A 56073-nucleotide genomic window follows, 5' to 3' on the forward strand; every position below is an offset into this window, starting at 1 on the left:
GCGCGGGCGCCATTGGCGGCTGGCTGGGCATGGCCCTGGCACAGGCGGGCCACCCGGTGAGCCTGGTCGCACGCGGCGCCACGCTGGCAGCGTTGCAGGCCGACGGCCTGCGCCTGCGGCGCCCTGATGGCACGGTGGCCCAGGTGTCGGTGACGGCTGCAGCCGACCCGGCAGCCCTGGGCGTGCAAGACCTGGTGGTGGTGGCCGTGAAGGCACCCGGCCTGCCCGAGGTGGCACGCGCCATGGCCCCGTTGATCGGGCCGGACACCATCGTGCTCACGGCCATGAACGGCGTGCCCTGGTGGTTTCTGGATGGTTTTGGCGGCGCCGCGCAGGGCCATGCGCTCGAATCCGTGGACGCGGGCGGTGTGATCGCCAGCGCCATCCCCACGCGCCATGTGGTGGGCAGCGTGGTGCACACCAGCTGCTCGCTGGAGGCGCCGGGCTTCGTCAAGCAGCACTTTGGCAACCGCCTCATCGTGGGCGAACCGGGCGGCCACCGCAGCGCACGCCTGCAGGCCCTGGCCGACACGCTGCAGCGCGGCGGCATCGAGGTGGAGGTGAGCGACCGCATCCAGAAGGACATCTGGTTCAAGCTCTGGGGCAACCTCACCATGAACCCCATCAGCGCACTCACCGGCGCCACCACCGACCGCATCCTGGACGACGAGCTGGTGCGGGGGTTTGTGTCGCACGTCATGCTCGAAGCCAAGGCCATTGGCGACCAGCTGGGCCTGCCGATCGACCAGCAGCCTGAAGACCGCCATACCGTGACGCGCAAGCTGGGCGCGTTCAAGACCTCGATGCTGCAGGACGTGGAAGCGAACAAGCCCATGGAGATCGACGCCCTGGTGGGTGCCGTGCGCGAGCTGGGCCAGATCACCGCCGTGCCCACCCCGCACACCGACGCGCTGCTGGGCCTGGTGCGCCTGATGGCGCGCACGCGCGGCCTGTACTGAAAACTTCAAGCCAAAAAGGCCGTCTGCGCGCGGCCCTATTGCCTTATAAGCTACACATTTAATAGCAAACTAGCCATGACCACACTCACGCTGTACTACACCCCCGGCACCTGCGCGCAGGCCGTGCGCATCGCGTTGGAAGAAGCGGGCGCCGCCTACGAACTGATCCGCGTGGACTTCGCCGCAGGCCAGCAGCGCACGCCCGAGTACCTCGCCGTCAACCCCAAGGGCCGCGTGCCCGCGCTGGCCACGCCACAGGGCACGCTGACCGAAACCCCCGCCCTGCTGGCCTATGTGGCGCAGAGCTTTCCCGCAGCGCGCCTGGCCCCTGCGGACGCGCATGGTTTTGCGCGCCTGCAGGAGTTCCACAGCTACCTCGCGTCCACCGTACACATCGCCCATGCCCACCGCCCCCGCGCCAGCCGCTGGGCGGATGAGCCCGAGGCCCAGACCGCCATGCAACGCAAGGTGCCGCAGAACATGACGGAGTGCTTCAACCTCATCGAAAGCCACTACCTGCCGCAGGCGGACCAGGGCCCGTGGGTGATGGGCGAGCAGTACACCGTGGCCGACGGCTACCTGTTCACCATCGGCACTTGGCTGCACAGCGATGGCGTGGACATTGCCCAGTTCCCGAAGGTGTTTGCGCACACGCAGCGCATGCTGCAAAGGCCCGCGGTGCAGCGCGCACTGGCCTGACACGCCGCCTGCGGACGCAAAAAAGCCCCGGTGCGTCCAAAGCACCGGGGCTTTTTTGGAGGCCGATGCCAGCCTCCCCAACCACCGTTCACGCTGAGCTTGTCGAAGCGCAGCGCAGGGCTTCGACAAGCTCAGCCCGAACGGGTGGGGGTGGGTACACCAACGGGGCCAGCCCGTCGTGCAAGCGCCGCTCGGCCCTCTCAATTCACCTTCAAATACCGCCAGTCGATGCGGTTGTCGGCGCGGTGGATGATCTCCACCTTCTTCGTCCCCGCCCACGGAATCACCTGGTTGTAGAGCGGAATGTGTGACACCAGCTCGTGTTCCTTGATCAGCGCCTGCTCGATCAGCTGGTTGCGTGTGGTGGTGTCGGTTTCCTTCTTCACGCGCTCGACCAGGGCGTCGATCTGCGGGTCGGAGAAGCGGCCCAGGTTGAAGTTGCCATCGCCCCCCGCGCCCGTTGTGCGCACCAGCGACTGCAGGCTGTAGAACGCATCGAACGTGGGCACACCCCAGCCCAGCAGGTAGATGCTGGCTTCGTTGCGCTGGATCATCGGGAAGTAGGTGGCAAACGGCAGCGAACGCAGCTTGGCCTTCACGCCCACCTTGGCCCAGTGCGCGGTGATGGCCTGGCACAGTTGCTCGTCGTTGATGTAGCGGCCCGCGCTGCACGCAAAGTCCACTTCAAACCCGTTGGGGTAGCCCGCGTCGGCCAGCAGCTTTTGCGCGGCCTTGGGGTCGTAGGGGTAGCGCACGTCGGCCTTCTTGGTCCAGCCGTTGACCTGGTTGGCGATCAGCGTGCCCGTGGGCTGGGCCAGGCCGCGCAGCACCACGCGCTGGATGGACTGGATGTCGATGGCCTGGTACAGCGCCTTGCGCACGCGCAGGTCCTTGAGCGGGTTCTTGCCCTTCACGTCCGAGCCGGGCAGCTCGTCGCGGAACTGGTCCAGGCCCAGGAAGATGGTGCGGTACTCCGGCCCTTCCAGCACCTGCAGGGTGGGCGTCTGCTTGATGCGCGCCAGGTCTTGCAGGCTGGGGTCGATCACAAAGTCCACCTCACCCGACAGCAGCGCCGCCGTGCGCGTGGCATCGGCCTTGATGGGGGTGTAGACGATCTCGGTCAGGTTGGTGGGGTACTTGCCTTTGCCCCACCAGTGCGGGTTGGGCTCCAGCACCACGCGCTGGTCGGGTGTCCACTGCTTGAGCTGGTAGGGGCCGGTGCCCAGCGCATTGCGGTGGGCAAAGGTTTCGTCCTTGGTCTTGATGTCCTTGGGCTCGACCGACTTGTTCTTCTCGGCCCAGGCCTTGCTCAGAATGCGCAGCTCGGTGAGCTGGTTCACCAGCACCGGGTTGGGCAGGTCGGAGTGGATATCGATGGTGTAGGCATCGATCTTCTCGACCCGGTCGATGCCCTGCGTGTAGACGGCGAAGTTGGAAGTCTTGGCCTTGGCCCGCTCCAGCGAGAACTTGGCGTCGTCGGCCGTGAACTCGCTGCCGTCGCTGAACTTCACGCCCTTGCGCAGGGTCAGGCGCAGCTGCGTGGGCTTGATGAGTTTCCACTCGGTGGCGAGCGACGGCTCGGGCTTGAAGGTCTTGCTGTTGTATTCCACCAGCGTGTCGTACACCGCGCCGTGCATGGTGTTGTTCACGCCCACGTTCTGGGTGTGGATGTCCCAGGTGGAAATATCTACCGAGCGGGACCAGCGGAAGGTGGCGGACTGGGCGGCCAGGGGCAGCGCCGCAGCGATGGCGGCGGCAAGCAGGAGGTGTTTGAAGCGCATGGAGGGGAAGTGGACGCGATGGCCAAAGTGCTGAATAGCCTGACTATCCCCCAAGCTGCACCACAAGGGAACGAATTTATCGTTCTTAGCTTAGAGCCATCACCCCCGCCAGCACCAGCATGGTGGTAGCCGTCACCCCATCCAGCACCCGCCATGCTGCCGGGGTGGCAAACAGCGGCGCCAGCCAGCGGGCACCCAGGCCAATCAACAAGAACCACAACGCGCTGGCCAGCGAGCCCCCTGCGGCAAACAGCGCACGCCCCCAGGCCGGGTATGGCGTGGCCATGGTGCCCAGCAGAACCACGGTGTCCAGGTACACATGCGGGTTGAGCCAGGTGAGCGCCACCACCGTGGCCAGCGTGGTGCGCAGGCTGGTGCCGGGGCCGCTGGTGGCGACCAGCAGCTGGCCTGGGCGCAGCGCCCGCGCAGCCGTCTGCGCCGCATACATCAACAGGAACAGCGCACCCGCCCAGCGCATGAATTGCGCCCACTCGGGCCGCGCCAGCAGCACGCCGCCCATGCCCCACACGCCCACCTGCAGCAGCACCGCGTCCGACAGCGCACACACCAGCACCACGGGCATCACATGCTCGCGCCGCAGGCCCTGGCGCAGCACAAATGCGTTTTGCGCGCCAATGGCCATGATGAGCATGGCGGTGGAAGTGAAACCGTGAACGAAGGCAGTAGAGACCATGGGTGCGGATTGTGGGGACCGCCACCAGTTGACGCCAGCTATACTTTTTAACGATCCGTCAAAATCTCTAACTACCCATGCAACTGGACTCTTCCCAGCTCAACGCCTTTGCCACGGTGATCGACGAGGGCAGCTTCGAGCGCGCCGCGGCCGTGCTGCATGTCACGCGCTCGGCGGTGTCCCAGCGCATCAAGCTATTGGAAGAACGTGTGGGCCAGGTGCTGGTGCGCCGCGCCACCCCCTGCACGCCCACCGAGGCCGGGCAGGCGCTGTACCGCCATGCGCGCGAGGTGGCGCTGAGCGAGGCCGACGCGCTGGCCACCATTGGCGGCGGGCAGCACAGCACCACGCGGCTGGCAATTGGGGTGAATGCCGACTCGCTGGCCACCTGGTTTCCCCACGCCATGGCGCAGGCGGCCGAGGGGCAGGCCATCACCTTCGACATCCATGTGGAAGACCAGGACCACTCGGCCAACCTGCTGCGCGAAGGCCGCGTGATGGCCGCCGTGACGGCCGACCCGCAGCCCGTGCAGGGCTGCCAGGTGCTGCCGCTGGGCACGCTGCGCTACCGCGCGCTCGCAAGCCCTGCGTTCATGGAGCGCCACTTTGCCCAAGGGGTGAACGCCACCACGCTGGCGCAGGCGCCCATGCTGGTGTTCAACCGCAAGGATGCGCTGCAGGCGCGTTTTGTGGGCCGCATCACGCGCCGCAAGCTCGCACCGCCCGTGCACTGGCTGCCCGAGGCGCATGCCTTCGTCAAAGCCACCCGCGCCAGCCTGGGCTGGGGCATGACGCCCGACCCGCTGGTGGAGGACGACCTGACAACCGGTGCCCTGGTCGAGCTGATTGCGAACAAGCCGGTGGATGTGCCGCTGTACTGGCAGTGCTGGCGCCTGAATGTGCAGGCGTTGCAGCACGTCACCCAGGCGGTGCAGAAAGCGGCGGCGCTGACACTGCTGCGCTGAGAGAAAGGCGGCGAGGGCCGACTACGCGGCGTTCGCTAGGTCTTCGTGGTGGTCCGCAGCGCCGCGCTTCCAGTAGGCGGAGATGCGCATGCGCTTCGGGTCTACACCCGGCTTGGCCAGCACTGCGCGGCGCACGGCGGCCATGTCGCTGTGTTCGCCCGCAGCCCAGACAAAGCCCGCACCGGGCGGCAGTGCCAAGGCTTCGACGGCGGCAGGCAGCGCGCTCACCCACTGCAGATCCACCTGCGCCGCACTCGCCAGCGTGCGCTGGTCGGCCGGGTTGCCCAGCTGGATGCGCACGGTGGCCACCGCGCTGGCGGGCAGCTCGGCCAGGCGGCGGGCGATGGCGGGCAGCGCGGTTTCGTCGCCCAGCAGCCAGTGCCAGTCAAACCCGGTGGGCACCACCATGCTGCCGCGCGGCCCGGCAATGCCCACCCACTGGCCCACGGCGGCGCGGGCGGCCCAGTCGGTGGCGGGGCCTGCGTCGTGCAGGGCGACTTCGATGTCCAGCTCACCCGCAGCGGCGTCAAAACGCGCGGGGGTGTAGTCGCGCAGCGTGGGGCGTGGGCCGTCGAACACCGGGCGGCCGTCCTGCAGCGTGGGCAAGGTGGGGCGGTCCTGCCCGGGCGCAGGAAGGATGAGCTTGAGGTGGTCGTCAAACCCGGCGCTCACAAACCCCGCCAGCTCCGGGCCGGCCAAGGTCAGCCGCACAAAGCCGGGGCTGACCTGGGTGCGGCGCACCACCTGGAGGTGGCGGCCCTGCAAAGGGTGGCGAATGCGCTCGATGGCGAGGGAGGGGGCCGTGGCGGCCAGGGGCAGAGGTGCGTTCATGGCGTAAAATGTTGATTTAATCAACCAAATCATCCGCCATTCAGTTGACTTTGTCAACCGATAGCCACGCCATGCCCCCACGCGCCCGCCCCGATGTGTTTGAAGCCCTGCACGACCTGATGCACGCCTACCGGGCGCGCATGGTGCGCGCGATGACCTCCGTGCACCCGGACCTGACCTTCAACGAAGTGCGCGCGCTGAACTTCATCGGCCGCCACCCCGGCGCCACGCAGAAAGAGCTGGTGCGCCACAGCGGCGCCGACAAGGCCCAGGTGGCACGCATGCTGGGCCTGTTGCAGGACAAGGGTTGGCTGGAGCGCCAGCCCCACGCCGAGGACCGGCGCAGCCTGTGCCTCACGCTGAGCGCCGAGGGCCAGGCGCTGTACCAGGCGCTGCAGGCCGCGCGGCAAACCCTGTCGGCCCAGGTGCTGGCGGGCTGCGACGACGCCACCCAGGCGCAGCTGCTGGCCCTGCTGGCGCGGGTGCGCAGCAACCTGGATGCGCTGCCGCCCGTGGAGTCCGGCGAAGACTGCGGCCACGGCTCAGGCCGGTCCTCCCGGTAGAGGCGCCCCAGGGGATTTCAGACACTTTTGAAGAGTTTTTCGCCCCTGGCGCGCGTTCAACATGCCCTGTTAGCTATCAAAAAAAGAGCAAATCACCGCCCCTGGATCACGCGCAGCGCCTCGGGCAGCGACTGCACATGGGGCAGGAAGTGGTCGATGGTGGCGCCCAGCAGCACGGCGCAGACCAGGGCGCCCAGCAGGGGTTTCCAGGTCAAGCGCACAGCGGCGCTGAGCCAGCCCTCGCGCTCCACGCCCACGGTGGCCCGCGCGGTGGCCACCGAGAAGGCAATCTCCACCGCCACCGTGAGCAGCACATCCCAGCCAAAGAACAGCATGGCGAGCGATCCCGCGCCCAGGATCAGCGCCGCGCCGATAAGAAAGATGGCCACCACGGGCACGACCACCACGGCGCCTTCGTCGGCGCTGCCAATGGCATCGGCGGCGCCACTGGCCAGGTCGCCCAGCGCGCCCGACTCACTGCCCGTGCTGGAGCCGCCCCGGGGCAGGGCCTGCGCCCAGCTGCCGCCAAAATCTCCCGAGGCGCCACCGCCCCCAAAGTCCCCGCCGCCCGTGCGCGGCAAGGGCACCTGGCCTCCGCCCGAGGGGCCGTTGCCGCTGGGCCATGAAATATCGGGCAACTCCACACTGCCATCGCCCGACGACCCATCCCGCCGCACCAGCCGCGCCGCCCAGGCGCGCAGCACCAGCAGATAGCCGACGTAGCCCACCGACAGCGTGACCAGGTACCGCAGCGCCAGCGAATCCACGCCCAGCACCATCTGCAGGTGCGAGGTGGCCCACATCAGCAGCAGCGTGAAGCTGCCAATCAGCAACCCGTGCCAGCGCAGGCTGTAGCGCTGCTGCAAGCCGCGCGCCACTGCGCCGTGGTGCGGCATGCGCACCGAGCGCCAGGTGGAGCTGCTTTTTTTCTTGGAGCCAGAGGAGTTGCTGCGGGGTGGGGCCATGGAAGGAGCGCGGTGCGCGAAGTGGCGAACAGACGGCGCCATTTCACACCAGTTTGCGGCCACCCCGCGCGCAGCCTATGCCCACTGCGTGAACTTCTGCGCGAACCGCGGGGGCACAGAGAGGGCGGGTGGACGTCAGGCCACGCCGTCCACCGCCACCGGCACGCGCTGGGCCAGGGCGCACATCAGCTCGTAGCCCACGGTGCCTGCGGCCTGCGCCACCTCGTCGATGGGCAGCACGGCCCCATTGCTGGCCTGGCCCCACAGCGTGACCTCGCTGCCGAAACCCGCCGCCACACCGGCCTGCTGCAGGGGCGTGAGGTCCACGGTCACCATGTCCATGCTCACCCGCCCCACCAGGCGCGTGCGCAAGCCGTTCACCAGCACCGGCGTGCCGGTGTCGCAGTGGCGGGGGTAGCCGTCGGCGTAGCCACAGGCGGCGATGCCGATGGTGAGCGGGGCATCGGCCGTGAAGCGCGAGCCATAGCCCACGGTGTCGCCCGCCTGCAGTTGCTGGGTGGCGATGAGGCGGGTGGACAAAGTCATGGTGGGTTGCAACCCCCAGTGGCTGGCGTTGTGCTCGGGGAAGTCGGGGGCGCTGCCGTACACCACGATGCCCGCACGCACCCAGTCGGCGCGCACACCCGCATCCTGCGCGTGGCGCAGCGTGGCGGCGCTGTTGCTCAGGCTGCGCTCGCCGGGCAGGTCCTGCGCGGCGGCGGTGAAGGCCGCCATCTGGTGCGCGATGCCACGGGGGCCATCGGCGTCGCTGAAGTGGGTCATGAACGAAATTTCGTCCACCTGCGGCAGCGCATTGAGCCGGGCCCACGCGGCGCGGTAGCGCTCGGGCGTGAAGCCCAGGCGGTTCATGCCCGAGTTCATCTTGAGGAACACGCGGTGCGGCACCTGCGTCTTGTGCGCGGCCAGCATGTCGATCTGCTCGTCGCAGTGCACCGCATGCCACAGGCCCAGGCGCGAGCACAGCTCCAGGTCGCGCGACTCGAACACGCCTTCGAGCAGCAGGATGGGCCCGCGCCAGCCCAGGTGGCGCACGCGTTCGGCCTCGGCCAGATCCAGCAGCGCAAAGCCGTCGGCGCCGCGCAGGCCCTCGAACACGCGTTCGATGCCGTGGCCATAGGCGTTGGCTTTGACCACCGCCCACACCTTGGCGTCGGGCACCGACTGGCGCACGCGCGCGAGGTTGTTGTGCAAAGCGGCGGTGTGGATGGTGGCGGTGATGGGACGGGGCATGGAAAGAAGCAGTTGGGGCGGGRAAATCTACCGGGGAATACCTGCAGGATTCTGGCACTGCAGCCGTTTATCCGCGTGATATAACCGCCTGTCCCCTGCTACGGTTACTCACAATTAACAGTGCATCAGCCCAACTGATGCACCCACCAGCCATTCGATGAAGCGCGGTTTCTACACCATCATGTCGGCGCAGTTTTTCAGCTCGCTGGCCGACAACGCACTTTTCGTGGCCGCCGTGGAACTCCTGCGCTCTGAGGGCGCCCCCGAGTGGCAGCGCGCCGCCCTGGTGCCCATGTTTGCGCTGTTCTATGTGGTGCTGGCGCCCTTCGTGGGCGCTTTTGCCGATGCGCTGCCCAAAGGCAAGGTGATGTTCGTCAGCAATGCCATCAAGGTGGTGGGCTGCCTGATGATGCTGTTCGGCTCGCACCCGCTGATTGCCTACGCGGTGGTGGGCCTGGGCGCAGCGGCCTACTCGCCCGCCAAGTACGGCATCCTGACCGAGCTGCTGCCCGCGTCGCAGCTGGTCAAGGCCAATGGCTGGATCGAGGGGCTCACCATCGCCTCCATCATCCTGGGTGTGCTGTTCGGCGGGCAGCTGGTGGGCCAGCACATGTCCCACATGCTGCTGGGTATCGATATTCCGTTCATCGACACCGGCGTGGACACACCCGCCGAGTCGGCCATTGCCGCACTGATCGTGGTGTATGCCGTGGCCGCCTGGTTCAACACCCGCATCCCGCACACCGGCGTGGAAATGCGCCCGATGCGTGCCGACCCTGCGCGCAGCGTCGTCTCCAACACCCTGAGCCTGCTGCCCGACTTCTGGGCCTGCAACAGCCGCCTGTGGCGCGACAAGCTCGGCCAGATCTCGCTGTCCACCACCACGCTGTTCTGGGGCGCGGGCGGCAACCTCAAGTTCATCGTGCTGGCCTGGGCGGCCGTGGCGCTGGGCTACAACACCACGCAGGCCTCGGCCCTCACGGGCGTGGTGGCTATCGGCACGGCCGTGGGCGCGGTGGTGGCCTCGATGCGCATGCGCCTGGACATGGCCACCAAAGTGATCCCGCTGGGCATTGCCATGGGGCTGCTGCTGATCCTGATGGTGTTCATCAGCAACATCTGGGTGGCCATCCCCTTCCTCATCATCCTGGGCGGCCTGGGCGGCTACCTGGTCGTGCCCATGAACGCGCTGCTGCAGCACCGGGGCCACAACCTCATGGGCGCGGGCCGCTCGATTGCCGTGCAGAACTTCAACGAGCAGGCCTGCATCCTGGCACTGGGCGCGTTCTACAGCCTGTCGCTCAAGTTCGGGCTGTCGGTGTTCGGCGCGATCACGGCCTTTGGGCTGGTGGTGGCGGGCGTGATGTGGCTGATCCAGCGCTGGCACCAGAACAACTGCGTGCAGCACCGCGACGAGGTGGAGCACCTGCTGCACATTGCGCGGCACGACACACACCATTGAGAAGCCCCCCTGAGCGGCTGCGCCGCTTCCCCCGGAGGGGGACGCACCCGGTGGCCTGGCAGAGCCAGTTCCACGGGTGCGCTGACAGGGCGGTGTGCCAGTTTCTGGCGCTGCGCCATTTACTATCATTTTCATAGCTATCAGCACTTACCTATCGCGCGGTAGCGGCCATTTTTCCTTCCATGCAATCGCCCCTGCCCTTTGCCGCCCTGCTGTTCAACGCCTTTGTCTGGGGGCTGGCGTGGTGGCCGTTCCAGCACATGCACCAGGCGGGGCTGCACCCGCTGTGGGCCACGGCGTTCATGTATGCGGTGGTGCTGCTGGCGCTGCTGGCCTGGCGCCCCACGCTCTGGACCCAGGTGCGCCAGCACCCCGAGCTGTGGCTGCTGGCACTGGCCTCGGGCCTGAACAACGTGGCCTTCAACTGGGCCGTGACCATTGGCGACGTGGTGCGCGTGATCCTGCTGTTCTATCTGATGCCCGCCTGGGCCGTGCTGCTGGCCTGGAAGGTGCTGGGCGAACGCCCCACCCCGGCGGCGCTGCTGCGCCTGGCGCTGGCCTTCAGCGGCGTGCTGCTGGTACTGCTGCCCGAGGGCGCGCCCGCATCGCGCCTGCTGCAGAACCTGTCGCTGGCCGATGGGCTGGCGCTGCTGGGCGGCTTCATGTTTGCGCTCACCAACGTCACGCTGCGCCGCCTGCACGCCGTGCCGGGGCCCGCGCGCATGTTCTCGATGTTTGGCGGCTGCATGCTGATGGCGCTGGCCGTGGCGGGCATCGGTCTGCAGGCGGGGGTGGTCGAGCCCTTCCCCGCCGCCAACGCCACCTGGGTGGTCACCGGGCTGCTGCTGGCGGGTGTGCTCATGCTGGGCAACTGGGCGCTGCAGTTTGGCGCGGCGCGGCTGGCGGCGGGCACCACGGCGCTGGTGATGCTGTCGGAGGTGATGTTTGCCAGCGTGTCGTCGGCCCTGCTGGGCGCCGCCACCCTGAGCACGCGCACCGTGCTGGGTGGGGCGCTGATCCTGCTGGCCTCGCTGCTGGCGGCGCTGCAGTTCCGCCGACCGGGTGCTGCGGGTCATTGAGCGGCGTACGCGCACGCTTTGGCGGCAGGGGCTACGATGGCCCGCCATCCCCACCCGGAGTACCCGCATGCCCACCAGCATCTACGACTTTGAAGCCCTGCAGATGAACGGCCAGGCCGTGCCCCTGTCGCAATACCGGGGCAAGGTATTGCTCATCGTGAACACCGCCAGCGCCTGCGGGTTCACCCCCCAGTTCGGCGGGCTGGAAGAGCTGCACAAGGAATACGCCGACCAGGGCCTCGTCGTGCTGGGCTTCCCCTGCAACCAATTCGGCAGCCAGGACCCGGGCAGCAACGACGAGATCGCCAGCTTCTGCCAGCTCAACTACGGCGTGAGCTTCCCGATGATGGCCAAGACCGACGTGAACGGCGCCAACGCCTCCCCCCTGTACCAATGGCTCACCGCCGAGGCCCCGGGCCTGCTGGGCAGCAAGGCCATCAAGTGGAACTTCACCAAGTTCCTCGTCGGCAAGGACGGCCAGGTGATCCGCCGCTACGCGCCGCAGGATGCGCCGAAGAAGCTGGCGGGGGATATTGAGGCGGCGCTAGCGCAGGGCTGAGGGCGGCACCCAGCGGCACAACACCCGTTCGCGGCCCGTGCCGGGATGGCGGTCCACCACTGCCTCCACCAGGCCGCAGCGCGCATAAAACCGCCGCGCCCGCACATTGGTGGTGGCGACATGCAAGGTCCACCCCTGGGGGCACAACTGCTCGCAAAGCTGCTGCACCAATGCTGCCCCCAGGCCCTGGCCCTGCGCCCCGGGGGCCACAAAGAGCTGGTGCAGATGGCCCTGGGCCTGGTCCAGCACCATGAAAGCCCGCACGGTGTGGCCCTGATCCACCAACACGGTGGTGGAGCAAGGCGGGCCAAACTCGGCATCCACCCGTGCTGCCCAATGGGACAGTGGCGCCACCGTGCTCACCGCCGGGTTGGCACTGGCCCAGGCGTCGCGCCACAGGGGCGCGAGCTGGGGGAAGTCTTGCGGGGCTACGGGGCGCAGCGTGAGTGTGTGCGGCAGGCGGCTCATGCCCGCATTGTGCGGGCCAGACCGAACAGCGGCCGCAGCCACCCCACGCGCTGCACCACGGCCGTGGTCCCCCAGCACAGCCCCACCGTACCCACCACCAGCAGCACGGGCTCCACCACAGGGCCCAAGCGCCAGGGTGCAAGAAGCACCACCAGCCCGACGATCACCGTCTGGTGCAGCACATACCAGGGGTAGACCGATGCGTTCGCCCAGCGCAGCCACGGCCAGGGGCGGTTGAGCCGGTGGTGGGCCCAGCCCAGGATGGCCAGCAGCGCTGCCCAGAGGTAGGCATCCGCCAGCACACGCAGCGGCAGGCGCGCAGCCCGCACACCGTGTTGCTGCGCCAGGCCCAGCAGCCCCAGGTACAGCACCAGCAGGCCCAGCGCCAAACCCAGGTTGCGCCAGCGCTGGCGCACCAGCTCGGCCCACAGGCCTGCATCCAGCCCGATCCAGTAGCCGTAGACAAACACGGTGAAGTACACGGCATGCAGCCAGGCATCCTGGACCAGGTCATGGGTGGGCGGGAAGTGGGGCCACAGCAGCACCGAGTACAGCGCCAGCGGCAGCACCGGCACCACCACCAGCCGCACGCCCCGCAGACGGATGAAGGCCTGGCGCAGCCGCTGGCCAACGGCGGATTCGGCCAGGGGCAGCAGCAGTGCCAGCACCACGGTGTAGACCCAGAGGTAGGCCAGGTACCAGAGGTGGTTCCAGGTGATGCCCACCTCCCAGCCATCGAACGCCCCGGCGGGCCAGCGGCTGCCGGGGTGGTAACGCAGCAAAAACGCGCCAAACCCCGGCGCGATCAGGCCGTTGGCCACGCCCTGCGCATAGGCCTGGTAGGGCACGACCACAGCCATGCCAAAGGCCAGGGGCAGCAGCAGGCGCAGACTGCGCTGGCGGATGAGGCCCACCGGGGTCTGCCCCCGGGCCACCAGCCCCAAGGCCAGGCCGGAGATGAGGAACACCAGGTCCATGCGCCACAGGTTGAGCGCACGCATGGGCGCCTGCAGCCACTCGGCCGCATGGGGGCTTTTGAGGTGCCAGTGCCAGTCGGCCACATAAAACATGGCGACGTGGTACAGGATGACGAGGGCAAAGGCCAGGGCGCGCAGGGTGTCGATGTCGTGGCGGCGGGGGGACATGGGATGAGAGGATCCGGGACAAAAGATGCGCCATGGTGGGCCGGGCACCGCGCGGGCGGCCCGGCGATGGGATGGCCCCACCCCCTCCGGGGACCAGCGGTGGCCCCGTGGGACGAGCGGCGGCGGCCACTAGGGTCCGCCCCACCCCGGCTGCCTACACTAGGGCATGCCCTCTGCCGCCCCCACCTGGCCCGACCGCTACCTGCGCAACCCGGCGCTGCGCCGCCGCGCCGAGGTGGGCTTCTGGACCACGGTGCTGCTGGTGCAGGCGGTGTTCAACGCGGTGGTGACCTCGCTCGACCTGGCCGGTGCCGGGCGGCAGGTGCTGGCCTGGGAGCCCTGGTTGTGGGAGGTCTCCAGCGTGATTGTGGTGGCGGCGCTGATCCCGGCCGTGGTGGCGTTTGAGCGGCGCTTTGGGCTGCACTGGGACACCCTGGCGCGCCACCTGCCCTGGCATGTGCTGGGCAGCGTGGTTTATTGCACCCTGCACCTGGCCGGGATGGTGGCGCTGCGCCACGCAGCCTATGCGGTGCTGGACACGCCCTACCGCCCCGGGACCTGGTGGGCCGCCTGGGGTTATGAATACCTCAAGGACGTGCGCACCTATGTGCTCACCGTGGGCACGCTGGTGGGCTACCGCTTCTTGCTGCTGCGCCTGCAGGGCGAGGCGCGCGTGCTGGATGCGCCTGAACCGGCCCCGGCACCGGCCGCTGCCGCCCTGACCCCAGGCGCTGCGGAGCCCCAGCCCGCGCCGCCGCCCGTGGCACGGGCAACACCAGAGCCGGACGCCGCCCCCGCGCCGCCGCCCACCCCGGCGCGGCCCGAGCGTTTTCTGGTGCGCAAGCTGCGGCGCGAGTTCCTGATCGCCGCCACCGACATCGCCTGGCTGCAGGCCGAGGCCAACTACGTGGGCCTGCATGTGAACGGGCACGACTACCTGCTGCGCTCCACGCTCACCGACTTTCTGGCCCAGCTGGACCCGGCGCGCTTCGTGCGCGTGCACCGCAGCTACGCCGTCAACCTGGACGCCATCGCCATGATTGAGCCGCTGGACAGCGGCGACGCGCGACTGGTGATGAAGGATGGGAGCACCGTGCCGTGCAGCCGGAGGTATCGGGAAGGGCTGGTGCCGCAGACGGGCCGCGCTTCACATTCAGGGCCCGCCTGCTGACATCCCGCGCCTGAGCCATGCCGACGCCCTGTGCGCAGCAACTCCAATCAGCCCCCACCACCCGCAGCATCCATAGCGCGAGCAAGCCGCCGCTCGACGAGCTCAATTTCAGCGCGCACGGCCGAAACCAGTTGCTGGCGCTCTAGTGGTAGCTGCAGCAAAACGGTGTTGTTGTTGTCCGAAGAGGCGCACAACTGCAGGCGCACGGGCACTCCATCCGGCCCGTAGAACACGCGTGCAGTGCGCGTTGACCGTGCAGGATGCCATTGCACTTCGCCAAGAAAGTACGTACAGGCGGCTGCGGGCATGGCCGGCTCCGGGGTCAGGCCCAGATCGGCCACCAGAAGCTGGTGCAGTTCGCTGCGATTCATGGGTGCTTTCCCTGGGAGTCTGCACGCTTAACGCGAGGCCCCGTCGGGCGGCACAGGCGCCCCCTCGGGCGGGCACGACGCTGCCTCCGCCTCGGCCTCCACCTTGCGCAGCAGGTCTGCCAGCGTCTTGCCGGGCTCCTGGCGGAACTGCTCTTCGAGTACCACCAGGTCCACGATGCGGTCGATGCGAAAGCCCCGGAAGTCATTGCGCAGCTCGCACCAGGCCGACAGCGTCCAGACCTTGCCCCAGTAGAAGCAGCCCAGCGGCCGCAGGCGGCGCAGGCTGGGGCGGCCGTGCACATCGGCATAGTCGATCTGCACCACATGGCGGCTGTGCACCGCCTCGCGCAGCGCCTGCAGCGTGGCCTGCGCGCGCGGGTCCAGCCCCACGGACGGCGCATAAAGCGCCTGGGCCTCGGCCGCCACGCGCGCGGCGGGGGGCAGCACCGACAGGATCTTGCCCAGGGCGCCTTCCACCTCGCGCGCCAGCCCGGCATCGAGCCAGGCCTGCGCCAGCCGCGCGGCGGCCACCAGGGCGTTGGCCTCGCCCTGGCTGAACATCAGCGGCGGCAGCTCGAAGCCCGCGCCCAGGCGGTAGCCCACACCGGCCTCGCCCTCAATGGGCACGCCCTGGTGCTGGAGGTCCGCCACGTCGCGGTAGATGGTGCGGGCCGAGACTTCGAGCCGATCGGCCAGGAAGGCGGCCGTGGACAGGCGCCGCCCTCGGATGAGCTGAACAATCTGGAACAGGCGGTCGGCACGGCGCATGGGCGAAGAATATCAGTGTTTTAAGGCTCTACCGCCTGTCCATCAAGCATTTATAGCTATACTATTTATAGCATCACACCCACATGGATGGCCACCTTGTCGGGCCCTTCGTAGGCCTCGAAATCGGTGCCAAAACGGCGCTGCACCTGCGGATTTTCGGCAAAGTAGTGCCAGATGCGGACCCAGGTGTCGATCACCATCTGCGGCATGTCGCCCTCGCCGCTGAACACGAGGTAATCACCCGCCTCGATGTCGATACGGTGCGCGTCGGGCACGGTCTTCTGCACCAGCTCGGGCTCGGCAACGGCCACACCGGCGGTCACGTCGAAGGCGCCATGCTCGTTGGATTCATAGCCGCTGTACACGCCGAAGATGCGGCCATCGTTGCCCCGGCTGGGCAGCTTGCGCTCCCAGCTCTGGCTGAAAAAACGGTTCCACAGGCCGCCCAGGCGGGCAACGGCCGGGTTCATCTCTTCGCTGTTGCGCGTGCGCACAGCAATGCCGGCCACGCTGAACGCGGGGATCCGCAGGGGGGTGGGTGTGGTGGTGGGTGTCATGGCAGGTCCTCTCTCTCGTCTTCAGTGGATGAAATCGGTGCACGGGCCGAAGGGCGTTGTGCGAGAGAGGCATGGTGCGTGCACGCTGCTGACAGCCTGATGTCAGTAGCCTGCGCCCACCCCGGTGGTCCGGCAGGGGCGCAATGGCCGAAGCGGGCGGGCACTGCGCCCCCGCCTCCACCACCGGTCAGTCGGGCTGCGCGGCGATGGCCGCCGTGGCGCGGCGCACCACCGGCAGCACCAGCAGCACCAGCAGCAGCGTGGAGAAGGCCACGACCCCGGCAGGGCCGGTGTTGGTGTGCACGTTGATGGACGCAAGACCGTAAACACGTTCCAGACGCTTACGGCAACCCATGAACCGGGTCCATCCAAAATCTAGGCGGTCTCAGTGCCTGCCCGCAGGTGGTGGCTGATATGCCCGGCCACCGCCTCGGCATGGGTCTGGGCCAGGTCGTGGGCGCCGCCTGGCAGCACCTGCAGCTGCGCACAGGGCAGCAGGCCCTGCAAGCGCTCGCCCACCGCCACGGGGCTGATGGCGTCGGCATCGCCCCACAGCAGCAAAGTGGGCGCGCGCACCGATGCCAGCTGCGGTGCCAGATTCCAGCGCTCGCGGGCCATCCACGCAGGGAAGGCGGGGTTTGAGCGCATGAAATCAGGGCGCCAGTCGTGCGGGCGCAGGTCGTCGATAGGCACACCGCCGGATGTGGCCACGAGCACCAGGTGCGTGAGGTATTCGGGGCGCTGTAAGGCCGCCAGCACCGCCACCACGCCCCCCATGGACTGTGCGATCAGTGCACAAGGCCGGTCCATGTGCGGCGTGACCGCATCGACCAGATCCTGCATGCAGTCCGCCGCGTGTGGTGGCATGTCTGCAGCCGATGCCAGGCCGAACCAGGGCCAGCCCAGCAATGTCCGCTCAGCAGGGAGCGTGATCGCGTCCGAGGCGGCCCGCCAGAAAGCAGGGTTGCCGCCCACGCCGGGCAGAAAGATCAGGCGCGCGGGGGCTGCAGACACGAACGCCCTGCCTGGTTTCAGTCGCCCTGGGCTGGCGCCGCCGCTGCATTCTCAGCACCCGCAGATTCAGCGGCTGCATTTGCTGCCGCCACCTGCTGCACACGCACTGCGGCCAGGCGGCGCGCACGTTCGATCTGCTGGCCCACGGTGCGGGGCACCAGGCCGTACATGTCGGCAAAGGCGTCCAGTGTCTGGCCGCTGGCTTCGAACGCACGCAGCAGGGCTTCGTCCTTGGCGTTGCGGGCGGCCCAATCAGCAAAGGCTTCTTCGAGCAGGGCGTTGGCCGATTCGTCGCGGCTTGCTACCAGCACGGTGTAGTCCTCGCGCGTGAGGCCCGAGGCTTCGAACGCCGCGATCATGCGGTTGCGCAGCTTGGGCAGCAGGTCTTCGGTGGCGCGGGCCTTCTTGCGGCGGTAGACCTCCAGCAGCGCATGGTGCACATGCTCGGGTGCCATGGCCTCGACCGGCTGGCCTTGCAGGTCGTGGCGCTTGTCGCCTGCCGCCACGCTTTGCAGGTAGCGCGTGGAGCGGGTGTGCAGGCCCAGCGCCACCTTGAGCGCCTCGCGCTCGAACAGCTCGGGGTGGGTGGCCAGGATGTCCTGGAAGATGCCGCGCTTGAGCGGACGGAACACCGCGCCAAACAGGTGCGGGTACAGCGCCGCGAGTTGCTCCAGCGCCGGATGCACGCGCTGGGGCGCACGCGGGGCTGCGCCCGGCGCGGCGGCCTCGGCCGCCCCTTCGGGCGCCGGGCGCCCCTCGGGCTTGCGGCGGTTGCGGCCACCCCGGCGGGACCCGCCCTTGCGCTGCGGCTGGGCCGCACCGGCGTCACCGGCAGGCGCAGCGGTGGCCAAGGCAGCGGCAGATTCGGCCACCACAGGCACGGCCACGGGGGCGGCAGGGGCTGCGTGGGGTTGTTCTTGTGCGGACGCGGAGTCGGTCATGGCAATGCGGTTCGGGGGCGAATGGGAAGCGACAAAACCCTCGATCATGCCAGTGTCGGCGCACCGGGGGCCAAACGGCCTTGGCGGGCAGGCTACTTTGCCAGCGGATGGGTGCACCACTGCTGCTCGCAGGGAACCCCATCGCCGTTCCCGTCCATCTTGGTGCCGGGGCAGTTTTGCAGGAAAAACTTGGCTTCCGAACACGACGTCATCTGCGAGCAGTGCTGGCGGCCGTCACAGCGATACAAAGACGCCAACGGTTGTGCAGTGGCGGCGGGCGCGCGCTGTGGCTGCGCCTCCAGGGACTGTGCCGCCGCCTCGGCCCGGGCCGCAGCAGCCCGCTGGGTGCGCCGGTCAAAATGCCAGTAGGCCGCCGCGAGAAGCGCGCAGGCAATGACGAAAACTACGATGCGGGTAGGCAGCCCCGTGGATTCGGAGCCTGCGCCGCCGATGTCACGGCGCGCACGGGCTGGGGCAGCAGAAGATGTGGCCGAGGCGGGCCGGTCACGGCGCACCAGAACCGCCTGCTTCTTGCCATCTTTGTTCAGCGATACCTCAAAACTCAGCGCCTCGTTCAGCTGCGGCCGCAAGCCATCACGCGCAAAGGCCGAGATGTGCACAAAGATGTCCTGGCCCGCAGGGGTGGGCGTGATGAAGCCAAAGCCCCGGTCGTCATTCCACTGGGTAAGCGTCCCCTCGAATCGCATGGCCTCCCCTTTCAAAACATGTTGGGGCGCCATCGTAGCGGCTGGGCAGCACGATCACTGCCCGCGCAGCGCCTCGTCCAGCACCTCCACCCAGTGCCGCACGGGCGTGCCCGTGCCGCTTTGCAGGTGGGTGATGCAGCCGATGTTGGCCGACAGGATCATGTCGGGGGGTTGCTCGCCAAAGGCCTCGGCCAGCACGCCGAGCTTGCGGTCGCGCAGCTGGTACGACAGGTCGGGGTTGAGCACCGAATACGTGCCGGCCGAGCCGCAGCACAGATGGGCGTCGTTGCGCGCGGTGCTCAGCTGAAAGCCGAGCTGGTTCAGGTGCGCCTCCACACCCCCGCGCAGCTTCTGGCCGTGCTGCAGCGTGCAAGGGGGGTGGTAGGCGTACATGGTGTCCGGCTGGTTCACACGGCCCTGCAGCTTGTCGGCCAGCTCGGGCAGCATGGCGGGCAGCAGCTCCGACAGGTCGCGCGTGAGGGCGCTGATGCGCTCGGCCTTGGCGGCGTACTGCGCATCGTCCTTCAGGATGTGCCCGTATTCCTTGACGGTGACGCCGCAGCCCGAGGCGTTCATGACGATGGCCTCGACCCCACCCGCTTCCACCAGCGGCCACCAGGCGTCGATGTTGGCGCGCATCTCGGCCATGCCGCCTGCCTGGTCGTTGAGGTGGAACTTGACGGCGCCGCAGCAACCCGCCTTGGGTGCGATCACGGTCTGGATGCCCACCGCGTCGAGCACGCGCGCCGTGGCGGTGTTGATGTTGGGCATCATGGCCAGTTGCACGCAGCCCGCCAGCAAGAGCACCTTGCGCGCATGTTCGCGTGTGGGCCAGGCGCCAGCGTCCTGTGGTGCGGGCACCTTGGCCTTCAGGGCCTCGGGCAGCAGGCCGCGCACCAGTTGCCCGGCCTTCATGGCAGGGGCAAACAGCGGCGAGGGCAGGCCCTCCTTCAGCGCCCAGCGCAGGGCTTTTTCGCCCACGGGGCGGGGCACTTTTTCATCGACGATCTTGCGGCCAATGTCCACCAGGTGGCCGTATTGCACGCCGCTGGGGCAGGTGCTTTCGCAGTTGCGGCAGGTGAGGCACCGGTCCAGGTGCATCTGGGTCTTGCGCGTGGGTGTCTCGCCTTCGAGCACCTGCTTGATGAGGTAGATGCGGCCGCGCGGGCCGTCCAGCTCGTCGCCCAGCAGCTGGTAGGTGGGGCAGGTGGCGGTGCAAAAGCCGCAGTGCACGCACTTGCGCAGGATGGATTCGGCCTCCAGGCCATCGGCGCGGGCGCGGTATTCAGGAGAGAGCTGGGTTTGCATGGTGCATGCCTGGGCGGGGGAAGCAGAAAAAATGTCAGAACGGATTCATCAGCGTGCGGCCGAAGGGTCCGCAGGGGCGTCGGGTACCAGCGCCTTGCGCCAGGGGTGGCGCAGGCGTGCGCGGTCGGCCCACAGCGGGGGCAGCGACAGGGCCAGCAGCACCAGCGCCAGCGGCACCACAAACACAAAGCCCACGTGCTTGAAGCCCGCCGCCCCCGCAATGCCGCCCACCAGGAACATCCCCAGCAGCCCGGCAAACAGCCGCAGCCGGACCTGGTTGGCGCGCACCTGCGACTCGGGGGCGGTGCCGGTGCGGTTCCAGTAGAGCATCTTGCCCATCTCGATGCCCAAGTCGGTCACCACGCCGGTCATGTGCGTGGTGCGGATCTGGGACGAGGACATCTTGGTCACCGTGGCGTTCTGCAGGCCCATGATGAAGGACAGCAGCAGCACCGTGAGCGGCACCGCAAACGGCGTGGGCCAGTTGAGGGTGATGGCGCCCACCAGGCCAAACAGCAGCATGAGCACGGCCACCAGCAGCAGCGGCAGCGCAAAGGTGCTGCGCAGCCTGCGCTGGCGCGCCCAGTTGACCATGATGGCCGTAGTGCCCGCGCCCGAAAGGAACGCCCACAGCGCACCTATGGCCCCCAGCACCAGCTTCATCTGGCCCAGCACCAGGTTGTCGGCCAGCGACGACAGGAAACCGGTCATGTGCGAGGTGTAGAGGTGCACGACCAGAAAGCCCCCGGCGTTCACGGCCCCCGCGTTGAAGGCCAGCAGCAGGCCCAGCACCCGGTTGCTGGCCACCGTGCGGCGGTGTCCGGTGAGGTGGCGAAGGCGGCGCATGCGGGGGCGGGGGGAGAACCGGGCGGCTGCGCTTACCAGGCCCGTGCCACGCGGCCGGGGTTGAAGATGCCCGCCGGGTCAAAGCTGTGCTTGAGCCGGGTGTGGATCTGCTCCAGCGCAGTGGATTTGAGGTCAAAAAGGCCTTTTGCGCCTGTCCCACCTGCGCTTGCAGCTACAAAAACAGAAGCATTCCCACCCACAGCCTGGGCGGCTTCGCGCAGGGCCTCGCCCGCAGATTCGGGGGCCTGCACCCAGCGCAGCGCGCCGTGCCACTCCACCAGCGGCTCGGCACCGCCCGGCAGGGCCAGCACCGGGGCGGTGGCGGGCACGGACAGGCGCCACAGGGCATGGTCGGGGCGCTGGGCGCGGTCGGCGAACCACGGCAGGGTCTGCTCGCGGCAGGCGGTCCAGTCGGCGGCAACAGTGGCGTTGTCCATGCGGGTGCCGCCCATCGTTTTACAGGCCGCCTCTACGGCCGCCACGGCGCCACGCAAGCGCACATAGAGCGTGCCCACACCGCCGTCTTGCACCCAGCAACTGGCGTTCAGGGGCAGCGGCTGGCCGCCCCAGGCGTGCAACTGGCGCAGGGCGTTGGCCTGGGTGATGTCGTCAAAGCGCAGCGTGGCCTCGCCGGGCGCCACGGGCAGCACCTTGAGGCTCACCTCGGTCAGCAGGCCCAGCGTGCCCCAGGCACCGGCCATGAGGCGCGACACGTCGTACCCCGCCACGTTTTTCATGACCTGGCCGCCAAAGGTCAGCAGCTCGCCCTTGCCGTTGAGCACCGTCACGCCCAGCAGGTAGTCGCGCACCGCGCCCACGCTGGCGCGCGCGGGGCCCGACAGGCCCGCTGCCACCATGCCGCCCACGGTGGCGGCGTCTGAAGGCGTCTTGGCGAAATGGGGGGGCTCAAACGGCAGGCACTGGCCTTTTTCAGCGAGCAGGGCCTCCAGCTCGGCCAGCGGGGTGCCCGCGCGCACGGTGACGACCAGCTCGCTGGGCTCGTAGCTCACGATGCCGCGCAGCCCCCGGGTGTCGAGCACCTCGCCATGCAGGGCCAGGCCGTGGAAGTCCTTGGTGCCCCCGCCACGAATGCGCAACGGGGTCTGGTCGGCCGCAGCAGCACGCACACGCTCGGCAATCGGGGCAAGGGAAAAGTCCATCCGTGCATCGTAGCGGCAGCAGTGTGCGGCACGGCAGGCGGGGCGCGTGAATTTTTTGAACAGCGTTTGTGAAGGACAGCGGCCTGGTGGACGGAGGCAGCAAGGGGCGCGATGCCCCTGCTCCACAACAAACCAAGCGAGCCCCCTGCGGGCGCAAAAATGGCCCGCCGGTGGTCGGCGGGCCAAAGAACCCAGAGGAGTAACTCGCTTGTTTTTCTTGCTACCACGCCACGGTGCCACCAGACACCGCAGCGCGTGGGGCGCAGGGCCGAAGATCAGCGGTTGTACGCCGTTTCGCCGTGCGATGTGATGTCCAGACCTTCGCGTTCGTCTTCTTCCGTGACACGCAGGCCCAGGGTCAGGTCCACAATCTTGTAGGCCACGAAGGACACCACACCCGACCACACGATGGTGAGCAGCACGGCCTTGGCCTGCGTCCACACCTGGGCGGCGATGGAGTAGTCGGCCGCCGTGACCATGGATGCGGTCACCCAGTCAGCCACGTAGCCAGGACCGCCGAGGGATGGCGAGTTGAACACGCCGGTCAACAGGGCCCCCACGATGCCGCCGATGCCGTGCACGCCGAACACGTCGAGCGAGTCGTCTGCACCCAGCAGCTTCTTGAGGCCGTTGACACCCCACAGGCAGGCAAAACCMCCCACCAGGCCGATGACCAGAGCACCGCCGATGCCGACGTTGCCTGCAGCGGGCGTGATGGCCACGAGGCCTGCCACGGCACCGGATGCTGCACCCAGCATCGAAGCCTTGCCACGCATCAGCGCTTCACCAATGCACCAGGCCAGCACGGCAGCGGCGGTGGCCACCAGCGTGTTGATGAAGGCCAGGGCGGCGAAGCCGTTGGCTTCCAGGGCAGAGCCTGCGTTGAAACCGAACCAGCCCACCCACAGCAGCGAGGCGCCCACCATGGTCAGCGTCAGGCTGTGAGGCGCCATGGCTTCCTTGCCGTAGCCGATGCGCTTGCCCACCATGAACGCGCCCACCAGGCCCGCCACAGCGGCGTTGATGTGCACCACGGTGCCGCCAGCGAAGTCCAGAGCACCCCACTGCCAGATCTGGCCAGCCTTGCCGGTCATGGCGTCGGCCACTTCCTTGGAGGCATAAGCGTCAGGGCCCATCCAGAACCACACCATGTGGGCGATCGGCAGGTAGCTGAAGGTGAACCACAGCACCATGAACAGCATGACGGCGCTGAACTTGATGCGCTCGGCGAACGCACCGACGATCAGGGCGCAGGTGATACCAGCGAACGTGGCCTGGAAGGCAGCGAACACCACTTCAGGAATCACGACACCCTTGCTGAACGTGGCCGCGTTGGCAAACGTGCCCGCAGCGTTGTCCCAGATGCCCTTCATGAACAGGCGGTCAAAGCCCCCGATGAAGGCACTGCCCTCGGTGAAGGCCAGGCTGTAGCCGTAGATGAACCACAGCACCACGATCAGCGAGAACGTGACCATGACCTGCATCAGCACGGACAGCATGTTCTTGCTGCGCACCAGGCCGCCGTAGAACAGCGCCAGGCCGGGCAGGACCATCAGGATCACCAGGATGGTGGACGTCATCATCCAGGCCGTGTCGCCCTTGTTGGGGACGGGCGCTGGCGCTTCGGCTGCAGCAGCAGGAGCGGCGGCGGGTGCTGCGGCCGGGGCAGCAGCGGCTGCGGGTGCAGCGGCGTCAGCAGCCGGGGCGGCGGCGGTGGCGGCCGCCGGTTCGGCAGCAGGAGCCTGGGCCAGGGACAGATTGCCCATGGTCAGCAGACCCAGCCCCAGAATGAAGGAAGCAAGCAGTTTTTTCATGGCATTTCTTCTCTTGTGTCTGTTGCGACCGGGCCCTTACAGGGCTTCCTTGCCGGTTTCGCCCGTGCGAATGCGCACCACCTGCTCCAGGTGGGTCACAAAAATCTTGCCGTCACCGATCTTGCCGGTGCGCGCTGCGGTCTCGATGGACTCGATCACGCGGTCCACCAGGTCGTCCGCGATGGCGGCTTCGATCTTGACCTTGGGCAGGAAGTCCACTACGTACTCTGCACCACGGTACAGCTCGGTGTGGCCCTTCTGGCGGCCAAAGCCCTTGACCTCAGTGACCGTGATGCCTTGCACGCCGATGTCCGAAAGCGCTTCGCGCACTTCGTCCAGCTTGAAGGGCTTGATGATGGCTGTCACCATTTTCATTTTGGATTCCTCCGGAATGGGCGCCCACGGCGCCCATTGAGATTTACAGGGTTTTGGTCAGCGTGACGATGACGCGCGACTTGTTGACATGGCCGAAGAAGGCCTTCTTGTTGGCGCCGACCACAGCCGCACCCAGCGACAGGCCACCGCCGAAGTCGTAGGCACCGCCCACGCTGTAGTCCATGTAGTTGGGCACGCCCAGGTCTTTGATGTCGCTGGCAAAACGCGTGAAGCCCACCGATGCCTTCACGGTGACGCTGGGCGCCACTTCCTGCGCAAAGCCGAAGTTCAGGTAGCCGGTGTTGCGGCCTTTCAGGCCCGAGCCGGACTTGGCGCCGGCGAAGCCGAAGTAGTCCTTGGAGATGGTGTGCGAGTACTTGGCGGTGAAGGGGCCCATGGTGGCCGCGCCATACAGCTCGGTGGTGTTGCCGTTGCTGTTGCCGGGGTAGATGTAGGTCAGTGCGCCCACATCGAAGTCGGCGCCAGCGGCCTTGAACTTGTAGCCGCCATACAGGTCGGATTCGAGCGAATTGTTGGCCAGCCAGTCCACGCTGGAGTTCCAGTTGCCCACGTACCAGCCGGAGTCACCGAAGGCGTAGTCAAAGCCGCCTTGCAGGGCGGGCTTGACGGCCTTGGCCTTGGTGGCGTCCTGGTCCTGGCCACGGAACTTGTAGTTGGTGGTCAGGCTGACGTTGCCGGTGAGCTGGGCACTGGCCAGCATGGGAAGGGTTGCAACAAGGGCAACGCCCAGGGTCTTGATGATGGCGCGGGTCATGTTTCCTCCGGTTGGACAAAGTAGGGACAAGCGCTTTAAGCACGGACCGTGCCATTGCCTCCGCAGGCCCTGCGCGTGCGGACCGGGTGCGGTTGCTTTGGGTTACAACAATCCCCAGTACAGTGGTGGGGATCGCGCCGGGCACGTCGCACCCATCTGGTGCAAAAACCCACCGCCCCGCGCCAAAACACCCGAAAACGCACCCATCTGGGGAGAAACCGCTTCATGAGTCTTGCTTTGGTGCAAAGCCGCGCCCTTCTGGGGATGTTGGCGCCTTCAGTCACCGTGGAAGTGCATCTGGCCAACGGCCTGCCCAGCTTCACGCTGGTGGGGCTGGCCGAGGTGGAGGTGAAGGAAGCCCGCGAACGCGTGCGCTCGGCGCTGCAGAACGCGGGGCTGGAGTTCCCTACCAACAAGCGCATTACCGTGAACCTGGCGCCTGCTGATTTGCCCAAGGATTCCGGGCGCTTCGACTTGCCGATTGCACTGGGCATCCTCGCCGCCAGCGGGCAGGTGGACGCCAGCCGCCTGGCGGGCTACGAGTTCGCGGGCGAGCTGTCGCTGTCGGGCGAACTGCGCCCCGTGCGCGGCGCGCTGGCCACCAGCCTGGCACTGCAGACGCAGCAGATCGACACCCAGCTGGTGCTGCCCCCCGGCAGCGCCGAGGAAGCAGCCCTGGTGCCCGCAGCCCAGGTGGTGCGCGCACGCCACCTGCTGGACGTGGTGCGCGCCTTTCTGCCCCCGGGCAGCGTGGCAGGCGGCGATGCCGACGTTGCCAACGACGGCTGGACCCGCCTGGCCGCCACCCCCATGGCCACCTGCACCACCGGCCCCGACATGGCCGATGTCAAAGGCCAGGCCGGGGCCAAGCGCGCGCTGGAGATTGCTGCGGCAGGCGGCCACAGCCTGCTGATGGCCGGGCCACCGGGCTCGGGCAAATCGATGCTGGCGCAGCGTTTTGCGGGCCTGCTGCCCGCAATGACCGTGGAAGAGGCGCTGGAGAGCGCCGCCATCGCCAGCCTGACCGGGCGCTTTCGCCCCGAGGCCTGGGGCCAGCGGCCGACCGGCCAGCCGCACCACACGGCCAGCGCGGTGGCGCTGGTGGGCGGTGGCTCGCCCCCGCGCCCGGGCGAAATCTCCCTGGCGCACCAGGGCGTTCTATTTTTGGATGAGCTTCCTGAGTTCCCCAGGGCCGCGCTGGAGGCTCTGCGCGAACCGCTGGAGACCGGCCACATCACCATCGCCCGCGCCGCGCAGCGTGCAGAGTTTCCGGCGCGTTTTCAGATGATTGCGGCCATGAACCCCTGCCCCTGCGGGTTTCTGGGCTCCACGCAGCGCGCGTGCCGCTGCACGCCCGACCAGGTGAACCGCTACCAGGCCAAGCTCAGCGGCCCGCTGCTGGACCGCATCGACCTGCATGTGGAGGTGCCCGCCCTGCCCGCCGAGCAGCTGGTGCAGGCCCCGGCAGGCGAATCCACCACCGCCATCCGCACGCGCGTGGAGCAGGCCCGCCAGCGCGCACTCGCCCGCCAAGGCAAGTCCAACCAGGCACTGCAGGGCCAGGAGATCGACGCCCACCTGCAGCTGCAGGACGCAGCCGCGAAGTTTCTGAACACTGCGGCCGCCCGCCTGGGCTGGTCGGCACGCAGCACGCACCGCGCGCTCAAGGTGGCCCGCACCATTGCCGACCTGGCAGGCGCTGCCGACACCGAGGTGGGCCATGTGGCCGAGGCTGTGCAGTACCGCCGCGTGCTGCGCCACCCCGCCTGAGGCACGCGTCACGGGTGTGCCGCTGCGGGTTTCCACCCTTTTTTAACTATCATTTTTATAGCTAAATAGGCAATACAGACAGGCGCAGACGGCTGATTTGAATCAAATTTCCTGCTGTCTTGCACCCATCCCCACCCTGCGCCGCCACAATCGCCCCATGCCCAGCCCCCGCACTTCCAAAAAGACCGCCGCCGCCACGCTCGACACCCCGGCCACACCCGCGCCTGAATCGGTGGACACCGGCTTTCTGCGCACCCTGGTGGGCTACAACGCGCGCCGCGCATCGCTGGCCGTGATCGAAGTGTTCATGGAGCGCATGGCGGTGTACCGCTTGAAGGTGGTGGATTTTTCGGTGCTGTCGCTGGTGGCGCACAACCCGGGCGTGACCTCGCGCCAGCTGTGCGTGACGCTGGGCGTGTTGCCGCCCAACCTGGTGGGCCTGATTGCGGCGCTGGAGCGGCGCGGCCTGATCGAACGCCGCCCCCACCCCAGCGACGGCCGCGCCATGGGCCTGCACCTGACGCCCGCCGGTGTGGAGCTGACCGCCCAGGCCGAGCAGACCGCCGCGCAACTGGAGGTGGACGCCACCGCCGGCCTCACGGCCACCGAGCGCAAGACGCTGATCCGCCTGCTGCAAAAGGTCTACGCCCGCGACGGGGCCTGACGAAGAAAAGGGGCGCTGCAGCCAGCGCCCCTTGGTTCTTGGGTTCTTGGTTTTTTGTGCCCGGCTTCGGGCCGGGTCTGCGCCCCGTTTATTGGCCTGCGGCCGCCTGGGCCACGGCCTCAGACTTCGCGGCCATGGCCGCCGCCAGCCCACCCCATTTTTCGTGGAACAGGCCCGCGTCCATGGTCTTCACATTGCGCATGATCGGCTTGAAGCCCATGTGCGCCAGCACATCGCGCTCCAGATCGATGCCAGGTGCGATCTCGGTCAGCTCCAGGCCTTCGGTGGTCAGGTGGAACACGGCGCGCTCGGTCACGAACAGCACGTTCTGCTCGCGCTGCGCGGCGTCCAGCCCGTTGAAGGTGATCTGCTCGACCTTCTCGATGAACTTGCGCGAGCGGCCTTCCTTCACGATGGTGAGCTGGCCGTCGGCCACCTTCACCTCCAGTCCGCCTGCGGTGAACGTGCCGCAGAACACCAGGTTCTTGGTGGACCGTGTGATGTTCACAAAACCGCCGCAGCCCACGGGGCGGCCGTTGAACTTGCTCACGTTCACGTTGCCGTGGTTGTCGGCCTGCGCCAGGCCCAGAAAGCTCGCGTCCAGCCCGCCGCCGTCGTAGAAGTCGAACTGCAGCGACTGCTCGATGATCGCGTCGGCGTTGTAGGCCGTGCCGAAGTCGCCCAGCTGCGCCGGAATCCCGCCGGTGATGCCGCTTTCCACGCTCAGCGTGAACTGGTCGGCCACGCCCTCTTCCGCAGCCACCGACGGCACGCCCGCCGGGATGCCAATGCCCAGGTTGGTGATGGCGCCGGGCTTGAGCTCCAGCGCGGTGCGGCGCGCGATGACCTTGCGCTCGTCCAGCGCCATCGGCGCGAGCGAGTTCACCGGCACGCGCACGTCGCCGCACAGGGCGGCGTTGAACTGCGTGGTGATGGTCTGCATGTGGTTCTCGGGCTGGCTGACCACCACGTAGTCCACCGACACACCGGGCACCTTGACCGACTTGGGGTGCAGGCTGCCCGCCTTGACGATGCGCTCCACCTGCGCGATCACGATACCGCCGCAGGCCTTGGCCGCGTGGGCGATGTTGATCTGCTCCAGCAACACGCCTTCCTTGTCCAGCGTGATGTTGCCGTTCTCGTCGGCCAGCGTGCCACGGATGATGGCCACATCGACCTTGGGTGCGGGGTAGAACAGCCATTCTTCGCCGTTGAACTCCACCAGCTTGACCAGGTCTTCGGTGGACTTGCTGTTGAGCTTGCCGCCTTCGATGCGCGGGTCCACAAAGGTGCCCAGGCCCACCTTGGTCAGCAGCCCGGGGCTGCGGCTGGCGATGTGGCGCGTGAGGTGCGACAGGCTGCCCTGCGGGAAGTTGTAGGCCTCGACCTCGCCGTCGAACACCATCTTCATCATCTCGGCGCCGGTCTGGCCGAAGTGGCCCGCCACGGTGCGCTTGATCATGCCGGGGTGGGCAAAGTGCACCATGCCCGCGTCCTTGCTGTTGCCAATGGCGCCGCAGGCCCAGGTGGTCACGTTCTTCGGACTGCCGTGGTCGAGGAAGTTTTTCTCGATGCCCTTGAGCACTTCCTCCGGCAGGCTGGAGACGGCCAGGCCGCCCAGGAAGATGGTGGCGTTGTCGGGGATCAGGGCCCCGGCCTGGGCTGCGGTGATGATTTTCATGGTGCTGTGCTCTGCAAGAAGATAGGGAGACTGGGTTTACGCGTCGGTGTTTTCAATGAGCAGCGCAATGCCCTGCCCGCCGCCCACGCAGGCGCTGGAGATGCCATAACGCAGCCCACGGCGGCGCAGCTCGCGCGCCAGGGTCACCGTCAGGCGCACGCCGGTGGCGGCCAGCGGGTGGCCCAGCGCAATCGCACCGCCGTTCACGTTGAGCTTGTTCAGATCGAGCCCCAGCTCGCGGCCCACGGCCAGGGTCTGTGCGCCCTGGGCTTCGTTGATTTCGAACAGGCCGATGTCATCCAGCGTGAGGCCGGTGCGTGCCAGCAGCGCGCGGATGGCCGGGGCGGGGCCGATGCCCATGTACTCCGGCGCCACACCCACGGCCGCCACGCCGCGCAGGCGGGCCAGGGGCTTCAGGCCGCGCTGCTGCACATAGGCATCGCTGGCCACCACGGCACCCACGGCGCCATCGACCAGGGCCGAGCTATTGCCCGCGGTCTGCACGCCGCCGGGGTAGACGGTGCGCAGCGCGGCCAGCGCTTCGACCGGCGACGGACGCGGGTGCGTGTCGCGGTCCAGCTGCGCCACCTTGCGCGGCAGCGTGATGCCGCGCGTGGCGTAGCCTTCCAGTTCAAATTTTTCGCTGACCACAGGCACGATCTCCCCCGCCAGGAAGCCGTCTTCCTGCGCCTTGAGCGCGCGGGCGAAGGACTGCGAGGCGTAGGCGTCCACGTCCTCGCGCGTGATGCCGTATTTTTTCGCCAGGTTCTCGGCCGTCTCGATCATGGTCACCGGGCCTGCGGTGTCGATCAGCGCTTCCATCAGGAAGTCCTTGAACTCCACGGGCGCGCCCAGCTTGAAGCCGGTGCGGTGTGTGTAGGCCGCAATCGGGTTGCGCGTCATGGACTCGGTGCCCACCACCAGCGCCACGTCGGTGTAGCCCAACGCGATCTGGTCGGCCGCCTGGCGGAACAGCTCGAAGCCCGTGCCGCAGATGCGCTGCACCAGGATAGAGGGCACATCCAGAGGAACGCCCGCGTACAGACCGATGTGGCGCGGCAGCACAAAGGCGTCGAAGTCCGCCTGCGCCATGGAGCCGGTGATGACCGAGCCCACATCGGCCGCTGGCACGCCGCTGCGCGCCAGCACCGCACGCGCCACCTTGATGCCCATGTCGGTGGGCGACACATGGCCTAGCGGGCCGCAGTAATCGACCATGGGCGTGCGCACGCCGTCCACCAGCCAGGCGTTCAGGGGGGCAGAGAAAGAGTTTTTTTCAGTGGTCATGGTCAGGCCTTGGAGGTGGTTTTGCTGTCGGTCACGCGCAGCACGGTGGCGTAGCCGGTGTCGCCCGCAGCGCAGCCGGTGAACAGGCCCACGCCGCCGCCGCGCAGCACCAGCTCTTCGATCAGTTCGATGATGGCGCGCATGCCGGTGGGTGCCTGGGGGTGGCCCCAGATGATGGAGCTGCCGTAGTTGTTCATGCGCTCCCAGGCAAAGCCGGTGTCGCGCGCCAGGGCGATGTCGTTCACGGCAAAGGGGTTGTGCGTCTTGATGGCCACCACGTCGCTGATGGACAGACCCGCGTTTTTCAGAGCATTGAACGCGGCAGGCGACGGTGCCATGGGCATGTAACCCGCCTCCACGCGTGACATGCCAAAGCCCAGGATCTCGATCTCGATGCCCGGGTCGGTGGCCACGGCGCGTGCCCGCTCGCGCGTGGTGACGATGGCGCCCGCGTTGCCGTCGGCCGGGTGCGTCTGGCCGCCAAAGGTGACGGTGCCGCCTTCCTTCACCGGCTTGAGCTTGGCCAAGCCCTCGGCCGTAGTCGGGAAGATGCCTTCATCGGCGCTGAGCGTGCCCGTCTGCTTGCGGAATTTCGAATCGGTCACCGGCACATCGGCCATGTAGCGCCTTTGAAAGGCGCGGTCCTCGGCCAGCGCCGCCTGGTACTGCGTGTAGCGGTGCAGCTTGAGCGCGTGCTGCTCTTCGGTGGTGATGCCGTAGCGCGCCGCCACGTTCTCGCCAGTCTGCAGCATGGGGTTCTTGGCGTAGGGGTCGTGGCCCATGTTGTCGGGCACCCAGTGTTCGGTGATGCCGTAGCCGCCGGTGCCGCTCGAATCCGGGTAGTACACCACCGGGCCGTTGGACTGGCGGTCGGCCATCACCAGCAGCGCGCTGGTGGCCGTGCCGCAGGCCACCTCTTGTGCGGCCATCTGCAGCGCACGCACACTGGTGGCGCAGGCCTGCTGCACCGTGGGGCCCGCCACGCGGTCGATGCCCATGAGGCCCGTGACCCAGGGCAGGCCGTAGAAGCTGCCCTTTTGCGGGTTGGTGATGCCGAGGATGGCCAGGTCCACCGCCGCCAAGTCGTAGCCCCGCGCCGCAAGCGCCTGCTTGCCCACGGCGGCCGCCAGCGGCAGCGCGTTGAGGTTGGCCAGCGTGCCCTGCCACTTGGCAAACGGGGACGACCAGTAGATACCGTAGGGGATGAAGGCGTTCATGGCAGATCCTTGGCAGCGGTTGAGCGGCGATTTTAGTTATTTATCATAACCAAATGACAACCCCGAAAAGCTAGGGAAACCACCTAGCAAAGACCGGCATCATGGCCTTGTTTTAGTTATTTTTGATAACCATAATTTCTCCAACTCACTCACACCACCATGACCAAGACCTCCGACATCTCCCTTGAAATCCGTGGCGACCGCGAGGAAGTCGCGGTCATCCGCCTCACCCGCCCCGCCAAGCGCAATGCGCTGAACGACGGCCTCATCCTGGCGCTTCGCGACGTGATGGACAACCTGCCCGCCAGCGTAGGCGCCGCCGTGATCGACGGCGAGGGCGAGCACTTCTGCTCGGGCCTGGACCTCTCGGAGCTGAAAGAGCGCGACGCGGGCCAGGGCCTGCACCACTCGCGCATGTGGCATGCGGCGCTCGACCGCGTGCAGTTCGGCCCCGTGCCCGTGGTGGCTGCGCTGCACGGTGCGGTGGTGGGCGGCGGGCTGGAGCTGGCCAGCGCCTGCCACATCCGCGTGGCCGACGAAACCACCTTCTACGCGCTGCCCGAAGGCTCGCGCGGCATCTTTGTGGGCGGCGGCGGCGCGGTGCGCATTCCGCGCCTGATCGGCACGGCGCGCATGACCGACATGATGATGACCGGCCGCGTCTACAACGCGGTGGACGGCGAGAAGGTGGGCTTTGCGCAATACCTCGTGCCCACCGGCACGTCCTTCGACAAGGCCTTCGAACTGGCCCAGCGCATCGCACAGAACGCGCCGCTGACCAACTACGCCCTGATGCACGCGCTACCCCGCATTGCCGAGCAGCCCGCCGACCAGGGCCTGATGGCCGAGGCCATGATGGCCGCCATTGCCCAGAGCGCGCCCGAGGCCAAGGCCCGCGTGCGCGCCTTCCTGGACGGCAAGGCCGCCAAGGTCAAGAAACAAGACTGAGCAGAACGCCTTCCGTTCACGCGCCAGCACCAGCCCCGAGACAAGCTCCATGACGGCAAACCTCCCCTCCCCCCGCTACCGGCCGCTGCGCTTTGGCGTGACCGAGGTCACCACCCGCCAGGGCGACAACGGCGTGGTCTATGTGCGCGCCACACAAGACCTGCAGCCCCACCCCGTGCGCCTGACCGACCGCCTGGCGCATTGGGCGCAGACAACGCCCGACCGCACCTGGATGGCCCAGCGCGTGAAGAACGCCGACGGCAGCCTGGGCGACTGGCGCCACATCAGCTACCGCGAGGCATGGGACAGCGCACGCCGCATTGCGCAGGCCCTGCTGGACCGCCAACTCAGCGCCGACCGCCCTGTGGCCATCCTGAGCGAAAACGACCTGGACCACGCCCTGCTGTCGCTGGGCTGCCTGGTGGCCGGTGTGCCGCAGTGCACGGTGTCGTCGGCCTACTCCACCGTGAGCAAGGACTACGACAAGCTGCGCCACGCCATCGACACGCTCACGCCCGGCCTGGTGTTTGCGAGCAATGCCGAGCGCTATGCCGCCGCCATCAACGCCACCGTGGGCACCGACGTGCATGTGGTGCTGGGCCAGGGCACGCTGCCGGGCCGCAGCACCACCCCCTTCAGCGCGCTGCTGGCCACCGAGGCCACGCCTGCCGTGGACGCCGCACACGCCGCCATCACGGGCGAGAGCATTGCCAAGTTCATGTTCACCTCGGGCTCCACCAAGGCGCCCAAGGCCGTGATCATCACGCACGGCATGTGGGCCGCCAACCTGCAGCAGATGAACCAGTCCATGCCCGTGCTGGTGGAGCAAGACCTGGTGCTGGTGGACTGGCTGCCGTGGAACCACACCTTTGGCGGCAACCACAACTTCGGCATCGTCATCTACAACGGCGGCACGCTGTACCTGGACGAAGGCAAGCCCACGCCCACCGGCATGGTCGAGACCATCCGCAACCTGCGCGAGATCGCGCCCACGGTGTACTTCAACGTGCCCACGGGTTTCGAGGTGATCGCGCACACCATGAAGACCGACGCGCAGCTGCGCAAGAACCTGCTCAGCCGCGTGCAGATGTTCTTCTTTGCCGCCGCCGCGCTGTCGCAGCCCATCTGGGATTCGCTGTTTGAGAGCGCCGAGCGCGAAGTGGGCGAGCGCATCGTGATGAACACCGGCCTGGGCATGACCGAAGGCTGCCCCTTCTGCGTGGCCGTGAACAGCCCCAACGTGCAGGCGGGCGACATCGGCGTGCCCACGCCGGGGCTGGAGCTGAAACTGGTGCCCGTGGATGGCAAGGTCGAGGTGCGTTATCGCGGCCCCAACATCACGCAGGGCTACTGGCGCAACGCCGAGGCCACGCAAGAGGCGTTCGACGAAGAAGGCTTCTACTGCTCGGGCGACGCCGTGAAGTGGATCGACGAGAACGACCTGAACAAGGGCCTGAAGTTTGACGGCCGCATTGCCGAGGACTTCAAGCTCAGCACCGGCACCTTTGTGAGCGTGGGCCCCATGCGCGCCAAGGTCATTGCCGGCTGCGCGCCCTATGTGCAGGACGCCGTCATCACCGGCATCAACCTCAAGGAAGTGGGCGCGCTGCTGATCCCCACGCAGAGCATCCGCGCACTGGCAGGCCTGCCGGACGGCGCCAGCCTGCAGCAGGTGCTGGAGAGCGCGCCCGTGCAGCAGCACTTCCAGACAGTGATCAACCAGCTGGCCGCGCAGGCCACGGGCAGCGCCACGCGCGTGGCCCGCGCCCACCTGATGGCCGAGCCGCCCTCGCTCGACAAGGGCGAGATCACCGACAAGGGCTCCATCAACCAGCGCGCCGTGCTCAAGCACCGCGCCGACCTGGTGAACGCGCTGCACGACGGCAGCCTGCCGTTCACCCTCGTTCCCCACCATTGAACCGAAGCAACAAGGACACCACCATGCAGATTCAAGGACAAGCCGCCCTCGTGACCGGCGGCGCATCGGGCCTCGGTGAAGCCACCGCCCGCGCACTGGCCGCCCAGGGCGCCAAGGTCGCAGTGCTGGACCGCAATGCCGAACTGGCCGAGAAGGTGGCTGCAGACATCAATGGCATCGCCTGCCCCTGCGACATCACCGACCCCGCCAGCGTGCAAGCCGCCATCGACAAGGCCGCTGCCGCCCACGGCCCCGCGCGCATCCTGATGAACGTGGCGGGCATCGGCAGCGCCAAGCGCGTGGTGCAGCGCGACGGCAGCGCGGCACCGCTGGAAGACTTTGTGCGCGTGGTCAACATCAACCTGATCGGCACCTACAACGTGAGCCGCTTGTTTGCCGCTGCCTGCAGCAAGCTCGACGTGCTGGACAACGGCGAGCGCGGCGTGATGATGTTCACCGCCTCCGTCGCTGCCTTTGACGGCCAGGTGGGCCAGCAGGCCTACAGCGCATCGAAGGCGGGCCTGGCCGGCATGACGCTGCCCATGGCGCGCGACCTGGCGCAGCACGCCATCCGCGTGTGCACCGTGGCGCCCGGCCTGTTTGCCACGCCGCTGATGAAGGAACTGCCCGAGGCCGTGCAGCAGTCGCTGGCCGCCAGCATCCCCTTCCCGCCGCGCCTGGGCAAGCCCGAAGAGTTTGCCGAGCTGGCCTGCCACATCGTGACCAACGGGCACCTGAACGGCGAAGTCATTCGCCTGGATGGCGCCCTGCGCATGGCGCCACGCTGATCCATTTTTTCTTTCCCCCGCCCCCAGAGCTTTCAACGACACACAGGAGACAACACCATGACCATCACCCGCCGACAACTCGTCCAGGCCTTTGGCGCCAGCGCCGCGCTGGGCGCCCTGCACCCCTTTGCTGCCCACGCCCAGGTGGACCAGGTGAAGGTGTACTTCGGCTTCCCTGCGGGCAGCTCGGGCGACACCGTGGCCCGCCGCGTGGCAGAAAAATGGGGCGGCTCGGCGTTCAGCAAGAACGCGGGTGTGGTGGAGAACAAGCCCGGCGCGGGCGGCCGCATTGCACTGGAGACGCTGAAGGGCGCACCCGCCGACGGCTCGGTGCTGGCCGTGGCACAGGTGTCGGCCATTGCCAACTACCCGCACATCTACAGCAAGATGAACTACACCGACAAGGACTTCGCGCCCGTGTCGATCGCGGCCATCATGCACCACGGCCTGGCCGTGGGTCCCATGGTGCCCGCCAGCGTGAAGAACGTGAAGGACTTCCTGGCCTGGGCCAAGGCCAACCCCAAGGACGCGAGCTACGGCTCGCCCGGTGCGGGCTCCACGCCCCACTTTTTGGGCGCGCTCCTGGGCATCAACAGCGGCGTGGACCTTCGCCACGTGCCCTACCGTGGCTCCATCCCCGGCGTGACGGACGTGGTGGGCGGCCAGGTGGCAGCCATGGTCACGCCACACGGTGACTTCATCGCCAACTACAAGGCGGGCAAGCTGCGCATCCTGGCCACCTCGGGCCCCAAGCGCTCCATCTACGTGCCCGATGTGCCCACGTTTGCCGAGCAAGGCTTCCCTGAGCTGACCACCGAAGAGTGGTTCGGCTTCTACGCCCCGGCCGCCACGCCCAAGCCGGTGATTGCCGCCGCCAACGCTGCCATCAACGCCGCGCTGAAGGAAAAGTCGGTCATCGACAGCCTGGCCATCGTGGGCCTGATGCCCCACGGCTCCACGCCCGAGGAGCAAGCGCGTTGGCAGAAGGCCGAGTACGACACCTGGGGCCCGCTGATCAAGAAGATTGGCTTTACCGCAGATTCCTGAGCTCCCCCTGAGGCGCTGGCGCGCCTTCCCCCCTGAGGGGGGACGCCACCAGCGCGGCGGGGCGGCCCTTGCGCGGTGGCCCTCGCCTGGGCCGCGCCGGTATCGACGGGCGTGAGCGCAGCGGTCGTTCATCGCCATGCACCCCCACCCGTTCGGGCTGAGCCTGTCGAAGCCAGGGCGCAAGCAGTCGCCCCACTTCTTCAGAGAAATTTAGAAGAAAACAGCCGTTACCGCGCGTCCATCAAGCGTTAATAGCTATCAAATCAAGAGCAATCCATGCAAGCACGCCAGGCCCTCACCGACATCCAGTTCCTGCTGACCGAGGTGCTGCAGGCCCCTGCGCGGTGGCAGGCGCTGGCGCCGTTTGCCGACACCGATGGCGAGCTGGCTGCGCAGGTGCTGGAGGAAGCCGCCAAGTTTGTGGACAGCGCCGTGGCGCCGCTGCAGCGCACGGGCGACGAGGTGGGTTGCCGGTTTGACGCAGGCCAGGTGCACACGCCACCCGGCTTCCGCGACGCCTACCAGGCCTTCTGGCAAGGCGGCTGGCCCGCACTGGCCTGCGCGCCCGAGGACGGCGGCCAGGGCCTGCCTGCGGTGCTCGAATGCGTGCTGTTTGAATGGCTGGCCGGTGCCAACCATGGCTGGACCATGGCGCCCGGCCTGCTGCATGGCGCGTACGAATGCATCAAGCACCACGCCAGCGATGCCCTGAAGGCGCAGTACCTGGAAAAGGTGGCCACCGGCGAATGGCTGGCCACCATGTGCCTGACCGAAGCCCACGCGGGCAGCGACCTGGGCCTGGTGCGCACACGCGCCGTGCCCCAGCCCGACGGCAGCGCGCGGGTGAACGGCAGCAAGATCTTTATCTCCGGCGGCGAACACGACCTGACGGACAACATCGTGCACCTGGTGCTGGCGCGTTTGCCCGATGCACCTGCGGGGCCCAAGGGACTGTCGCTGTTTCTGGTGCCCAAGGTGCTTCAGGACGGAACACGCAATGCCGTGGTCTGCGAGCGCATCGAAGAAAAGATGGGCCTGCACGGCAGCCCCACCTGCGTGATGCGCTTTGACGACGCCACCGGCTGGCTGGTGGGCGAGCCCAACAAGGGCCTCGCCGCCATGTTCGTGATGATGAACGCCGCGCGCCTGCACGTGGGCCTGCAAGGCATCGGCCTGCTGGAGGCCGCGTGGCAAAAGGCCAGCGCCTACGCGGCAGAGCGCCGCCAGATGCGCGCCCCCGGCGCCAAGGACACCAGCCTCATTCAAGACCACCCCGTCATCCGCCGCACGCTGCACACCCAGCGCGCCTGGATCGACGGCGGCCGCGTGCTGGCCTACCACACGGCCTTACAACTCGACATCGCCAAACACAGCACCGACGCGGGCGAGCGCGCCGCCGCGCAGCGCTGGTGTGCGCTGGTCACGCCCGTGCTCAAGGCCGCGCTCACCGACCAAGGCTTCCATGGCGCCAGCGCCTGCCTGCAGGTGTTTGGCGGCCACGGCTACGTGAGCGAATGGGGCATCGAGCAGATCGTGCGCGACGCGCGCGTGGCCATGATCTACGAGGGCACCAACGAGATCCAGGCGATTGACCTGCTGGTGCGCAAGGTACTGGCCGACGGCGGCCAGGGCCTGGCCGCGCTGCTGGCCACGCTGCCCGGCGCAGCGCCCAGCCCTGCTGCCAGCGCACGCCGCCATGCGCTGGTCGAGATCACACAAACCCTGGCGATTGCCGCGCAGACCGACCCCGAACTGCCCTACTGGGTGGCCGACGACTACCTGCGCGCGGTGGCGCTGGTGCTGCTGGACTGGGCCTGGGGCGAGATCAGCGCCGTGGCCCAAGGCGAGCGGGGGAGCGAGCCGCCCCAGGCTCCCGAACGCTGGAGCACCCCGGCCCAGGCGCTGGCCCAGTGGGTGCTGCCCGAGTTCGAAATGCGCGCCGCCATGTTGCGCCAGCGCATTGCCAAGGCGCTGGAAATCAAGCCAAAAATGGCTGCTACCGCCTGATGCATAAGCATTTGTAGCTACTGAATTCGTAGCAAAACACACCCCAACCACCCCATCTCCCACAACGTGTTGAGGCCACGTTGCGGGTTTCCTTGCGCCTCAAAAATAAATGGAGACAACAGCATGAACCGTACGAAAAGAAGAATGCGCTGGCACCCTCTCGCCCTGTCGGCCCTGCCGGTGGCGCTGCTGGTCGGTTGCGGAGGGGGATCGTCCGACAATGCCCCGCCCCAGCTCACGGCCGCCACCCCTGCCACCCTTCAGGCCTGCACCAATCTGGTCAACACCCTGGCCCTGCCCGACACGCGCATCACCTCGTCCGAGCTGGTGCCCGAAGGGCCGCTGACGCTGCAGAACTTCACCACCCAGGCGCCTGCGCACTGTCTCGTCAAAGGCAAGATGAAGGAGCGCACCAGTACCGTGGACGGCGCCAGCTACGCCATCGGTTTTGAGATCCGCATGCCCGTGGCCTGGAACGGGCGCTTTCTGCACCAGGCCAATGGCGGCCTGGATGGCAGCGTCGTGGTCGCACTGGGCTCGGTGAGCGGCGCCGCACCCGTAGCCCCGGGGTTGGTGCAAGGCTTTGCGGTGCTCAGCTCCGATGCGGGCCACGGTGCACCCACGCCGTTCTTTGGCGTGGACCCACAGGCCCGGCTGGACTATGGCTACCAGGCAGTGGGCACGCTCACCCCCATGGCCAAGAACCTCATCAAGAGCGCTTACGGCAAGGCACCCGACCGCTCGTACCTGGCCGGCTGCTCCAACGGCGGACGCCACGCCATGGTGGGCGCTTCGCGCTATGCCGATCAATACGACGGCATCCTGGCGGGCAACCCCGGTTTTCACCTGCCCAAGGCCGCCACCACCCAACTGTGGAAGGCCCAGCAATACGCCAAGGTATCGACCAAGGACGCAGGCACCGGCCTGCCCGACCTGAACACCGCCGTGACACCGGCCGAGTTCAAGCTCATCAGCAGCAAGATCGTGGCAAAGTGCGACGCGCTGGACGGTGTGGCCGACGGCCAGGTCAACGACGTGGCCGCCTGCCAGACCGCTTTCAACCTGCAGACCGACGTGCCCACCTGCACCGGTGCGCGCGACGGCTCGTGCATCACCAGCGAACAAAAGAGCGTGCTGGCCAGCGTCTTTGCGGGCCCCAAGAACAGCAAGGGCGAAGCGCTGTACACCGGCACCTGGTGGGATCCCGGCATTGCGGGCGCCAACTTTGCGTCATGGCACTTCGGCTCGCCCGCAACGCGCGATGCGGGTGCGGTGGCCTTCATCTTCACCTCGCCTCCATCCACCGTGGCAGCGTTTACCGCCATCCCCGGCATGCAGTACGCGCTGAATTTCAGCATGGAGACCGATTACCCCAAGATGTTCGCCACCACAACGCAGTACACCGAGTCGCCCTGGTCGTACATGACCCCGCCGAATGAAGCGGACCTGAGCACGCTGAAAAACCGGGGCGCCAAGATGATCGTCTTCCACGGCGTGGCCGATGGCGTTTTCTCGCCCACGGACACCGCCAACTGGATGGACCGCCTCCAGGCCAACCACAGCGGCAAGGCCGATGCGTTTGCGCGCCTGTTCCTGGTGCCGGGCATGAACCACTGCTCGGGCGGCCAGGCCACCGACCAGTTCGACATGCTGGCCCCGCTGGTGGCCTGGGTGGAACAGGGCAAGGCGCCCGACAGCGTAACGGCGAAGGCACGCGGTGCGGGGGCCAACATGGTCAACGCCGAGCTGCCCGCCAGCTGGTCCGCCAACCGCACCCGGCCGCTGTGTGTGTACCCCAAGGTCGCACGCTACAACGGCACGGGTGACATCGAAAGCGCCAGCAGCTTCAGCTGCAAGTAGCGCCCCCAAGGCCCTGGCCCCTGCGGCCCGGGCCTTTTTCTTGGGGTGTGCCCCTTCGCCCACAGCGCGGGGGCACACCCTCCACCCTTCGGAGCCCCGCATGCCATACCCTCTCACGCGCCCCCTCCCCCTGTCGGCCCTGGCCATGGCCCTGGTCGGCACCGCCACGCTGCTGGCGGGCTGCGCCAGCGCGCCGCGCACCACGCCCCCACCGCAGTTGGGCGCCGCCACCCCAGCCACGCTGAAAAACTGCACCACGCTGGCCCAGAGCCTTGCGCTGCCCGACACGCGCATCACCTCGGCAGAGATGGTGGCCGAAGGCCCGATCACCCTGCAGGGCAACACCACCCAGGCGCCCGCGCACTGCCTCGTCAAAGGCAAGATGAAAGAGCGCACCGGCCCCGTGGACGGCGCCAGCTACGCCATCGGTTTTGAGATCCGCCTGCCCGTCAATTGGAACGGCCGCTTTCTGCACCAGGCCAATGGCGGGCTGGACGGCAGCGTGGTGACCGCGCTCGGCTCCGTCAGCGGCGCCGCGCCCGTGGCGCCCGGCCTGGTGCAAGGCTTTGCCGTGCTCAGCTCCGACGCAGGCCACGGCGCCCCCACACCCTTCTTCGGGCTGGACCCCCAGGCCCGGCGCGACTACGGCTACCAGGCCGTGGGCACCCTCACACCCATGGCCAAGGACCTGATCAAAGGCGCCTACGGCAAGGGCCCCGACCGCTCGTACATCGCAGGCTGCTCCAACGGCGGGCGCCACGCCATGGTGGCCGCATCGCGCTATGCCGACCAGTACGACGGCGTGCTGGCGGGCAACCCCGGCTTCAGCCTGCCCAAGGCCGCAACGGCCCAGCTGTGGAAGGCCCAGCAATACGCCAAGGTTTCCCCCACCGGAGCCAACGGCCAACCCGACCTGACCAAAGCCGTGAGCCCCGCCGAGTTCCAGCTCATCGCCCGCAAGATCGTGGAGCGCTGCGACGCGCTGGACGGCGCCACCGACGGCCAGGTGAACGACGTGCAAGCCTGCCAGGCCGCATTCAACCTGCAGCGCGATGTGCCCACCTGCACCGCGGCCAACAATGCCAACACTGCGCGGGATGGATCGTGCATCTCTGCCGAGCAAAAGAACGTGCTGGCCAGCATCTTCGCCGGGCCCAAGAACAGCAAGGGCGAAGCGCTGTACACCGGCACCTGGTTCGACCCCGGCGTGGCGGGCAGCAACTTTGCGTTCTGGCACTTCAACGCCCCCACCACGCGCGACGCGGGGGCCGTGGCCTTCTTGTTCACCACACCGCCTTCCACCCTGGACGCCTTCAAGGCCACCACCGGCCTGCAGTACGCGCTGAACTTCAGCATGGACGCGGACTACCCCAAGATGTTCGCCACCACGCCGGTCTACACCGAGTCATCGTGGTCGTACATGACTCCGCCCAACGCCGCTGACCTGGGCGCCCTGCGCAACCGGGGCGCCAAGATGATGGTCTACCACGGCGTGGCCGACGGCGTGTTCTCGCCCATCGACACCGCAAACTGGATGGACCGCGTGCAGGCAACCCACGGCGGCAAGGCCGACGACTTTGCCCGCCTGTACCTGGTGCCCGGCATGAACCACTGCTCCGGCGGCCCCGCCACCGACCAGTTCGACATGCTGGCCCCGCTGGTGGCGTGGGTGGAACAAGGCAAGGCGCCTGAGAGCGTGACGGCCAAGGCGCGCGGCGCGGGCGCCAATGTGGTGAATGCAGAGCTGCCTGCCAGTTGGTCTGCCAACCGCACCCGGCCGCTGTGTGTGTATCCGAAGGTGGCGCGGTACAACGGGACGGGGGATGTGGAGAGTGCGGGGAGTTTTAGCTGCAAGTGAGGGGGAATTGAAAGTGAGAAGCCCGGCTCGTGCCGGGCCTTTTTCGCGACGATTTGGGGATAAAGCTTTGATGGGGTAAATGACGCTCATCACTGTTCCGCTCGCGTTGCTTACCAATGAGAAGCTGGCCCAGTCGATTCACTAGATACGGCGACCATCTATACCGCAGCCTATTTGCGCATACGGTTCTGAACGCGACCGCGTGGCTCCATAGCGCAGGTGTTCAGGAACTGCGAATACAACTGGAGAAAAGGCCACGCCGCGCTCTTCAAAGAACCTCTCAAGAAGCGTCACAATCTGTTCAACGAGGATTTGAAGGGAGAACGCTATAGCAACCCTTCCTATAGCCAGTGCCGCCGATTGGGACCCCGAATCCTGGAACCGGCTTTGAACGCTGGCCCCCTCGCGCTGACCCGTTCCGAAGGCCAGGAGTACCAGAATGAGGCGGTAGACCCCGTTGGGGGATGCGGCCTGCGATCCCTGATCCAGGTACGAGCACTCTGCGCAGAGTGCCAAGCCTCACCTGGACTACCCGAATGTCAGGGCGATGGGCGACGACGCCGCTACTGCGGCAGATCGAGCACTTTGTCCCGGCAGTAAACCGATTCGAGCTTGGAGTAGCTCGCTCTGTTCTCCGGGATTTCAGATCTGTCCACTCCTGAAACGACTCGGTTATAGAAGAACCGCTTGTAGCCTACATAGCCGCCGTAGGAATTCTTGGCGTTGATCTCACCACAAAGGGTCGGCGTCGTCCTGTTGCTGATGAAAACATCCCTGTAGAGCACAGAGTCCGGATCTTTGAAGTCGTGGGTGATCGACCGCTTTGCCGCCAGCACGAATGCCCCGTGATTGCCGCCTTGAATTTGGGCCGCGTCTGCCTCCGCCAACGCCATCCTGCGGCGCCGTTCTGCTTCGGCAAGCTTGTATTCCTGCAATGTATATACCCGGTGGTCTGCCCAAATGGCTTCGATCACGGCGTTATCAATGTCCACCGAGCATACGATTTCCTGGCCAAGGTTGTTGAGCGCGACGTTCACAGCACCTTGCATGCTGAGATGCGTTCCGCCGTCATCCCTAGCGTTTGTTGCAGCGGGAAGCTCCCGCTGGCAGATCCCTTGATACAGCGTGAAGGATTCAGCCGCCGCGCGTCGCGATGTCTCGACGGCCTTCATAATCCTCAGCTGCTCCTCCTGAGGCATCGTTCCGTTGTGGGCGCACCCATACAGCGCGCAAAGCGCGAGCACTACGGATCCTATGTACTTCATCCCTCTCTCCTTAATGGTGTGTCGTGAGGCACAACAATTTGATTGTCGCAGGGCTCAGGGCCGAGTAAGCCAATGCATTGGGGGGAAACGCAAGGCCGGGACGCCCAAGCCACACCAATGCAGCCAGATATGTCGCGACCTGTCCGCCAGACCGGTAGGCGAAGGTCGAGAGGGGCGTCAAAGCCGTGGACAAGCCTTGTGTATGGAGCGGAGCCAGTTTTCGTAGAGTAGGAGATCACCGTCTCCGGAGCTGGTCAGTTGCGGGCCTGTGCGGATTTGAATGCTCTGTTGTTGCCTGAAGGGCAGTTAGCAAGGGGTTTGCCGGATTTTTGTACGCGGATGGTTTGAACAGTCCCGCAGCGCCAACCCTGAGCAATACGCAACTTTTCCTCACTTCGCGATGGGGTTGGCTCTATGAACTATCGATCAGCACAATGACTACGATTCGTTGCACTGCAGACATCCAACCGCTGAACCGCGCGACCTCCGGTTTCGAAGCCCGCCGTCGCAGGTCACTAAGTTTGAACGACAGCAATCAGCCACACGGCTTCCGCCAATCTGCATGACACAACCAATGCTATAGCGAATGGACTCAGGCTCTGATGCGAGGCGTGATCGCGGGCTGCAAGTAGCGCTAATCGGTGCAAGCCTTTGACTAATCTGCCGGGACCCAAACAAAGCCCCGATAGGCACCGCACCAAAGCGCGCCGCAACGATCAAAACGTCAACCCCACAAAGTTCTCTGCCAACGACCATAGCGCCTTCTCTGACGCGAACAGATACGCTCGGTCCGCGTCCTGCAGCGTCCGGTCGTAGACCAGTGGCTCTGGGAAAGTGGCGGCATGGTGGTCATCCACCACGAGAAGGGCTAGGCCTTTCACACGCGGGCCAGAGCCTTCTCGGAGTATTTGTGGAGGCCGGTGCTGTCGCCGTTTTGGTGGTGAGCGACCATGGCGTGGCACAGGCAGATAGAAATCTGGTGCCCCGCAGACCATCGCAGGGCATCAACCGACTACTCCGGCGCGCCCGGCGTGCGTTCTGTTGGCATTTGCGATCTGCTCGCTTCGTTCTTCGCCTTCTTCCCTTGGTCGTAATGCCACTTGATGGCGAAGAACATGCCGGTGCCGAATACGGCCACCTTGAACACAATGAAGACTATCGGGACCCAATCCATCTTGGAGACTTTCCTGGCTGTTGATTAGCACTCAATACCGAGCAGTGCACTGCCTCAAAACGCTGCGTCCGCAGCTTCATCGTGCTCAAGCCATCGTCGAACCGCACATCGACACCACTGGGCAAATGATCTGAAAACTTGGTGCGATGCTATCGGGCCTGCTGTGCGGGCGTAAGCATCAGTTCTGCTTAAATTTTGCGTAGCAGATGGAGATCGCCGTGCTGGGCGGCTGCATGGAAAGCGACTTCGTCATGGGGGCCGTACGTGGCCGCAGTGCGCAGGCCATAGAGCGCGCCGGGAGTGCGCGGAAGGACCACAGGTTGCACTCAACGCCGATGCGGGCACACCAAAAAGGCCTGGATGAGGGAACCCCATGCAAGCCTTTGATTGGGTGACAGTGCTAATGCCGGATGCTCAGAACGGCAACCCCACATAGTTCTCCGCCAGCGACCCCAACGCCTTCTCCGACGAGAACAGATACGCCAGGTCCGTGTCCTGCAGCTTCTGGTCGTACGCGATGGAATCCGGAAAGGTGTGCAGCATGGTCGTCATCCACCACGAGAAGCGCTGGGCCTTCCAAACGCGGGCCAGGGCCTTTTCGGAGTATTTGTCCAGGCCGGTGCTGTCGCCGTTTTGGTAGTGCGCGACCATGGCGTGGTGCAGGTAGTAGATGTCGGACGCGGCGCTGTTCAGGCCCCGCGCGCCGGTGGGCGGCACGATGTGGGCGGCGTCGCCTGCCAGGAACAGGTTGCCGTAGCGCATGGGCTCGGCCACAAAGGAGCGCAGGGGGGCGATGGACTTTTCGATGGATGCGCCCGTAATCAGCTTGTCGGCCACCTCGGCGGGCAGGCGGCGCTTGAGCTCGGCCCAGAAGGCTTCGTCGGACCAGTCTTCCACGTTGTCGGTCAGCGGCACCTGGATGTAGTAGCGGCTCAGCACCTGCGAGCGCAGCGAGCACAGCGCAAAGCCGCGTTCGTGCTTGGCGTAGATCAGCTCGGGCGAGACGGGCTTGGTGCGCGAGAGCACGCCCAGCCAGCCGAAGGGGTAGACCTTTTCATACTCTTTGAGCACGTCGCGTGGAATGGACTTGCGGCTCACGCCGTGAAAGCCGTCGGCGCCGATGACAAAGTCGCAGTCGATGCGCACCACCTCGTCGCCATTGCGGTAGGTCACATACGGGTTGGCGCTTTTCAGGTTGTGCGGCTGCACGTCTTCGGCGTTGTGGATGACGACGCCCTTCATGCGGTCGCGCGCTTCGTACAGGTCGCGCGTCAGCTCGGTCTGGCCGTACACCACCACAGAGCTGCCGCCGCTGTACTTGTGCAAATCGACCCGGTCCATCTGGCCGTCGTGGGCAATGATGAAGCCGTCGTGGATCTCGCCTTCCTTGTCCATGCGCTCGCCGCATTGGGCCTCGCGCATCAGCGCAGCAAAGCCATGCTCCAGCACGCCTGCCCGTATGCGGCCCAGCACGTATTCGCGGCTTTGGCGCTCCAGCACGATGGTGGCTATGCCCTTGAGGTGCAAGAGCTGCGAGAGCATGAGGCCCGAGGGGCCTCCGCCGATGATGCAAACCTGGGTTTTCATGGTGTCTCCTGGTGTGGTTGGTGCGTTCATGACATTGATCAAACGGACCACCCAAAGATACGTGGCACAGTCGCCGCGTTGAATGGACGGATGGAGCCAGAACATGCACTTTTCGAACATCGATGGCATCCGCTCGTACAGCCTGTTTGGCGAGTCGCAGCACCTGCCCGATGTGCTGCACTGCGAGACGATTGCCGAGCGCTCGGTGCTGCACGACTGGGAGCTGGCGCCGCACCGGCACACGCGGCTGCACCAGGTGCTGCTGATCACCTCGGGTGGGGGCATGGCGCACCTGGACGGCGAGCGGGTGCCGCTGTTTGCCGGTGCGCTCATCAACGTGCCGCAAGGGCATGTGCACGCATTCCGCTTTACGCAGCACACGCAGGGCTGGGTGGCCACGCTGGCCGATGAACTGATGGACGAGATTTTTGTGCGCGTGGGCGATGTGCGGCGCGACCTGGCGCGGCCCGCCGTGGCGCCCGCGCCGCCACAGCTGCACCAGGCCATGGGCCAGGTCTGGCAGGAGTTCTCGGGCCGCGCCAAGGCGCGTGCGCTGGTGCTGCGGGGCTTGAGCGCCACGCTGCTGGGCTGGGTGGCCCGCGCGATGGAAGAGCACAGCCCGGGCGACGCGGCAGCGCCAGAGTCCAGCCTGGTACAGCGGCTGGAGGCGCTGATCGAGGCGCATTTTCTGGAGCACTGGCAGGTGGCGGACTATGCGCGGGCGCTGGCCGTGTCGCCCACGCACCTGAGCCGCGTGGCGCGGGCCGCCACCGGCGTGTCGGCCCAGCGGCTGATAGAGGCGCGGCTGATGCGCGAGGCGCGGCGCAACCTGGCCTACACCCACCTGGGCGTGGCCACCATTGCCTACACGCTGGGCTATGCCGACCCGGCGTACTTCACCCGCGCCTTCACGCGCGACGCGGGGCTGTCACCACGTGCGTTTCGGGCGCAGGTGGCGGCATCGGCGCCCGCCCCAGCGATGTGATGGCGGGTGACAGGCTGCTGACACGCCGCTGTCAGCAGCCCCCGCTCACCATCGGGGCTTCTTTCTTTCCATCACCCATTGAACGACAAGGAGCCTTTCATGAAAAATGCCATCGCCTGGTTCGAAATCCCCACCACCCAGCTGGACCGCGCCCAGGCCTTTTACGAGGCCGTGCTGGGCCAGCCCATGCGCCGCGAGAACATGGGCCCGAGCGAAGGCGCTGTGTTTGCCTACGACCCCGAAGCCGATGGCGCAGGCGGCGCGCTGATGATGGGGCCAACTGCCCCGCAGGTGTCGGGCAGCGGCACGCTGGTGTACCTGGACGCATCGCCCTCGCTCGACGCCGCGCTGGACCGCGCGGTGGCCCACGGCGGCCGCGTGGCCCTGCCCCGCCAGGCGCTGCCGCCGGGCATGGGGTTCTTTGCGCACATCCACGATCTGGATGGCAACCGCGTGGGTCTGCACGCGCCGGATTGAAGCCAGGACGCACCGACGGTCTACAAAAGGAGCACAGCATGGAAGCGCAAGAAATCCACCGGGGCAGGCTGTTTGACCATGTGCAGCTGGTCGTGCGCGACCTGGCGGCCAGCCAGGCCTTCTACGCAGCGGTGCTGCAGGCCCTGCAGGTGCCCATGGGCGGGGCGGACGAGGGCTACTTCTGGGCCGACGAGCTGTTTGTGTCGTTGGCCGACAGCCCTGCCGCGCAAGGGCACCTGACGGGGCGCACGCACTTGGCGTTTCAGGCCCGGGACCGGGCGATGGTGGATGCGTTCTACCGCGCTGCGCTGGCCCATGGTGGCACCGACAACGGTGCGCCGGGCGAGCGCCCTTACCACCCCGGCTACTACGCTGCGTTTGTGCTGGACCCGGATGGCAACAACATCGAGGCCGTGTTCCATGGCGACGCCCAGCGCAGTGCGGCGTCGGTGAAGATCACGTTCTGAGGGGTGAGTCAGCCCGCCTCCGGCCGGGCCAGGCCGCGCAGCGGGATGGGCGTGGAGAACACGATGGACGTGCGTGTTTCGCCATAGCCGTTGATGTCGCCCAGAAAGCGCTCCAGATCGGGCAGGTCGCGCGCCACGACCTGCATCACGTACGAGTCGTTGCCGCTCACGTGGTGGCATTCAAGCACCTGGGGCGACTGGCGCAGCTTGTCGATCAGCGCCTTCTTGCCGGGCTGCGGCACGTTGATGCCGACCACCGCCCGCACGCCATAGCCGACCTTGGCGGGGTCGATGTCGGCATGCACGCCGCGCACCACGCCCGCCTCTTGCAGGCGGCGCAGGCGCTCCAGCGTGGCGGGCACCGACAGGCCCACGGCCTCGGCCAGTTCCTTGAGCGAGGCGCGGCCATCGGCCTGCAGTGCGCTGATCAGGCGCCAGGCTTTGTCATCGACTTCCATACAAGCCTTTATCGATTGGCACAGAAAAAAACGAAACCCAATGCGGGATTCGCCGAATTTTCTGCATTCTCCACCGCCCGCTGCCGCCCTAGCATCGGTGCATGGACTTCACTTCAATCACCGTGTTTCTGCAAGCCGCCGTCATCGGCGTGCTCATTGCGGCCCCTGTGGGCCCCATTGGCCTGTTGACCATGCAACGCACCCTGGAGCGGGGCCTGGCGGCCGGGCTGGCCACGGGCCTGGGCGCCGCTGCAGCCGATGCGGTGTATGGCGCCGTGGGCGCCTTCAGCGTGCGCTGGCTCATCGATGGGCTGACCCAGGCCAAGACGCCGCTGGCGCTGGGCGGTGGCGCACTGCTGCTGGTGATGGCCTGGCGCACCTGGCGCGCGCCGGTGGCCCACACCGCCGCACCCGCCCGCGACGCGCAGGGCCTGCTGGGCCTGGCTGCCGGCACGTTTGCGCTGACACTGGCCAACCCGGCCACCATCGTGTCGTTCATTGCCGTGTTTGGCTCGCTGGGTGGCGGCCGGCCCAGCCTGCCGTCGCCGCTGTGGATGGTGGCGGGCGTGCTGGCGGGCTCTGCCGCCTGGTGGCTGCTGCTGACCAGTGCGATTGCCTACCAACGGCAGCGCTTTACGCCCGCCTGGCGCCAGCGCATCAACCGGGCGTCGGCCCTGCTGCTGGGCGGATTTGCGTTGTGGCAGTGGGGGCAGTTGGTCTGAGGGGTCGTGCGGTGCTGACAGGGATGCTGCAAAGGTACTGACACTGCGGTGTCAGCAGCACGGCCGCACCATCGGTGGCTTCTTTGACCAGGAGCTTTCTCATGACCGACGCCGTGCTGCAACACCCCCTTTGGCCGGATGCCGCGCCTGCGCGCAACGACATGCCCGTGTCGGCAGCGACCTCTGCAGCCACCACGCGCCGCAACTGGATCGCCGTGGCCTGCGCCCAGCACGCCCGCCGGGGCTGCGCCACGCCGGGCCCGGGCTACATGCAGGTGTGCCATGGCAAGGTGGCGCCGCTGCAGCGCATACGCCCTGGCGACCGCGTGGCGTACTACGCGCCCACCATCACGATGGGTGGCAAGGACCGGCTGCAGGCGTTTGTCTCGATTGGCATCGTGCAGCCGGGTGCGCCGTATGCGTTTGACATGGGCGGCGGGTTTGTGCCCTCGCGCCGGGACGTGGCCTATGTGCCTGCGCGCGAGGCTTCGATTGCGCCGCTGCTGGACGACTTTGAGTTTGTGGACGACCGCCAGCGCTGGGGCAGCAAGTTCCGCTTTGGGCTGTTGGCCGTGAACGACCACGACATGCGCCTGATTGCGCGGGCGATGCAGGCCGAGCTGGAATCACTACATTTTTGATAGCACCTTGGGCAATAGGCGCACGCGCAGGCGGCCAAAAAGGCTTCAAATCAGCCCCGAGATGCCCACGAACACCCCGCAGGCGGGCGTCAGCACACCGCCATCAGCGTGTCCACCACCCGGCGTTGGGCGACGGTCAGGGCGGCATAGCCTTCGCGCAGCAGTCGCAGCACGATCTCGTGGACTTCCAGTTCGCTAGCGGGCATGGTCTTCTCCTTGAACGACAGTGGGCGGCCGCCGCTAGGGCAGGCCGATGACGTGAGCGCCCACCACAACCAAGAGGCGGGCACCCGGGCCTGCCCCACCATGGACCAAGCCCCGATGCCACTGTGCCGAGGTGGCGGCGCAGGCGGTGGGGCGATAAACGGGGAAGTTCGCGGCTTTTTTCGCGCGCCGCTCTGCAACCAAGGGGCTTATGGAGAGGTGGCACCGGGCACGTAGGCGTCGATGACGGGCGGCTCGCTGCCCCCCGCTGCAGTACGGGCCAGCTTGAACCAGGTCCAGGTCTCCACATCGGGCGCGTCGTAGCTGCCGTAGGATTGCCCGCCCCACGAGAAGTAAGAGCCCTTGTTGCCGGTGCTGAGGGTGCGCTTGCCTACGGCCAGCCCGCCATCCTTGAGCAGCGCCAGACGAAAACCCTGCAGCACGCCGGAGCTTCCAGGCTCCTTGCCCGGCAACGCGCTCTGCGGAGCCAGGTCGAGCATGCCGGAGCTGCAGCGGGCCTGTGCGCCGCTGTAGGTGACCAGGCTCCACTGCCGGGTGAGCGAGTTGCGCACGTTGCGCGCGCGGTTGATGGTGCGCGTGCGCAGCGTGGTTTCGCCGCGCTGCTGCTGCACCCAGACCTGCATCTCGGCGGAGCCGGTAAAAAACGGCAGGCTGCCCCGCACACCCGCGGGCGCCACCGGCGGCCAGGCGTACACCCCTTGCAGGGACGGGCAGCCGAACCAGCTGCTCTGCACCGGGCCAAACGCCGGGGGCGGCTTGGGCGACCCCTGCACATCCGGCCCGCAAGCCGTGAGGGCCAGGCAACACAGGGCCAGCGTTGCGGCCCCGCCTGTGCGCTGCATGCGCCGGTGCGTTGCAGGCAAGGCGCTGTGTGACGGCAGGGGGGCGGCAGCTGTCATGGTGTGTGGGCAGTGGTGCAGCCCGATTGTCGGGCTGAATACGGGACCTGCGATTGCTCCATTTTTGATAGCTGCTCGCACATATTCCACTAGCGCATCAGCACCAAAAGGCTTCAAAACCGTGTTGATGATCGCGCAGACGCGGGCTGCAAGATCGTCTCCCCGGTCTAGGGATGCGCTGGCCCCGCCCGCACTCGCGCCAATGCCTCGGGCACATCGCGCCATGCCGGGCGGCCCGGTGCGTAACGCTGGCGCATATAGCCCGCCAGCTCGGTGATCTGCGCATCGCTGAGCGCGTGGCCAAAGCCGGGCATGAAGCCGATGTCCCGCGCGGCGGGCTCGCGGATGCCGTGCACGATGACCTGCAGCAGGTTGTCGGGCCGGTCGCTGTGCAGGTTGCTGTTGAGCGCCAGGGGCACGTTCACGCCCAGCAGCTTTGGCCCGTCGCCATCGTGGTGGCAGGCGGCGCAGGCGCCATCGAAGAGGCGCTGGGCCTGGCCGGGTTGCGGGGCCAGCGCAGCGGCCTGGGCCACGGCGGTTTGGGCGCGCTGCTGCGGGTCAGACACAGGCTGGGTAGCGGCTTCCGCAGCGGTGAACGAGGCCAGGTAGCTTGCCATGGCGCGGATGTCGTCGTCGGGCAAGTGCGCCAGCTCGCGCACCACGGGCGCCATGGGGCCGGAGGCGCTGCCATGCTGCGGGCTGTGGCCGTGGCGCAGGTAGCCATACAGCGCATCGGCCGTCCACGGCACGGGCGCCTTTGACAGGCCGGTGAGCGCAGGCGCCTCCCAGCCATCAATCATGGCGCCCGAGAGGAACGCAGCCCCGCCCAACTCGGCCCCCAGCGCATTGCGCGGCGTGTGGCAGGCGCCGCAGTGGCCCACGCCCTGCACCAGGTAGGCGCCCCGATTCCATTCAGGCGGGCGGGTCGGGTCCGGCTTGAAAGGGGTGGCGTCGTGGAACAGCGCGTTCCAGCCGGCCATGAGGGGGCGCACGCTGAAGGGGAAGGTCAGCTCGGTCTTGGGCACCTCAGCCCGCACGGCGGGCTGCGCCATGAGGTAGGCGTACAGCGCGGTCAGGTCGTCGTCGCTCATCTTCGCGAACGAGGTGTAGGGGAACGCGGGGTACAGGTGCTTGCCGCCCTGAGAGATGCCTTCGCGCATGGCGCGCTGGAAGGCACTGAAGGACCACTGGCCGATGCCAGTCTCCGCATCGGGCGTGAGGTTGGTGGTGTAGATCTTGCCGAATGGAGTTTCCATGGCGCGGCCGCCCGTGTTGGGCGTGCCGCCTGGGGCGGTGTGGCACACCGCGCAGTCGCCCGCAGCGGCCAGCAGGCGGCCGCGTTCGATGGTGGCAGCGTTGTAGACCGACGCGCCCACCGTCTGCACCACGGGCGCGATGGAGGGGCGCCAGCCCAGCAGCGCCGCACCCATGGCGATGCCACCGGCGACGAGAGCGAGCGCGCGGGCCCAGGGGCTGCGTTTAGCGGGCCATGTGGCGCTGGCAGGCACGGTGGGCGCGGGGAGTTCCAGCGTGGACAGCACTTCGGCTTGTTCCGCAGGCGGGCTTCCGCTAGCGGCGGCATTGCCCGCGCCACCGGGCAAGGGATTGAGCCCAGCGCGCACCACCTCGGGCGTGAAGGGCGGCGCACGAAAGCGCACGCCCGTGGCGTCGAAGATCGCGTTGGCAATGGCCGCTGTGCCCGGCACGGACGACGACTCGCCGGAGCCCAGCGGCGCTTCGTCCTGCCGGGGCATGTGCATGACCTCGATGACCGGCACCTCGCGGAAGCTCAGGATGGGGTAGCTGCCCCATTCGCGGTTGTCCACGGCCTGCTTGACGGGCTCGAACGTCACCTGCTCCTTGAGCGCGCGGCTGGTGGTCTGCAGCACGTTGCCGTGCACCTGCTGCTCCACACCGGCGGGGTTCACCATCAGGCCCGCGTCGTGCCCCACGACCACACGGCGCACGTGCACCTCACCGGTCTTTTTGTTGACCTCCACATCGGCCACCCAGGCCGCCCAGGCCGCGCCAAACCCGGGCCATTTGCTGTGGATGTAGCGGGCATAGGCAAAGCCCTGGCCTTGCACCCAGTCTCCATCCAGCGGGTGCTGTTGCGGGCCGGTGCGGCGAATCCAGCCCGCCTTCTCGGCCGTGGCCTGCACCAGCTCGGCAGCGCGCGGGTCGTTCAGCAACTGCAGGCGAAACTGCACCGGGTCCACACCCGCCGCCGTCGCCAGTTCGTCCACATACGATTCGTGCGCAAACGAATTGGGCAGCGCCGAAACGCCGCGCAGCCATGACGCGCGCACGATGGGCGGCATGTCGTTGACGGCCACGCGCAGGTTGTCGTACTGGTAGGGCGGGCGCGCCGTGCGGTCGCCCATTTCGTAGGCCTGGGCCACGGGCTCGATGGTGCGGGTGAGCAGCAGGGCCAGCGTGGGCGCGCCGTTGGAGGGGTAGGACGTCTCGAAGTCGTACGCCGCCACGGTGCCATCGGCCTTGAGCCCGCCGCGCACCTGCATGAGCTGCGCCGTGCCCTTGGGCTCCCACAAATGCTCCTGCTCGCGCGTGAGCTGCACGCGCACCGGGGCACCCACGGCGCGTGACAGCAGCGCCGCATCGGCGGCCACGTCGTCGGCACCGTTGCGGCCGTAGCAGCCGGCGGCCTCCATGCGGATGAGGTCGATGTCCACATCGCCCACGCCCATCAGGCGGGCCAGGTCGGCGCGCAGCACATGGGGGTTTTGCGTGCCAGCCCACACGTTCATGCGCGGGCGGCCCGTGCTGTCATCACTGCGCCATTCGGCCACCGCGCAGGACGGGCCGATGGAGCCATGCATCTGGTACGGCCACACATAGGTGCGCGGCATGGGCTGGCCGTCGGCGGACAGCGCGGCCAGGACGCCCTCCACATCGCCCTCGTCCACCAGGCGGCGCTGCGTGGCGGGGTTGGCGCGTATGGCCTGCTCCAGCGCCTCGGCGCTGTCCTGGCGCGGAAAGCCGGGCCAGTCTTTCCAGCGCACTTTCAGCTCGCGCAGCGCCTGCTCGGCCTGCTCCTCGCGCTCGGCCACGATACCCACAAAGTCGCGGATCACCACCACGGCGCGGATGCCGGGGATGTGGGCGATGGACTGCTGGTCCACCGATTCCAGCGTGTTGCCGATGAAGTCACCATGGTCGGCCCCCGCATACGGCGGGCGCACCACGCGGCCGTGCAGCATGCCGGGTACGCGCATGTCGTGCACAAACACCAGCTCGCCACTGACCTTGGCGGGGATGTCCACACGCGGTACGGACTGGCCGACCACGGTGTAATCGGCGGCGGCCTTGGTGGGTGTGGCGTCCACCAGCTCCAGCGTGGTGTGCGCGCCCGCCAGCAGCGCGCCGTAGGCCACTTGGCGCGACGGGTCTGCAGTGACCTGCACCACACCGGCACGCACCTGCATTGCCTCCACCGGCACGCCCAGCCGCTCTGCGGCCTGGGCCACCAGCCAGTGGCGCGCCTGCGCGGCAGCGGTGCGCAGGGGCTTGGCGTGGATCTGGATGGATGCACTGGCGATGGTGGCGCCCTGGTTGGGGGCGCGCGTGGTGTCGCCCAGCACCATGTTCACCTGCGCCAAGGGCACGTCCAGTTCTTCGGCCACGATCTGCGCGAGTGCGGTGCGGATGCCGGTGCCCAGGTCCACATGGCCGTTGAGCGCGGTCACGCTGCCGTCGTCCCACACGGCGATCAGTATCTCCACACCCTCGGCCGGGTTACCGGCCACCAGCGCGGGCTGGCCCTTGACGGGCGGTGGTGCGGGCGGCGGGTTGCGCACCACCAGCAGCACGCCCTGTGCAGCATGGAAGTCGGCGCGGGTGAGCGGGCTGTGGGCGCGCAGGGATGGAGGCGTGTTCATGCCTGGGCCTCGCGCATCAACTGGGCTGCGCGCAGCACGGCGCGGATGATTTCGACATGCGTGCCGCAGCGGCACAGGTTGCCCGACAGCTCGCGGCGTACGGCGGCTTCGTCGGGGTCTGGATTGCGCTCCAGCAGGGCCACGGCCATCATCACCATTCCATTGAGGCAATAGCCGCATTGCGCGGCCTGCTCATCCACAAAGGCTTGCTGCACCGGGTGAAGTCCTGCGGTGCGGCTGCAACGCCCGGGCAGCCCTTCCAGCGTGGTCACCTCGCGGCCCGCCACGCCCTGCGCCGGGATCACGCAGGCCCGCGCGGCAATGCCGTCCACCAGCACCGTGCAGGCACCACACTGCCCCAGGCCACAGCCGTACTTGGGGCCGTTGAGCAACAGGTCGTTGCGCAGCACATGCAGCAGCGTGGCGCTGGCCAAGGTGCTCTTCGGCAGGGCAAACGGCTGGCCATTGACGACGACCGGGGATATTGAAGCAGGCGCGTGCATGTCTCGGTGGGGTGTTCTCAGCGTCGCAGCGACCCGCTGCGTGTGTACATCTCCAGGTCCACAAAGTTGGAGCCATTGTGGTTGTTAGGGCCGTACACCAGCGGAAAGTCGCCGATCTTGGTGGTGCCCATGTCTTCCATGGCCTTGATGAAGCCTTCGCGCGTGAGCGCTTTGCCTGCGCGCTTGACACCTTCAACAAACACGCGCGCGGCAATGTAGCCCTCCAGCATGGTGTAGCTGTCGATCTTCTCGCCCGCGTCCGCGCGGTCCTTGCGGTAGTCGGCCACGATGGCCAGACGGCTGGCCTGCGGCGATGGCACGATGCTGGCCGTGACCAGCCCTTCGATGCCGCCATTCAGGCGCTGCGCAGACCCCGGTGCATCGGTGATACCCACCGAGATGGTGTACAGCGGCGACGCCGCGCCCGCCGCCCGATAGTCGCGCAGGAACACCTCCACCATCTTGCCCGCCATGATCATCACCACGGCGCCCGGCTGG

General features: G+C 67.4%; 53 protein-coding genes (2 of these 53 only partly in view). 22 read left to right on the forward strand and 31 right to left on the reverse strand.

Translation table 11 applies throughout. The features are described from left to right. Both A1D30_RS12275 and A1D30_RS12280 read left to right on the forward strand, forming a co-directional pair. Positions 1-959, forward strand: partial view of a 2-dehydropantoate 2-reductase gene (locus A1D30_RS12275; protein WP_063461010.1) — the 3' portion only. The gene continues 19 nt to the left of window position 1, outside the view; the window shows 959 of its 978 coding nt (coding positions 20-978); its start codon lies beyond the left edge, outside the window; the stop codon is at positions 957-959. 75 nt (positions 960-1034) lie between these two features. Further along, positions 1035-1658: a glutathione S-transferase family protein gene (locus A1D30_RS12280; protein ID WP_063461011.1), complete on the forward strand. Its 624-nt coding sequence runs from the start codon at positions 1035-1037 to the stop codon at positions 1656-1658. A gap of 200 nt (positions 1659-1858) precedes the next feature. Here the strand turns inward: A1D30_RS12280 and A1D30_RS12285 are convergent, their stop codons facing one another. Further along, positions 1859-3439 (reverse strand): ABC transporter substrate-binding protein, encoded by a 1581-nt coding sequence (locus A1D30_RS12285; protein WP_063461012.1) that lies wholly within the window; start codon positions 3437-3439, stop codon positions 1859-1861. Positions 3440-3524: 85 nt separating this feature from the next. Beyond that, entirely contained in the window at positions 3525-4133 is a 609-nt protein-coding gene (locus A1D30_RS12290) for a LysE/ArgO family amino acid transporter (RefSeq protein WP_063461013.1), read from the reverse strand. 77 nt (positions 4134-4210) lie between these two features. On the opposite strand from A1D30_RS12290, the gene A1D30_RS12295 reads away from it, so the two are divergent. Next, complete coding sequence (locus tag A1D30_RS12295) at positions 4211-5098, forward strand: LysR family transcriptional regulator ArgP (RefSeq protein WP_063461014.1); 888 nt, start codon at positions 4211-4213, stop codon at positions 5096-5098. 21 nt (positions 5099-5119) lie between these two features. Here A1D30_RS12295 and A1D30_RS12300 read toward each other — a convergent pair whose 3' ends face one another. Next, positions 5120-5929: a siderophore-interacting protein gene (locus A1D30_RS12300; protein WP_063461015.1), complete on the reverse strand. Its 810-nt coding sequence runs from the start codon at positions 5927-5929 to the stop codon at positions 5120-5122. 71 nt (positions 5930-6000) lie between these two features. Between A1D30_RS12300 and A1D30_RS12305 the strand changes: the two genes are divergently transcribed. Continuing rightward, the gene (locus A1D30_RS12305; RefSeq protein ID WP_063461016.1) at positions 6001-6492 is read left to right on the forward strand and encodes a MarR family transcriptional regulator; all 492 of its coding nucleotides are present in this window, start codon (positions 6001-6003) and stop codon (positions 6490-6492) included. Between the two features lie 92 nt (positions 6493-6584). Here the strand turns inward: A1D30_RS12305 and A1D30_RS12310 are convergent, their stop codons facing one another. Both A1D30_RS12310 and alr read right to left on the reverse strand, forming a co-directional pair. Next, entirely contained in the window at positions 6585-7457 is an 873-nt protein-coding gene (locus A1D30_RS12310) for a hypothetical protein (RefSeq protein WP_063461017.1), read from the reverse strand. A gap of 135 nt (positions 7458-7592) precedes the next feature. After that, positions 7593-8708 carry an alanine racemase gene (alr, locus tag A1D30_RS12315; protein ID WP_063461018.1) on the reverse strand — a complete coding sequence of 372 codons (1116 nt, stop codon included), beginning with the start codon at positions 8706-8708 and terminating at the stop codon, positions 7593-7595. A gap of 157 nt (positions 8709-8865) precedes the next feature. Between alr and lplT the strand changes: the two genes are divergently transcribed. The 3 genes from lplT to A1D30_RS12330 all read left to right on the forward strand — a co-directional run bounded on the left by lplT (position 8866) and on the right by A1D30_RS12330 (position 11808). After that, positions 8866-10170, forward strand: coding sequence for a lysophospholipid transporter LplT (lplT, locus tag A1D30_RS12320; protein ID WP_063461019.1), 1305 nt, complete (start codon positions 8866-8868; stop codon positions 10168-10170). Between the two features lie 182 nt (positions 10171-10352). Continuing rightward, a complete protein-coding gene (locus A1D30_RS12325) occupies positions 10353-11249 on the forward strand; it encodes a DMT family transporter (RefSeq protein WP_063461020.1) in 897 nt (298 codons plus the stop codon). 67 nt (positions 11250-11316) lie between these two features. Then, positions 11317-11808, forward strand: coding sequence for a glutathione peroxidase (locus A1D30_RS12330; protein WP_063461021.1), 492 nt, complete (start codon positions 11317-11319; stop codon positions 11806-11808). Here the strand turns inward: A1D30_RS12330 and A1D30_RS12335 are convergent. Both A1D30_RS12335 and A1D30_RS12340 read right to left on the reverse strand, forming a co-directional pair. After that, entirely contained in the window at positions 11794-12276 is a 483-nt protein-coding gene (locus A1D30_RS12335; protein ID WP_063461022.1) for a GNAT family N-acetyltransferase, read from the reverse strand. The two genes, A1D30_RS12330 and A1D30_RS12335, sit on opposite strands and share 15 nt — an antisense overlap. Then, a complete protein-coding gene (locus A1D30_RS12340) occupies positions 12273-13421 on the reverse strand; it encodes an acyltransferase (RefSeq protein ID WP_063461023.1) in 1149 nt (382 codons plus the stop codon). The genes A1D30_RS12335 and A1D30_RS12340 overlap by 4 nt, the downstream gene beginning before the upstream one ends. Before the next feature lie 166 nt (positions 13422-13587). On the opposite strand from A1D30_RS12340, the gene A1D30_RS12345 reads away from it, so the two are divergent. Next, a complete protein-coding gene (locus A1D30_RS12345; RefSeq protein WP_063461024.1) occupies positions 13588-14592 on the forward strand; it encodes a LytTR family DNA-binding domain-containing protein in 1005 nt (334 codons plus the stop codon). Between the two features lie 47 nt (positions 14593-14639). Here A1D30_RS12345 and A1D30_RS25520 read toward each other — a convergent pair whose 3' ends face one another. The 13 genes from A1D30_RS25520 to A1D30_RS12400 all read right to left on the reverse strand — a co-directional run bounded on the left by A1D30_RS25520 (position 14640) and on the right by A1D30_RS12400 (position 25228). Then, positions 14640-14963 carry a hypothetical protein gene (locus A1D30_RS25520; protein ID WP_131798455.1) on the reverse strand — a complete coding sequence of 108 codons (324 nt, stop codon included), beginning with the start codon at positions 14961-14963 and terminating at the stop codon, positions 14640-14642. 27 nt (positions 14964-14990) lie between these two features. Beyond that, positions 14991-15731, reverse strand: coding sequence for a YafY family protein (locus tag A1D30_RS12350; protein ID WP_063461025.1), 741 nt, complete (start codon positions 15729-15731; stop codon positions 14991-14993). A 65-nt stretch (positions 15732-15796) separates the two neighbouring features. Further along, positions 15797-16288, reverse strand: a complete 492-nt coding sequence (locus A1D30_RS12355; protein ID WP_063461026.1) for a GyrI-like domain-containing protein — start codon at positions 16286-16288, stop codon at positions 15797-15799. 187 nt (positions 16289-16475) lie between these two features. Next, entirely contained in the window at positions 16476-16643 is a 168-nt protein-coding gene (locus A1D30_RS25850; protein WP_157891330.1) for a hypothetical protein, read from the reverse strand. Between the two features lie 20 nt (positions 16644-16663). Beyond that, positions 16664-17302, reverse strand: coding sequence for an alpha/beta fold hydrolase (locus A1D30_RS12360; protein ID WP_063461027.1), 639 nt, complete (start codon positions 17300-17302; stop codon positions 16664-16666). 17 nt (positions 17303-17319) lie between these two features. Beyond that, complete coding sequence (locus tag A1D30_RS12365; protein ID WP_063461072.1) at positions 17320-18243, reverse strand: ProQ/FINO family protein; 924 nt, start codon at positions 18241-18243, stop codon at positions 17320-17322. 92 nt (positions 18244-18335) lie between these two features. Continuing rightward, on the reverse strand, positions 18336-18950 hold the full coding sequence (locus A1D30_RS12370; RefSeq protein WP_063461028.1) for a cold shock domain-containing protein: 615 nt from the start codon (positions 18948-18950) through the stop codon (positions 18336-18338). A 54-nt stretch (positions 18951-19004) separates the two neighbouring features. Further along, the gene (gene glcF / locus A1D30_RS12375; protein WP_063461029.1) at positions 19005-20258 is read right to left on the reverse strand and encodes a glycolate oxidase subunit GlcF; all 1254 of its coding nucleotides are present in this window, start codon (positions 20256-20258) and stop codon (positions 19005-19007) included. A gap of 48 nt (positions 20259-20306) precedes the next feature. Beyond that, positions 20307-21104 (reverse strand): YoaK family protein, encoded by a 798-nt coding sequence (locus tag A1D30_RS12380; protein WP_063461030.1) that lies wholly within the window; start codon positions 21102-21104, stop codon positions 20307-20309. Positions 21105-21136: 32 nt separating this feature from the next. Beyond that, a complete protein-coding gene (glcE, locus tag A1D30_RS12385; RefSeq protein ID WP_063461031.1) occupies positions 21137-22264 on the reverse strand; it encodes a glycolate oxidase subunit GlcE in 1128 nt (375 codons plus the stop codon). A 275-nt stretch (positions 22265-22539) separates the two neighbouring features. Beyond that, positions 22540-24078 (reverse strand): ammonium transporter, encoded by a 1539-nt coding sequence (amt, locus tag A1D30_RS12390; protein WP_063461032.1) that lies wholly within the window; start codon positions 24076-24078, stop codon positions 22540-22542. Positions 24079-24114: 36 nt separating this feature from the next. Next, positions 24115-24453: a P-II family nitrogen regulator gene (glnK, locus tag A1D30_RS12395; protein ID WP_063461033.1), complete on the reverse strand. Its 339-nt coding sequence runs from the start codon at positions 24451-24453 to the stop codon at positions 24115-24117. 43 nt (positions 24454-24496) lie between these two features. Next, positions 24497-25228 (reverse strand): TorF family putative porin, encoded by a 732-nt coding sequence (locus A1D30_RS12400; RefSeq protein ID WP_063461034.1) that lies wholly within the window; start codon positions 25226-25228, stop codon positions 24497-24499. 225 nt (positions 25229-25453) lie between these two features. Between A1D30_RS12400 and A1D30_RS12405 the strand changes: the two genes are divergently transcribed. After that, positions 25454-26998 carry a YifB family Mg chelatase-like AAA ATPase gene (locus A1D30_RS12405; RefSeq protein WP_063461035.1) on the forward strand — a complete coding sequence of 515 codons (1545 nt, stop codon included), beginning with the start codon at positions 25454-25456 and terminating at the stop codon, positions 26996-26998. Positions 26999-27155: 157 nt separating this feature from the next. Then, complete coding sequence (locus A1D30_RS12410) at positions 27156-27662, forward strand: MarR family transcriptional regulator (protein ID WP_063461036.1); 507 nt, start codon at positions 27156-27158, stop codon at positions 27660-27662. 88 nt (positions 27663-27750) lie between these two features. Here A1D30_RS12410 and A1D30_RS12415 read toward each other — a convergent pair whose 3' ends face one another. The 3 genes from A1D30_RS12415 to A1D30_RS12425 are packed head-to-tail and all read right to left on the reverse strand — an operon-like array spanning position 27751 to position 31847. After that, the gene (locus A1D30_RS12415; RefSeq protein WP_063461037.1) at positions 27751-29343 is read right to left on the reverse strand and encodes a CoA-transferase; all 1593 of its coding nucleotides are present in this window, start codon (positions 29341-29343) and stop codon (positions 27751-27753) included. 36 nt (positions 29344-29379) lie between these two features. Beyond that, complete coding sequence (locus tag A1D30_RS12420) at positions 29380-30630, reverse strand: thiolase family protein (protein ID WP_063461038.1); 1251 nt, start codon at positions 30628-30630, stop codon at positions 29380-29382. 2 nt (positions 30631-30632) lie between these two features. Then, on the reverse strand, positions 30633-31847 hold the full coding sequence (locus A1D30_RS12425; RefSeq protein WP_063461039.1) for a thiolase family protein: 1215 nt from the start codon (positions 31845-31847) through the stop codon (positions 30633-30635). A 159-nt stretch (positions 31848-32006) separates the two neighbouring features. On the opposite strand from A1D30_RS12425, the gene A1D30_RS12430 reads away from it, so the two are divergent. From A1D30_RS12430 to A1D30_RS12460, 7 genes are all read left to right on the forward strand, one after another. Then, a complete protein-coding gene (locus A1D30_RS12430) occupies positions 32007-32795 on the forward strand; it encodes a crotonase/enoyl-CoA hydratase family protein (protein ID WP_063461040.1) in 789 nt (262 codons plus the stop codon). Between the two features lie 49 nt (positions 32796-32844). Beyond that, positions 32845-34713: a feruloyl-CoA synthase gene (locus tag A1D30_RS12435; RefSeq protein WP_063461041.1), complete on the forward strand. Its 1869-nt coding sequence runs from the start codon at positions 32845-32847 to the stop codon at positions 34711-34713. Positions 34714-34736: 23 nt separating this feature from the next. After that, complete coding sequence (locus A1D30_RS12440) at positions 34737-35501, forward strand: SDR family NAD(P)-dependent oxidoreductase (RefSeq protein ID WP_063461073.1); 765 nt, start codon at positions 34737-34739, stop codon at positions 35499-35501. Between the two features lie 57 nt (positions 35502-35558). Continuing rightward, positions 35559-36548, forward strand: a complete 990-nt coding sequence (locus A1D30_RS12445; protein ID WP_063461042.1) for a Bug family tripartite tricarboxylate transporter substrate binding protein — start codon at positions 35559-35561, stop codon at positions 36546-36548. Between the two features lie 276 nt (positions 36549-36824). Next, positions 36825-38555, forward strand: a complete 1731-nt coding sequence (locus A1D30_RS12450) for an acyl-CoA dehydrogenase family protein (RefSeq protein WP_063461043.1) — start codon at positions 36825-36827, stop codon at positions 38553-38555. A 144-nt stretch (positions 38556-38699) separates the two neighbouring features. Further along, on the forward strand, positions 38700-40415 hold the full coding sequence (locus tag A1D30_RS12455; RefSeq protein ID WP_063461044.1) for a tannase/feruloyl esterase family alpha/beta hydrolase: 1716 nt from the start codon (positions 38700-38702) through the stop codon (positions 40413-40415). Positions 40416-40515: 100 nt separating this feature from the next. Beyond that, positions 40516-42273, forward strand: coding sequence for a tannase/feruloyl esterase family alpha/beta hydrolase (locus A1D30_RS12460; RefSeq protein ID WP_063461045.1), 1758 nt, complete (start codon positions 40516-40518; stop codon positions 42271-42273). 563 nt (positions 42274-42836) lie between these two features. Here A1D30_RS12460 and A1D30_RS12465 read toward each other — a convergent pair. The 3 genes from A1D30_RS12465 to pobA all read right to left on the reverse strand — a co-directional run bounded on the left by A1D30_RS12465 (position 42837) and on the right by pobA (position 46299). Next, a complete protein-coding gene (locus A1D30_RS12465; protein WP_063461046.1) occupies positions 42837-43538 on the reverse strand; it encodes a hypothetical protein in 702 nt (233 codons plus the stop codon). 1012 nt (positions 43539-44550) lie between these two features. After that, on the reverse strand, positions 44551-44712 hold the full coding sequence (locus A1D30_RS26035) for a hypothetical protein (RefSeq protein ID WP_199865977.1): 162 nt from the start codon (positions 44710-44712) through the stop codon (positions 44551-44553). 414 nt (positions 44713-45126) lie between these two features. Beyond that, the gene (gene pobA / locus A1D30_RS12475; protein WP_063461048.1) at positions 45127-46299 is read right to left on the reverse strand and encodes a 4-hydroxybenzoate 3-monooxygenase; all 1173 of its coding nucleotides are present in this window, start codon (positions 46297-46299) and stop codon (positions 45127-45129) included. A 103-nt stretch (positions 46300-46402) separates the two neighbouring features. Between pobA and A1D30_RS12480 the strand changes: the two genes are divergently transcribed. From A1D30_RS12480 to A1D30_RS12490, 3 genes are all read left to right on the forward strand, one after another. Beyond that, complete coding sequence (locus tag A1D30_RS12480; RefSeq protein WP_082836434.1) at positions 46403-47284, forward strand: helix-turn-helix domain-containing protein; 882 nt, start codon at positions 46403-46405, stop codon at positions 47282-47284. 99 nt (positions 47285-47383) lie between these two features. After that, positions 47384-47761, forward strand: a complete 378-nt coding sequence (locus A1D30_RS12485; protein WP_063461074.1) for a VOC family protein — start codon at positions 47384-47386, stop codon at positions 47759-47761. Between the two features lie 38 nt (positions 47762-47799). After that, positions 47800-48228, forward strand: coding sequence for a VOC family protein (locus A1D30_RS12490; RefSeq protein WP_063461050.1), 429 nt, complete (start codon positions 47800-47802; stop codon positions 48226-48228). Between the two features lie 8 nt (positions 48229-48236). Here A1D30_RS12490 and A1D30_RS12495 read toward each other — a convergent pair whose 3' ends face one another. Beyond that, positions 48237-48686, reverse strand: coding sequence for an Lrp/AsnC family transcriptional regulator (locus A1D30_RS12495; RefSeq protein WP_015012065.1), 450 nt, complete (start codon positions 48684-48686; stop codon positions 48237-48239). A gap of 101 nt (positions 48687-48787) precedes the next feature. On the opposite strand from A1D30_RS12495, the gene A1D30_RS12500 reads away from it, so the two are divergent. Then, the gene (locus A1D30_RS12500; protein WP_063461051.1) at positions 48788-49408 is read left to right on the forward strand and encodes a LysE family transporter; all 621 of its coding nucleotides are present in this window, start codon (positions 48788-48790) and stop codon (positions 49406-49408) included. 101 nt (positions 49409-49509) lie between these two features. Further along, positions 49510-50049 carry an EVE domain-containing protein gene (locus tag A1D30_RS12505; protein ID WP_242421877.1) on the forward strand — a complete coding sequence of 180 codons (540 nt, stop codon included), beginning with the start codon at positions 49510-49512 and terminating at the stop codon, positions 50047-50049. Positions 50050-50462: 413 nt separating this feature from the next. On the opposite strand, the gene A1D30_RS12515 is transcribed toward A1D30_RS12505, so the two are convergent. The 4 genes from A1D30_RS12515 to A1D30_RS12530 form a co-directional block, all read right to left on the reverse strand. Then, positions 50463-51173: a hypothetical protein gene (locus A1D30_RS12515; RefSeq protein ID WP_082836432.1), complete on the reverse strand. Its 711-nt coding sequence runs from the start codon at positions 51171-51173 to the stop codon at positions 50463-50465. Positions 51174-51340: 167 nt separating this feature from the next. Beyond that, on the reverse strand, positions 51341-55072 hold the full coding sequence (locus tag A1D30_RS12520; protein ID WP_063461053.1) for a molybdopterin cofactor-binding domain-containing protein: 3732 nt from the start codon (positions 55070-55072) through the stop codon (positions 51341-51343). Further along, complete coding sequence (locus tag A1D30_RS12525; RefSeq protein ID WP_063461054.1) at positions 55069-55575, reverse strand: (2Fe-2S)-binding protein; 507 nt, start codon at positions 55573-55575, stop codon at positions 55069-55071. Before A1D30_RS12525 ends, A1D30_RS12520 begins: the two co-directional genes overlap by 4 nt. A 17-nt stretch (positions 55576-55592) precedes the next feature. Further along, a protein-coding gene (locus A1D30_RS12530; protein WP_199865978.1) for an ABC transporter substrate-binding protein crosses the window boundary here: on the reverse strand, positions 55593-56073 show its end. Its footprint extends 692 nt past the window's final position; 481 of the gene's 1173 nt are visible here — the last part of the coding sequence; its start codon lies beyond the right edge, outside the window — the gene reads right to left on this strand; it ends in the stop codon at positions 55593-55595.

It is taken from the genome of Acidovorax sp. GW101-3H11 (assembly GCF_001633105.1).
Classification (GTDB): Bacteria; Pseudomonadota; Gammaproteobacteria; order Burkholderiales; family Burkholderiaceae_C; genus Acidovorax.

Bases quoted from the DNA above. Each gene is read 5' to 3' on its own strand.
- A1D30_RS12280 (WP_063461011.1), top strand. From the start codon at position 1,035: ATGACCACACTCACGCTGTACTACACCCCCGGCACCTGCGCGCAGGCC.
- A1D30_RS12285 (WP_063461012.1), bottom strand. From the start codon at position 3,439: ATGCGCTTCAAACACCTCCTGCTTGCCGCCGCCATCGCTGCGGCGCTG.
- A1D30_RS12290 (WP_063461013.1), bottom strand. From the start codon at position 4,133: ATGGTCTCTACTGCCTTCGTTCACGGTTTCACTTCCACCGCCATGCTC.
- A1D30_RS12295 (WP_063461014.1), top strand. From the start codon at position 4,211: ATGCAACTGGACTCTTCCCAGCTCAACGCCTTTGCCACGGTGATCGAC.
- A1D30_RS12300 (WP_063461015.1), bottom strand. From the start codon at position 5,929: ATGAACGCACCTCTGCCCCTGGCCGCCACGGCCCCCTCCCTCGCCATC.
- A1D30_RS12305 (WP_063461016.1), top strand. From the start codon at position 6,001: ATGCCCCCACGCGCCCGCCCCGATGTGTTTGAAGCCCTGCACGACCTG.
- A1D30_RS12310 (WP_063461017.1), bottom strand. From the start codon at position 7,457: ATGGCCCCACCCCGCAGCAACTCCTCTGGCTCCAAGAAAAAAAGCAGC.
- alr (WP_063461018.1), bottom strand. From the start codon at position 8,708: ATGCCCCGTCCCATCACCGCCACCATCCACACCGCCGCTTTGCACAAC.
- lplT (WP_063461019.1), top strand. From the start codon at position 8,866: ATGAAGCGCGGTTTCTACACCATCATGTCGGCGCAGTTTTTCAGCTCG.
- A1D30_RS12325 (WP_063461020.1), top strand. From the start codon at position 10,353: ATGCAATCGCCCCTGCCCTTTGCCGCCCTGCTGTTCAACGCCTTTGTC.
- A1D30_RS12330 (WP_063461021.1), top strand. From the start codon at position 11,317: ATGCCCACCAGCATCTACGACTTTGAAGCCCTGCAGATGAACGGCCAG.
- A1D30_RS12335 (WP_063461022.1), bottom strand. From the start codon at position 12,276: ATGAGCCGCCTGCCGCACACACTCACGCTGCGCCCCGTAGCCCCGCAA.
- A1D30_RS12340 (WP_063461023.1), bottom strand. From the start codon at position 13,421: ATGTCCCCCCGCCGCCACGACATCGACACCCTGCGCGCCCTGGCCTTT.
- A1D30_RS12345 (WP_063461024.1), top strand. From the start codon at position 13,588: ATGCCCTCTGCCGCCCCCACCTGGCCCGACCGCTACCTGCGCAACCCG.
- A1D30_RS25520 (WP_131798455.1), bottom strand. From the start codon at position 14,963: ATGAATCGCAGCGAACTGCACCAGCTTCTGGTGGCCGATCTGGGCCTG.
- A1D30_RS12350 (WP_063461025.1), bottom strand. From the start codon at position 15,731: ATGCGCCGTGCCGACCGCCTGTTCCAGATTGTTCAGCTCATCCGAGGG.
- A1D30_RS12355 (WP_063461026.1), bottom strand. From the start codon at position 16,288: ATGACACCCACCACCACACCCACCCCCCTGCGGATCCCCGCGTTCAGC.
- A1D30_RS25850 (WP_157891330.1), bottom strand. From the start codon at position 16,643: ATGGGTTGCCGTAAGCGTCTGGAACGTGTTTACGGTCTTGCGTCCATC.
- A1D30_RS12365 (WP_063461072.1), bottom strand. From the start codon at position 18,243: ATGACCGACTCCGCGTCCGCACAAGAACAACCCCACGCAGCCCCTGCC.
- A1D30_RS12370 (WP_063461028.1), bottom strand. From the start codon at position 18,950: ATGCGATTCGAGGGGACGCTTACCCAGTGGAATGACGACCGGGGCTTT.
- glcF (WP_063461029.1), bottom strand. From the start codon at position 20,258: ATGCAAACCCAGCTCTCTCCTGAATACCGCGCCCGCGCCGATGGCCTG.
- A1D30_RS12380 (WP_063461030.1), bottom strand. From the start codon at position 21,104: ATGCGCCGCCTTCGCCACCTCACCGGACACCGCCGCACGGTGGCCAGC.
- glcE (WP_063461031.1), bottom strand. From the start codon at position 22,264: ATGGACTTTTCCCTTGCCCCGATTGCCGAGCGTGTGCGTGCTGCTGCG.
- glnK (WP_063461033.1), bottom strand. From the start codon at position 24,453: ATGAAAATGGTGACAGCCATCATCAAGCCCTTCAAGCTGGACGAAGTG.
- A1D30_RS12400 (WP_063461034.1), bottom strand. From the start codon at position 25,228: ATGACCCGCGCCATCATCAAGACCCTGGGCGTTGCCCTTGTTGCAACC.
- A1D30_RS12405 (WP_063461035.1), top strand. From the start codon at position 25,454: ATGAGTCTTGCTTTGGTGCAAAGCCGCGCCCTTCTGGGGATGTTGGCG.
- A1D30_RS12410 (WP_063461036.1), top strand. From the start codon at position 27,156: ATGCCCAGCCCCCGCACTTCCAAAAAGACCGCCGCCGCCACGCTCGAC.
- A1D30_RS12415 (WP_063461037.1), bottom strand. From the start codon at position 29,343: ATGAAAATCATCACCGCAGCCCAGGCCGGGGCCCTGATCCCCGACAAC.
- A1D30_RS12420 (WP_063461038.1), bottom strand. From the start codon at position 30,630: ATGACCACTGAAAAAAACTCTTTCTCTGCCCCCCTGAACGCCTGGCTG.
- A1D30_RS12425 (WP_063461039.1), bottom strand. From the start codon at position 31,847: ATGAACGCCTTCATCCCCTACGGTATCTACTGGTCGTCCCCGTTTGCC.
- A1D30_RS12430 (WP_063461040.1), top strand. From the start codon at position 32,007: ATGACCAAGACCTCCGACATCTCCCTTGAAATCCGTGGCGACCGCGAG.
- A1D30_RS12435 (WP_063461041.1), top strand. From the start codon at position 32,845: ATGACGGCAAACCTCCCCTCCCCCCGCTACCGGCCGCTGCGCTTTGGC.
- A1D30_RS12440 (WP_063461073.1), top strand. From the start codon at position 34,737: ATGCAGATTCAAGGACAAGCCGCCCTCGTGACCGGCGGCGCATCGGGC.
- A1D30_RS12445 (WP_063461042.1), top strand. From the start codon at position 35,559: ATGACCATCACCCGCCGACAACTCGTCCAGGCCTTTGGCGCCAGCGCC.
- A1D30_RS12450 (WP_063461043.1), top strand. From the start codon at position 36,825: ATGCAAGCACGCCAGGCCCTCACCGACATCCAGTTCCTGCTGACCGAG.
- A1D30_RS12455 (WP_063461044.1), top strand. From the start codon at position 38,700: ATGCGCTGGCACCCTCTCGCCCTGTCGGCCCTGCCGGTGGCGCTGCTG.
- A1D30_RS12460 (WP_063461045.1), top strand. From the start codon at position 40,516: ATGCCATACCCTCTCACGCGCCCCCTCCCCCTGTCGGCCCTGGCCATG.
- A1D30_RS12465 (WP_063461046.1), bottom strand. From the start codon at position 43,538: ATGAAGTACATAGGATCCGTAGTGCTCGCGCTTTGCGCGCTGTATGGG.
- A1D30_RS26035 (WP_199865977.1), bottom strand. From the start codon at position 44,712: ATGGATTGGGTCCCGATAGTCTTCATTGTGTTCAAGGTGGCCGTATTC.
- pobA (WP_063461048.1), bottom strand. From the start codon at position 46,299: ATGAAAACCCAGGTTTGCATCATCGGCGGAGGCCCCTCGGGCCTCATG.
- A1D30_RS12480 (WP_082836434.1), top strand. From the start codon at position 46,403: ATGCACTTTTCGAACATCGATGGCATCCGCTCGTACAGCCTGTTTGGC.
- A1D30_RS12485 (WP_063461074.1), top strand. From the start codon at position 47,384: ATGAAAAATGCCATCGCCTGGTTCGAAATCCCCACCACCCAGCTGGAC.
- A1D30_RS12490 (WP_063461050.1), top strand. From the start codon at position 47,800: ATGGAAGCGCAAGAAATCCACCGGGGCAGGCTGTTTGACCATGTGCAG.
- A1D30_RS12495 (WP_015012065.1), bottom strand. From the start codon at position 48,686: ATGGAAGTCGATGACAAAGCCTGGCGCCTGATCAGCGCACTGCAGGCC.
- A1D30_RS12500 (WP_063461051.1), top strand. From the start codon at position 48,788: ATGGACTTCACTTCAATCACCGTGTTTCTGCAAGCCGCCGTCATCGGC.
- A1D30_RS12505 (WP_242421877.1), top strand. From the start codon at position 49,510: ATGACCGACGCCGTGCTGCAACACCCCCTTTGGCCGGATGCCGCGCCT.
- A1D30_RS12515 (WP_082836432.1), bottom strand. From the start codon at position 51,173: ATGACAGCTGCCGCCCCCCTGCCGTCACACAGCGCCTTGCCTGCAACG.
- A1D30_RS12520 (WP_063461053.1), bottom strand. From the start codon at position 55,072: ATGAACACGCCTCCATCCCTGCGCGCCCACAGCCCGCTCACCCGCGCC.
- A1D30_RS12525 (WP_063461054.1), bottom strand. From the start codon at position 55,575: ATGCACGCGCCTGCTTCAATATCCCCGGTCGTCGTCAATGGCCAGCCG.